The sequence below is a fragment of the Marinobacter bohaiensis genome (genome assembly GCF_003258515.1).
Lineage (GTDB): Bacteria > Pseudomonadota > Gammaproteobacteria > Pseudomonadales > Oleiphilaceae > Marinobacter_A > Marinobacter_A bohaiensis.
Window position 1 is genome coordinate 1,706,497 of record NZ_QGEH01000001.1, and the last position, 57,553, is coordinate 1,764,049.

Below are 57,553 nucleotides of genomic sequence, written 5' to 3' on the forward strand. Positions count from 1 at the left end.
GCTTATCGCCCGCGAGCTTGGCCCTGAGGGTAACGGCTACTATGCTATAGCTGTCTTGATTTCAACTATGCTGGCCAAATTTTTAAACTTTGGTGTAGGACCCGCCACTGTTTACTACGTTAGCCGCGGGGATTTCAGCATTGAGCAGGCTTGGAAGGGCAATTGCCGCCTCGCTATTGTTGTCGCTACAGGTGGTTTGGTTTTTATTTTCCCAGTGTTTTGGGTCTGGGGAAAAGGAATCTTTCCGGGCGTGCCTGCAAGCCTTGTTTATCTGGGACTGGCTAGCTTTCCTCTGACATTACTGCTCGCGTACTTAAGCACGATATTGCAGGGCCTTCAAGATTTCAAAGCCTTTAATCTGACGGTGCTCGTGCCCCCATATGTTAATTTGGCGGGTGTGGCTATCGCATTCTACTTTTTGGAGTGCGGTGTAATAGGAGCATTGGTCGCTTTTATTATCGGTCAAATAGTTGGACTGCTAATTGTATTAAGGTTATTAGCAAAAAGAAGGTCTTTTAAGACTACGGAAGAAGCGACAACGACTTCATTTTATGCGCGCCGGGTGCTTGGCTATGGCTGGAAAGCTCACTTGTCAAACATTCTTACATATGTCAATTACCGCGCTGATATGTTTCTTGTCAACTTTTTCCTCTCACCCGCCGCGACCGGCATATATGTAATTGCGGTGCAAATCGCTGAAAAGCTTTGGATGTTATCTCAAGCGGCTAGTACCGTTCTTTTGCCAAGGCTATCTGCTATGCATCAACAGCCGACCGCTAGACTAGCGCTTGCGCATAAAGGCTTCTGGGTGGTGACAGCTTTAACGGCAGGTGCGAGTGTTTTTGTCGCCGCTACGCTCTTGTGGCTTATTAAACCAGTGTTTGGGCAAGAATATATAGAGGCGTTGCCAGCATTTTTTTGGCTGCTGCCAGGTATAATTGCTGGGGCCGGTTCCCGAATTTACTCTAACTGCATTGCAGCGGCGGGAAGGCCGGAGTGGAATATGTATGCTTCTCTGAGTGTTATGGCAATTAATGTTATTGGGAATGTTGTCTTGATTCCAGATCACGGGCTTGTTGGAGCTGCATGGGCCACAAGTTTCGCGTACTGTTTGAATGCGTTGATAAGGGTTTTAATAGTCAAAAGAATCTAGGTGTTTAAGTATTATTATAAAATTGTAATGTACAAGGGGAATAGTCATAAGGTGAAAGTGAAGAAAACTAGTTTTAAACAATGCTTGGACGCCTTGGCTTTTCTGTCATTGGGTTGCTTTATGGTTTTTCAGATATTACCTGGACAAGCTAGTGCTGGTTTTTTTGCTGCATCTTTCGTTTTTTTTGCTGCATCGTCTATAGCTTTTCCTTCTAAGGTTTGTGCCTTCAAGTATGGGGTTCCAGAATTTACTTTAATTCTTTTTCTGATTTCTAACCTGTTTTCAATTTTTTTGAATTCTGAGCTGTTCGGAACCGGGTTTACTGCGCTTTTTTGGTGTTTCGCTGTTTTTATATCTTTTCTTTGGGGTAAAAGTATCAAGAATTGGTCGGTTTTTGTTGCGATTCCCGGATTTGTTTGCGGTACTTTGTTCTTTTTCTGGGCTTTGGTTTTTGGGTTTGATTTGAGTGGATTGTTTTCGGGGAAAATATATAGATCCTCATTTTTATTTGTAGTTAATCCAAATAGGTTTGCGATTATCTTGCTTGTTTCTTTGGCTTTTCTGACGATTTCGTTTCAGCACTTTGAGGTGCTAGGGGGCTTGAAGAGATATGTTGTGTTTGCGCTTTATGTTATGGTTCTCGTTGGCGTTATAGGTACCGGTAGCCGGACTGGCTTTGCGGTCGCCGGTTTTTTTGGGATCCTTGTTGTTGCTCGCTCGCGTTTTAAAGGTCGATTTTTCGGGCAAAGAGCTTGTAAATTTATAGCGAGAACGCTACTAGTAACTTCGATGTTTACAGTTATAGGTCTGATTTATCTTGTTCTGGTTGGTGCGTTATACGGCTCTGGCAGAGATGTTATTTGGAGGGTTGCTCTCGATGCATGGGCTGGCAGTCCTTTTTTCGGATTAGGATTTGGCCAGAGTGCGCGAGTGCTTGCTTCAGAAAATATAATGCTTAGCGCACATAATGCTTTTGTTGAGCTTTTAGTTGAAGGCGGGATTTCCGCTTTTATCTTGTTTTTTTTATTTTTAGGAACTGTCGCATTAAAGGGGTGTTTTCGCTCAGGTAGAGAGCCGGAGAGCGTTGTACTGCTGCTGATATTGTTCGCGTTTATTTTTCATCAAAGTTTTGAATCTCTGATATTTCATGTCTCTCCTTATTCCTTTATGTTCTTTGCTTTTTCAGGATGGGTTGTTGAAAGATGCGGAAGTTATGTGAATTTGCAGGCGCAAGATTTAAGACACACAAGCATTGCTCGCCCAAGATGAAGAAATAGCACCATTAAAGGTATGTAAAGAGTAATAAGGTAGGGTTCACAGCAATGAGGATTTCACACTTAACCTCAGTTCATAGTCGCACGGATACTAGAATATTCTTGAAAGAGTGCATGTCTCTCGCCAGTCTCGGCTGCACAGTTTCTTTAGTAGTCGCTGATGGGAAAGGTAATGAAGAATATGGCGGGGTTTCCATCCACGATGTTGGCGGTTCGAATGGGCGTCTGGACCGAATTCGCAATGCGCCCGGGCGAATATTATCTAAGGCACTGGCCCTTGACTCGGATGTCTACCATTTGCACGATCCGGAACTGTTGCCTATCGGCCTGAAGCTCAAGAAGCGGGATAAAATCGTCATTTTTGATGCTCACGAAGATGTGCCAAAACAGATTCTTGGTAAGCCCTATCTCAACAGACCCGCCCGATGGCTGTTGTCAAAAGCGTTTGCAATGTATGAGCGATACGCTTGCCGTAAACTGGATGCTGTCGTAGCTGCCACTCCCTATATTCGGGATAAGTTCTTAGCGGAGGGCGTTCATTCGGTGGATATTAACAATTACCCACTGCTTGGAGAGCTTTCGTCTGATGCCGTGGATTGGACACTTAAAAAGGACCAGGTGGCCTATGTTGGCGGTGTAGGTATTAATCGTGGTATTCGTGAAATGGTTCGGGCAATGGAGCTGGTGAAGTCCAGCGCAACGTTTGCGCTCGGTGGCAATTTCAACCCGGCGGGTTTTGAGGACGAAATCCGGTTGGAAGCTGGTTGGGAAAGAGTAGAGTATTCGGGCTGGCTGGATCGCCAAGGGGTTAAAAGGTTATTGAGTGAATCTGTTGCCGGTTTGGTGACATTGCATCCCATTGTCAATTATCTGGATGCCTTGCCGGTCAAAATGTTCGAATACATGGCTGCAGGCCTGCCTGTTATCGCGTCAAATTTTACGCTCTGGAAACAGATTGTAGAAGGCAATCAGTGTGGCCTTTGCGTTGACCCACTCGATCCCGAGGCCATCGCCAACGCGATTGACTACTTAGTCTGCCATCCCGAAGAAGCTGAACAGATGGGGCGTAATGGCCAGCAGGCGGTACAAGAGCAATACAATTGGGGCATTGAGGAATATAAGCTAATCGATTTATATAAATCGTTGACCGACTAACGCGGCAAATAAAAACTAAATATCATCAAATGGGCTGGGTCTCAAGCGGTTAAAGCGAGTAGTATATTTGGCGCTATTGCATAAAGCGAGTGCATTGAAGAGGCGTTGGTACAAGGCAGCTTGATTTAGAGAGCAATGTTTTGGCCTGCTTCTTCAATCGGGTAGGCATCTGCGGGCTAGATATTCAGTTGGATTCTCCTGGTGGCGGTTTTGGTTAGGTGACTGGATAGATGCTAACAGTAATTTAGCGGGGTCTGCTTGAAGAGGCGTTGGTCCGCGTTATCTTGGCGGCCTCTCTCTGCGTGGAAGACCGCGATGGCGCCGAACGCTTGGCTAGCTCCCTAAATATTCTGAACCAACCCCATCGGGTCAAGCTCTGGTGGGGGTGCCCCACAGAACAAGGGGCCGCCAGCCGATTGACTCCGTGAGTTGTTCTGAAACGGTTTGGTTGATCAATCACCGGCGGTGGGCGTTGGCCGGAAGAGGACAAGTTTAGACAGAGGCGTTTCATTTAGCGCATCCTGCCAGGACACAAAATTGCAAGCTAAATGGGGCGAGCTTGTTGAGGGCAGGGGCAGTCGTACTGAAGGGGCGAGGTAGTGGGCCATACAGAAAAGGTGTTGTTGAGGTTGAGAGCATGAGTAAGACCGTATGGATTATCAATCAGTATGCTTCTACTCCGGCCACGGCTCTGGGAGGCAGGCACTATTATATGGCCCGTGAGATGGCAAAAAACGGGCATAAAGTTTACGTTATAGGCTCTGCATCCCACCACCTGTTGCGAGAAAGCCCGGTTTTTGATGGCTATTTCAAGTTGCAAGAAGTTGAGGGCTTTACGTTCGTCTGGGTTAATCTGCCAGCATATAAACATGCGCACAGCAAAAAACGTGTGCTTAGCTGGCTGCTGTTTCCATGGCGATTACGAAAACTGCAGCGGGTAATCCCGGATGAGCCTGATACAATACTTTGTTCTTCTCCTTCTCCGATATCGTTTCTGGGCGCTCAATGGTTAGCCAAAAAATTTAACGCCCGATTGGTGTTTGAGGTGCGCGATATCTGGCCTCTGACTCTAACAGAGATCGGAGGGCATTCTCCCGAGAACCCATTAATTCGCCTGATGCAATGGGTGGAGGACCGTGCATATCGTGACTCTAGCGCCGTGGTTTCCAATTTGAAGAATTCGGTTGAGCATATGGTTAATCGCGGTATGGTGCCGGAAAAGTTCACCTGGATTCCCAACGGTTTTTCCATGGAAGAAGTTAATCGAGGGGTGCCGCTTAACGCCGAAGCAGAACGTCAGCTACCTGAAGGCAAGTTCGTGATTGGCTACACCGGCACGCTTGGTGTGGCAAATGCGTTAGACACCTTCATTGGTTCGGCGGAGCGATTAAAGGAGTACTCGGATATTGCCTTTGTTCTCGTAGGAGATGGGAAAGAAAAGTCGGTTTTGGCGAGGTTGGTCGAACAAAAAGAACTTACCAACGTATACTTCGTTGATCCAATTCCGAAAATTGAAATACAGGCGATGCTAGCGCGATTCGATGGATGTTACATCGGTTGGCTGAATGATCCTCTTTATCGTTTCGGCATTGGAGCGAACAAAATACCGGAGTATCTGTTGTCTGGTAAGCCGGTAATTCACTCATACTCAGGTGCCTGCGACCCTATTGAGGAAGCCAATGCCGGCCTTCGAATTCCCGCCGAAGATGTTCAGAAACTCACTGATTGCATCTTGACGCTCTATAACATGTCGCCGGAGGATAGAGAGGCCATGGGAGCAAATGGACGTAAAACTGCTCTGGAACAGTATGAATATGGGCAGTTGGCAGATAAATTGGCCGATGTACTCTTTGAATGATTTCTGGGCTGGTGACAACTTCCCGTAGGGCTTGGGCCGGATATGTGTAAAAGACTGTTTGATATTATCGTTTCGCTTTTCGGGCTTTTGTCATTAAGTCCGCTGATGGTCGTTGTAGCCCTGCGCATTCGCAAGCAACTCGGTGCTCCCATTTTTTTTCGTCAGACTCGCCCCGGTAAAAACGGCGAGCCATTCCAGATGATTAAATTTCGAACCATGCTGGATTCGACGGATGCCCAAGGCAATCTTTTACCGGATCATGAGCGCATGACGGCTTTTGGTCAGTTCCTTCGTTCGACCAGTTTTGATGAGTTGCCGGAACTCTGGAACGTGGTTAGAGGCGATATGAGCCTGGTAGGGCCAAGACCTCTGTTGATGGAGTATCTGCCTCTGTACTCGAAAGAGCAGTATCGTCGCCACGATGTTCGCCCTGGCGTAACTGGATGGGCTCAGGTAAACGGGCGCAACGCGGTTTCGTGGGAGGAGAAGTTCAAAATGGATGTTTGGTATGTAGACCATTGTTCGTTCTGGTTGGATTTGAAGATCTTGTGTCTCACGGTCAAGAAGGTGCTGGTTCGTGATGGGATTAGTGGTGGGGGCGAAGCCACCATGTCGAAATTTACCGGGAATAATGATTGATGCATCTAGCCATTCTTGGAGCCAGTGGCCATGGGAAGGTGATTGCCGACGCAGCGGAGCAGCTAGGCTGGCACAGCGTCACTTTTTTTGATGATGCTTGGCATCCGCCTGAAGTGAATGGCCCCTGGGAAGTGAGAGGCGATACCAAGGCATTGCTCGAGAAGCTATCCGCTTTTAATGGCGTAGTCGTCGGTATTGGCAGTAACCGAATTCGCGCAGAGAAACAGGCCGTGTTGGCGAAAGCCGGCGGGAATCTTGTTTCCATCGTTCACCCTTCGGCAGTTGTCAGTCCCTACGCCTCTATTGGTGCTGGTAGCGTAGTTTTTGCCAACGCAGTGGTTAACCCCTGTTCTATGATCGGTATCGGCGCGATTGTAAATACCGGCGCGGTGGTCGAACACGATTGTGTGATTGGCGACTTTGCCCATATAAGTCCGAATGCAGTTTTGGCCGGAGGCGCAGCTCTTGGGGACGAAGTCTGGATTGGTGCCTGTGCTTCAGTCAGACAGATGATTACGATAGGACGGGCGTCTATCGTAGGCATGGGTGCAGTGGTGACCAAAGATGTTGGATCCGATGTGACAGTGGTTGGAAGCCCGGCCCGAATTCGCTCTTCGTAAGCTATTAGAAATTTTGATTCAGGGTACTACTGAGTAACCTATGCTGAACGGACCTTTTTCTCCATGGCCGTCCTTCTCTAGGGAAGAGGCTAACGCCGTACGTGATGTTCTGCTCTCCAATCGAGTAAATTACTGGACTGGGCAGGAATGTCGTGAGTTTGAACATGAATTCGCTGCGTTTTCTGAAGCGGAATACGCCATTGCTGTTTCTAATGGTACGGTAGCGCTGGATCTTGCGCTCAAGGGGCTCAATATTGGCCCAGGTGACGAGGTCGTTGTTACCCCTCGGACTTTTTTGGCATCGGTCTCTAGCATTGTGTCGGTAGGAGCTGTTCCTGTTTTTGCAGACATTGGCAGAGATTCTCAAAATATCACACCAGAAACCGTGCAAGCGGTAATTACCCCGCGAACGAAAGCGATTGTGTGCGTCCATCTTTCAGGATGGCCTTGTGACATGGATAGCTTCATGGCACTGGCCGAGGCGCACAACTTGTATTTGATCGAAGATTGCGCCCAGGCGCATGGAGCCAGATACAAGGGACAGTCCGTCGGATCGATTGGCCACGTTGGGTGTTGGTCCTTTTGCCAGGACAAGATCATGACGACCGGCGGCGAAGGGGGAATGGTCACCACCAACGATCGGGAGCTGTGGTCAAAAATGTGGTCGTATAAGGATCACGGTAAGAGTTGGGAGGCTGTCTACGAGCGGGAGCATGCCCCCGGTTTTCGCTGGTTGCACGAAAGCTTCGGAACCAACTGGCGGATGACCGAGATGCAGGGGGTGATTGGTCGCATTCAACTGAATCGCATGGAGGAATGGCATTGTGCCCGGCTAGCCAATGCCCGTCGGATTTGGGGGGCGGCAAAAGAGCTGCCTGGACTCCGGGTCCCTGAGTCGCCCGCTGAAATCGAGCATGCTGCTTATAAGTGCTATGTTTTTGTGGAGCCTGAGCGTTTGGCTGAGGGGTGGACAAGAGATCGAATCCAAAATGCCATCGTCGACCGTGGCGTACCCTGTTTTTCAGGCTCTTGCTCGGAGGTTTATCTGGAAAAGGCCTTTGACGGAAAGGATTGGCGCCCAACTGAGCGGTTACCGGTTGCAAAGGAGTTGGGAGAAACCAGCCTCATGTTTCTGGTCCATCCGACCCTGTTGGATTCCGAAATTCAAAAGACCTGCGATGTTTTGAGGGAAGTCGTGTCCCAAGCCAGCCGTGCCTCGTAGTCAAGGATCCACGATGATCGAGACATTCTTAAACTTACCTCGGATGCACAAACGGCTGGTTTCCGTCGCATCCGATATGATCGTGTTGTTCTTCGCGATCTGGGCGGCTTATTCCCTTCGGCTTGAACAGGATATCTGGACACCGACTCGTGGCCACGTGATGGTCGCAGCCATCACTGTTGTGTTCACGATTGCCGTGTTCGTCCGCCTGGGCTTATATCGTGCTGTGATTCGCTTCCTTGGCGACAAGGCCTTCCTCACTATCGTTTACGGCGTATTTGCGTCGTCAGCTGCGCTGATCGTTTTCGGTTATCTGTTGCAGGTTTTCGTTCCCCGTTCTGTCCCCATTATCTATGGAGCACTGGCTTTCCTCTTTGTTAGCGGCTCACGCCTTGGCGTCCGCATGCTCCTGAACCGTCCCGGCCAGCGAAACAAAGAAGCGGTAGCCATCGTAGGTGCCGGCGAGACAGGTATGGCCCTGGCGTCGGCGCTGCGGCAAGGAACAGAATATAAGCCGGTCGTGTTCTTAACGCTTGACCACGGAGGGCATCGATCCACTATCGACGGCTTGCCGGTTATCAGCATTGATCGAGTGGCTCGCGGACTTTCCAAGTTTCATGTACGGCGAATTTTGCTAGCGTTGGACCCGAATTCGGAAGTGGACCGGAAAGCGCTGATATCCCAGCTCGAAGCTCTGGAAATTCCGGTGCAGACGGTTCCTTCTGTGTCGGAACTGGTGGCTGGTCAGGCGCGGATCAATGATATCCGGGATCTGGAAATCGAAGATTTGTTGGGGCGAGATCCGGTCCGGTGCGATGCCACGACGGTGTCCGAAAACCTGTCAGGCAAATCGGTCATGGTTACAGGGGCCGGCGGATCTATCGGCTCGGAACTGTGTCGTCAGATTCTCCGGCATCGGCCGAAAACTCTCGTTCTTTTTGAACAGAACGAATACTCGCTTTACCGGATTGAGCGGGAGCTCTGTGCTATCAACCTCGTGGATAATCTGGGCGTTGAGCTGCATTCACTGCTTGGTAGCGTCGTACACCGAAGACGCTGCGAAGCGGTGATGCGAGCCTTCGGCGTCCAGACGGTGTATCACGCCGCGGCTTATAAGCACGTTCCATTGGTTGAGCACAATGTTATTGAAGGCGTGCAGAACAATGTGTTTGGCACGTTGCACGTGGCTGAGGCGGCTGTTTCGGCGGGGGTGGAGCGTTTCGTCCTGATTTCTACAGACAAGGCGGTCCGGCCGACGAATGTCATGGGGGCCAGTAAACGTATGGCCGAGTTGGTGCTCCAGGGACTTGCCGAACGCGAACAGAAAACCGTTTTCTCCATGGTTCGTTTCGGGAACGTCCTCGGTTCTTCCGGCTCTGTCGTTCCGTTGTTTCGGGACCAGATTCGCGACGGCGGCCCGGTCACGGTGACCCACCCGGATATCATTCGCTATTTCATGACCATTCCGGAAGCCACCCAACTGGTTCTCCAGGCTGGCAGCATGGGCAGAAAGGGGGAGGTCTTCGTTCTGGATATGGGCGAACCGGTCAGAATCGTCGATCTGGCTCGCAAAATGATTCATTTGATGGGGCTCGTCGAGAAAACAGCGGATCATCCGGATGGTGATATTGAAATCGTTTTTAGTGGTCTCCGCCCGGGAGAAAAGCTGTTTGAGGAGCTCCTGATCGGCGATAATCCGCAAGGTACGGAACACCCCAGAATTATGATGGCAAGAGAAAGCCATCTTCCCTGGAGTGAAATGGAAGCGCTGCTGGCGTCATTGAGATCCGCCAGTGAACGGTTTGATTTGAAGGCTTTGACAGAATTGCTGAAGAATGCGCCGCTGGGTTATCAACCGAATGGCGATTTATCCGATCTGGTCTGGCAAAATCGCGCTCTTCCAGAGAGCGATCGTCTCCTGACGTCGCCCGAAGTGAGATTTTCCAAAGACCAGATTCACTGATCTCTTGGCGATTCATTGTACTCTTTGCCTGCGAGGATAGGGCGGTCATCTTCGTTATGCGGCATGACATGGAACGGGAGTGAGAGGGTCCGGTGACCGAAAATATTGTTTGGCATCATCATAAGGTCAGTCGCGCGGAACGGGCTCAGACAAAAAAACAGAGTCCTTGTTTGCTTTGGTTTACCGGGCTCAGCGGCTCCGGGAAATCGACTGTTGCGAATGCGCTTGATCGCAAGTTGCACGAGTTTGGTTATCATACGTTCCTGCTGGACGGGGACAACGTCCGGCATGGACTCAATAAAGACCTCGGGTTTTCGGAAACGGATCGTGTCGAAAACATTCGTCGCATCGGTGAAGTCAGTAAACTTTTCACTGACGCAGGGTTGATCGTCTTGAGCGCCTTTATATCGCCGTTCACCAGCGATCGCCGGATGGTTCGCAAGCTTTTCCCGGCCGGTGAGTTTATTGAAGTGTTTATGAATACGCCGCTGGAAACTTGCGAGGAGCGGGATCCCAAAGGGCTGTATAAGAAAGCACGCTCCGGGGAGATCCGCGACTTTACTGGCATCGACTCACCCTACGAAATTCCCCCTCATCCCGAAGTCACCCTCGACACGTCGGCGCAAAGCGTTGACCAGTGTGTAGAAGCGCTTGTCCAGTACTTGCAGGACCGACAGCTTATATACAGCCGGCCAGAGTAGGAGCGTTTCCATCCATGGATTGGGGTATGTTTTTGACCCTGGGAACGCTTGGTGTGGTGCTGGGTGGCTTGGTACTGACACGCGTATCCGCTGACCTGGTATTAATGTCAGCCCTTGCCTTTCTGGTGATTACCGGCGTGCTATCGCCCCAATCGGCGCTGGCCGGGTTTGCCAACCCCGGCGTTATTACCATTGCCACCCTCTATGTTGTCGCTGCCGGCTTGAAGGAAACCGGCGCGGTTCAATGGATCGCTCGTCGCCTTCTGGGCCACCCCAACACACTTCACCGGGCTCAGGCTCGCGTGCTGGCGCCAACCAGTGTGTTGAGCGCGTTCATGAATAACACGGCGGTCGTGGCGATGTTCATTCCGGCCGTCCAGGATTGGGCCCAAAGGCTGCAGATTCCCGCGTCGAAGCTACTGATTCCCCTGAGTTATGCGGCCATCCTGGGCGGGACCTGCACGCTGATTGGTACCAGCACCAACCTGGTCGTGGACGGTATGCTCCAGAGCTGGCTCGGCATCCACTTGGGGTTGTTCGAACTGGCCTGGGTTGGTATTCCGGTTCTTTGTATTGGCGGAATCTATCTTGTGCTGGCTTCTGGTCGATTGCTGCCTGATCGTGGGAGCCTCAACGAAGAGCTTGACCAGGTTCGGGAGTACGGTGTCGAAGTCGAAGTGGATCCTAGAGGGCCACTGATTGGCAAGACCGTCGCCGAAGCCGGTTTGCGGGCGTTGGCTTATGGGTACCTGACGGAAATCAACCGGAAAGGTCGACTGATTACGGCGGTTGAGCCGGATCGAACCCTTCAGGATGGGGACCGCTTGTACTTTGTTGGCGCGCCCGAATGTGCCAGCGAGCTGCGTCGTATCCATGGCCTGATACCGGCGACCGGCAATGTCGCGAAGCTGGAGATCGCCAACCACCAGCGATGTCTGGTTGAGGTCGTCCTGGGCCCGGAGTTTCCGGCATTGGATATGACCATTCGAGACTCCCGGTTCCGGACGCGCTTTAATGCGGCCATCCTGTCCGTCTCCCGCGAGGGCAAGCGCGTCGCCGGTAAGCTGGGTGATATTCGCCTGAAGATGGGCGATACGCTTCTGCTTGAGGCCAGTCACGAGTTCGCCGAGCAATACCGTTTTCGTCGTGATTTCCTGCTGGTCAGCGCCTTGAACGACTCGACGCCTCCCGATTTCCGGAAGGCACCGCTGGCATTGTCCATTCTGTTGATCATGGTGGCGCTGAGCGCTTCGGGGCTGCTCTCGATTATGGAATCGGCCTTCGTCGCGGCGGGGGGCATGATTTTGACGGGATGCATTACGGCAAGTCGAGCCCGTCGCAGTGTGGATTTGCCGGTGCTGGTCGTCATCGCGGCGTCTTTTGCCTTGGGCAACGCCATGTCGGAGACGGGGGCAGCAGAAATGATCGCCTCGGGCCTGCTGAGCTCGACATCTCTGACGCCATGGGTCGCGTTGTTGCTGGTCTATGTTGTTACCGTCGTTTTTACCGAGATCATAACCAACAATGCGGCAGCGATTCTGATGTTCCCGATCGCGTTGGCCGTTTCTGAGCAACTCAACGTCAATGTCGTTCCATTTGCGATTGCCGTGATGTTCGCCGCATCGGCCAGCTTCATGACGCCATTGGGGTACCAGACCAACCTGATGGTCTATGGCCCAGGTCGTTACCGTTTCACGGACTATCTACGTGTCGGCGCGCCGCTGTCCCTATTGGTTGGGCTGACTGCTGTCGTTCTTATCCCGTTTGTCTGGCCCTTCCATGTCTGACTGAACAGGGGCAACGGGATACCTGCTTGGTTTTCTCTCTTGTAAATCAAATGTTAATGAAACGGTAATTATAAGAAGCGCTTTGAGGGCTGCTAATCTGAATGGGCGTTCCAGCACGTCGCCTCATGCGACAGCCAGGCATCAATGGCGCGTCCATCGTGTTCACGGACATTGGTATTCTGCGGTCACTGCCATAAAAACACGGGAATCTGCGAGCTCTTCACGCCCTGCGCGAATCTGATTCTGGAACAGCGTCGTTCAGGAGGATCGAGTGACCTATTTCGATACGGACCGTTTGCTCCATCAACTGCTTTCGATGTCCCGGTTTAATAAGCGCCTTATCTCTGTATCCGCTGATTTCTGCTTTCTTACCATTTCCCTTTGGATGGCCTTCGCCCTCCGCCTCGAATCATTCACCTGGCTGCCCGATCGACATCAGGTCGTCGCAGGGGGATGTACCGTCCTGTTCACTATTTATGCGTTTGTCCGCCTGGGGCTTTATCGCGCGATTATCCGTTATATAACGGAACGCGCGCTCCTTGCCGTACTGTCAGGTGTGTTCATTTCAGCCGTAGCGCTGATTGTCACCGGGTATTTGCTACAGGCTTTCATACCGCGATCCGTTCCGGTCCTCTATGCCGGGTTGTCCTTTCTTATGGTGGCGGGTAGTCGCTTTCTTGTTCGCTCGCTTATCAGTAGGCCTGTGCACCGAAATAGGCAGGCGGTTGTCATATTGGGCGCCGGAACCAAGGGCGTTCAGCTTTTGGCGGCGCTGAGGCAGGGGAGCGACTTTTGTCCCGTCGCGTTTATCTCGACGAAGGCAGAAAACCATCGCTCGTTGATTGCCGGGCTGCCTGTCTATGGGCTTGGTCACGTTGAGAGTGCCATCCGTCAACACGGTGCGGGTCGTGTCCTGCTCGCCCTTGAGGATTCTGTCTCGATTGACCGAAATGCGTTGATCAGCAAGCTTGAGCCGTTGTCGGTGGCCGTGCAGACGGTGCCATCCATGTCTGAAGTGGTGTCCGGCAAAGCGCGAATCCAGGATCTTCGGGACTTAACCCTTGAGGATTTGCTGGGGCGTGACCCGGTTCGTCCGGATGATGCCATCGTGGCCGAAAGCCTGGAGCAGAAGGTGGTGATGGTAACCGGAGCAGGGGGATCTATTGGCTCCGAATTGTGCCGGCAGATTATCCGCTGCCGACCACGCGACCTGGTTATCTACGACAGTTCAGAATTCGCGCTTTATGCCATTGAACGTGAACTGCGTACGATCAACGACGTCGAGTCGTTGGCTGTCAACATCAACGCGTTGTTGGGCAGCGTAACCAATCGAAAGCGCTGCGCCTCCACGATTCGCGCGTTCGGTGTGCAGACGATATACCACGCCGCGGCCTACAAGCATGTGCCTGTCGTTGAGCAGAACGTGATCGAAGGCGTTCAGAATAACGTCTTCGGAACCTGGCATTGTGCGGAGGCCGCCATTGAGTGCGGGGTAGAGCGCTTTGTTCTGATTTCCACGGATAAGGCGGTGCGGCCCACCAATGTGATGGGGGCGAGCAAACGTCTGGCCGAACTGGTTTTGCAGGCGTTGGCGAGCCGCCAGAAGAAAACGATTTTCTCTATGGTTCGGTTCGGGAATGTCCTTGGCTCTTCCGGCTCAGTGGTCCCGTTGTTCCGGGAGCAGATTCGCAACGGCGGGCCGGTGACCGTGACGCACCCCGACATTTGCCGTTATTTCATGACGATTCCAGAAGCAAGCCAGTTGGTTCTTCAGGCTGGCGGGATGGGGGCGGGCGGCGAAGTCTTTGTCCTGGATATGGGAGACCCCGTCCAGATCGTCGATTTGGCTCGCAAGATGATCCATTTGATGGGACTCAGGGAGAAAACCGGGATAGGGCCCGGCGACGATATCGAAATTGTTTTTACCGGGCTCAGGCCGGGTGAAAAGCTTTATGAAGAGTTGCTTATCGGCGACGATCCCAAACCCACCCGGCATCCCAGAATCATGATGGCGCGGGAGTCGATGATGTCCTGGGAAAGCATCAAGGTGCTACTTGATAGGCTGGGGATTGCTATCCAGCAGTACGATTGCAGGCAGGTGCTTCGAATTCTCGTCGAAGACTCGATCACCGAATTCACACCGGTCAGCAACTTGTGTGATCTCGTTTGGTGTAACAGTCTGGATAGCTCTCAGCCGGCGGTTCCTGTGAACGACGAAGAACAAAAAATACGGCGACTGCCTCTCTGAATTCTAATTGCTTTCATATTTTTAGTGGCGGCGATTGGCGTTCTGTTGTCTTTTTTCAAGATTCATATTGGCAACGACCTTTATCCTTCTACAATGGGTTCACCAGTTCCGGTAGACGAAGGACGTCGCTTATGGAAAAGAAACTCGCGGTCATTGGTCTTGGGTATGTCGGTTTGCCATTGGCTGTGGCATTCGGGGAAAAGATGCGGGTCACGGGGTTTGATATCAATCCTCGCCGTATTCAGGCATTGCTCGATGGCTACGACCACACACGTGAAGTTTCTTCGGCGGAACTGGCTGCGGCATCCGGCCTGACCTTCACCAACACCCTAAACGGCATCGCCGACTGCCAGATCTACATCGTCACCGTCCCCACCCCCATCGACGAATTCAAAACCCCCGACCTGACCCCTTTGATCAAAGCCAGCGAAACCGTTGGCCAGGTTCTGAAAAAGGGCGATATCGTGATTTACGAGTCGACCGTTTATCCAGGGGCGACGGAAGAAGTCTGTGTGCCGGTGCTGGAACGGTTGTCCGGGCTGACGTTCAACCAGGATTTCTTTGCCGGATACAGTCCGGAGCGTATTAATCCGGGGGACAAGGAACACCGGGTGACCACCATCAAGAAAGTCACCTCGGGGTCTACTCCCGAGATTGCCGATGAAGTGGATGCGCTTTATGCGTCGGTGATTACCGCAGGCACCCATAAAACCAGTTCTATTCGTGTCGCCGAAGCGGCCAAGGTGATCGAGAACACGCAGCGGGACGTGAATATCGCCCTGATGAACGAACTGGCGATGATCTTTTCCCGACTCGGAATCGATACCCATGAAGTGCTCGCCGCATCCGGCACCAAATGGAATTTCCTGCCGTTTCGCCCGGGCCTGGTGGGCGGCCACTGTATCGGTGTGGATCCGTATTACCTGACCCATAAAGCCCAGGCCATCGGGCATCACCCGGAAATGATCCTGGCCGGGCGCCGCATCAACGATGCCATGGGTGCCTATGCGGCGTCGGAGCTGGTCAAGGCCATGATCCGCAAAGGCCATACCATCGCCGGCGCACGCATTCTGATGTTGGGTATGACGTTCAAGGAAAATTGTCCGGATTTGCGCAATACCAAAGTGATTGATGTTGTGCGGGAACTGCAGGACTTCGGTTGCCAGGTGGAAGTGTCGGATGCCTGGGCCAGCAGCGAAGAGTCGGAGCATGAGTACAACATTGCTTTATGCCAGTCTCCCCAGCCGTCGACATACGACGCGGTGATATTGACTGTGCCGCATCGTGAATATATCGAAATGGGCAGCGATGCTATTCGTGGGTATTTGCGGTCCGGCGGTATTTTCTACGACCTGAAAGGAATGTTTCCAAAAGCCGAGTCGGATTTGAGGCTTTAGTTCTTTTAGAGCCCTTAACATATGTTAAGGAAATCGGGGCGCTGAACATGAGAGGGCAGAAATAGTGGCCCTCTTTTTCGTTAAATGCTCACATTTGCTTACCTGTTTGAATTGCCTTGGTGCCAACACTACACTATTATTCGACCGTCAGATATTTGCTCGGCAAGAACGGTGAAAGCCGTCCATTGCTTTCCCTTTCGAATAATAGAAACTTCACAGTAACCGACGCTCCACGGCAAGACTCAAGTGGACGCCTTTGAAGTGAATCATTAAGGATATACCCATGGCCAAGATCAACGAGTACTACCAGAAAAAACAGCTTATGGATAAGCTCGCTGATGAACTGAGCAAGCTTGAGGAAGACAATGCGCTCAAGCGTGAACTCGAGTTCGAGAAAAAGATTCGCGGGTTGATGAAGGATTACAACAAGTCCGCCAAAGATGTATTGCAGGTTCTGGGTGCGATTGATCCGTCCGTTTCCGGCGCCAAAACCGACGCGGCCGCCAGCTCACGCCCCAAGCGTCCGCTGAAGACCTACAAAAACCCGCACACCGGTGAAGTGGTCAAGACGCGTGGTGGCAACCACAAGACACTGAATGAATGGCGCGACCAGTACGGTAAAGAAGCCGTTCAGGGTTGGCAGCAGGACTAAACTGCAAGCCAATAAAAAGACCCCGGCATTGCCGGGGTCTTTTTGTTTCTTCCGGTACGACTTTTCTTGAAGCACGTGTCAGTACGGCATAATCAATGGTCGACGCTGAATGTCAGACACTTCTTCTTGCTTGTGATTTCCGCTGCACAGGGTTCTGTGCTCAAATCTCCGCACACGATTACTTCCAGATTGTTTCGCGTTAGATTATTTCTCGTTAATACTGGCTGTTTCAGCGGCTAATAGGCGTGTCCTGTCGTCGGCATAGCCACGCAAATCCGTCTGAATTACGTTAGAATCCTCGCAAAGTTTCTGACAAGGAATCGCCATGCTTGCCGTTATTCTTTCAGGCGGATCGGGGACGCGTCTGTGGCCGTTGTCCCGTGAAGCCTATCCCAAACAATTCCTGCCGGTTGTGTCCGAAGAATCCCTGCTGGCGGAAACCATTGATCGCGGGTTGTCACTTGATCCGTCGACCCGGGTTATGGCGATTACCAACGAGGAGCATCGTTTCGTCGTGGCCGCGCACCTGCAACAGCAGGCCGCCGGACGAACCGACGGTATCGTGCTTGAGCCGGTCGGCCGCAACACGGCGCCGGCCATCGCGCTGGCGGCGCTGGCGGCTGCGGAGGGCAATCCCTCCGAGCTGCTGGTGGTGATGCCGTCGGATCACGTGCTGCGCAACCGCCAAGCTTTTGAGGCGGCGGTGGCCGTGGGTGCCAAAGCAGCCGAGGCCGGCAAGCTGGTGACTTTCGGTGTCGTACCCACGGCGCCTCACACCGGCTATGGCTACATCCGGGCGGGCGCCGATGAGGGCGGTTATTCGACGGTTGATGCTTTTGTCGAGAAGCCGGACGCCGACACGGCCCAGCGCTATCTCGATGAGGGCGGCTACTTCTGGAACAGCGGTATGTTCCTGTTCCGCGCCGATCGCTATCTGGAAGAGCTGGGCAAGCATCAGCCGGAGATGCTGGCGGCCTGCAAGGCAGCCTATGCGGGGCGTGAAAGTGACATGGACTTTGTCCGGGTGGGGCGCGAAGCGTTTGCGGCCTGTCCCGATGATTCCATCGACTACGCCGTGATGGAGAAGACCCAGGACGCCGTTGTGGTGCCGATGGACGCCGGTTGGAGCGACGTGGGCTCCTGGTCCGCGCTGTGGGAGATCCAGCCCCAGGATGAAGCGGGCAACGTGTTTCGAGGCGATGTCATCACCGAAGACGTCTCTGGCTCCTACATCCACTCTGAGGGGCGTCTGATCGCTGCCCTCGGCATCAGCGACCATGTCATTGTAGAAACCGACGATGTCGTTCTGGTAGCCGACCGCAACCGGGTCCAGGACGTGAAGAAACTGGTGGCGCAGGTAAAGGCGCAGGGCCGGGAAGAGCACCGCTTCCACAAGAAAGTGCACCGTCCCTGGGGCACCTATGAAGGTATCGCCATGGGCGAGCGGTTCCAGGTCAAGCGGATCACCGTCAAGCCGGGCGCCTCGCTGTCGCTGCAGAAGCACCACCACCGGGCCGAGCACTGGGTGGTGGTCAGCGGCACGGCCATGGTGGTCCGTGGCGATGAGGAGATCCTGCTGACCGAGGACCAGTCCACCTATATCCCGCTGGGCCAGCGCCACCGTTTGTCGAACCCGGGCGTGATCCCGCTGGAGTTGATCGAGGTCCAGACCGGGAGTTACCTCGGGGAAGACGATATCGTACGGTTCGAAGATACCTACAATCGCGTCTGAAGGGCGCGTCGGGCGGCGCAAGGATGTGCCGCCTTTTCGTCGGTCCGGGTTGAAACCTCTCAAGGCGGACCGTGTAGTCAGACAAGGAGCGTTGTATGTCTCGAAGCCGAGAGCCTCGATCCCATCCGTATCGAACCTGTTTCTCTCAAACCCTGGACAATGAGCCGGACGTTCAGCATGGCCTGCCCCTGCAACCCGACACCGAGCGGACCCTGACCATTGCCTCCGTGGCGCCGGACTGGATTGCCTTTGGCGATCACCTGGGGATTCGCCTGGCGCAATCCACCCGAGCCTTTATCTGGCTGCGCGGCGCCGAGGGATCGGGGAAGACCCGGTTCGTTCAGGAACAGGTGGCGCGTTGGCCGTTCCCATCGCTTTGGCTGGATTTGCGCCAGGAAGCCGAAATTATGGCGTCCGGGGTGCCGGCCCTGAAGCCTGACGGTCCGGCTCCGGCGCTCATCCTCGACGATATGTCGCCGGCCGATCTCGATCTCCTCATCGCCGACCCTGCTCACCCGGCCGGCCCCATTGTGCTGGGGCATCAGGGGCCGATCCTGATCGTCAGCCGCAACGCCGGTGAAGGCCTCGTGCCGTCGTTGAAGGCGCGAACGGGCCGCGAACTGGAAATTCATGCCATGCCGCCCAGTGATGTGGCCCAGCGGCTGAGCATTCTCCGGGCGCACCAGCCAGAGATTGAGCGCTACTGGCAAGTGGAGATCCAGCCCGACGCCATGCTCCGGGCGGCGCGGGGCGGTTTTCCCGATGTCCCCGAAACCCCTGGCCGAGCCCTGCGCTGGCTGCATGCGGCGGCGGCCAGGGCGGCGCTGGAGGCGCGCGAAGGCAGCCCGGAATGCCGCGCCACGTATGCCCGACTTGAGGATCTCAACCGGGCGCTGCTGGGCGCCCGGGGATCGGCCGATGTCTCTGACGCGGTGACGGAACAGATCCGTCAGGTGGAAATCGAGCAGGCGGCGTACGACGTCGACTGGCACGAACGTGGCCTGGATGGTCGGAGACAGCGAATCGAGGAGCGTCACGTCGCACGGGAGATCCATCTCGCCTCGACCGCCGGGGCAAAGATTGCCGAGTAGCGACGGCTTCGGCATCATGACGCTCTTGTTCGTACCGGGCGCGATGTTATCGGGCCCCTATTGTCCGCCTGTCGGTTAGGGAGTGTTGGGATGCAAGATCTGGAAATCTACGTTCGCGAGCTGGAACCCGGCCGCATCGGTGACTGGCTGGGACAGTCCCTTTCCGGACTCTCGCTGGCGCCTGTCGGGAATCGCGGTGTTCAGAAAGGCGCCGGGGAATACCTGGGCAGCCGGGTGAGGGTGACTTGCTACCCCGGAGCCTTCTCCAAGCATTTCACCAGCGTGGTGCTGGAAGGGGAGCAGCTTCCCTGGACGTCGGATCTGGAGTGCGCGCGGGACGCCTGGAACTGTCTGCAGCAGGAAGTGCGCTGCAGTCCGGGCGACTGGCAGGAAGGGGAGCCGGTGCAGGACGAAAAGTGGTGGCGTATCGACGAGCGCGGCGAGCAGAAGGTCGTCTGGAATTAGCGTTAAGGGAAACTGGTATTTCGTCTGGCCAGGTGGGAGCCGGCCGGGAAGGGAAGGAATCCCGGCAAGATACCGGGATTCCTCGGGCAATCAGTCTTCCAGGATGCTGACGTTATCCGCCTGCAGGCCCTTGTCGGCCTCGACGACGTCAAAACGCACCAGCTGGCCCTGACGCAGGACACGGCGACCGCGGCCGCGAATGGCACGAAAATGCACGAATACCTCGTCGCCGCTTTCGCGAATGATAAAGCCGAAGCCCTTCTTCACGTTGAACCACTTCACGGTGCCTTCTTCATCACCCTCGGGTCCGAATTCCTCTTCATAGCCGTCGCCGGCCGGACGTGAAGCCTTTGTGTTGCTGCCGCTGCCGCTGGACTGACGCTGCACCAGTGCCACGGTCAGGAAGCCGGCAATGCCAAAGAGCACCAGGGAAATCACGTAAGCGGCAATGCCCTGGGTGCTGCCCAGCACGAAGGTAGGCTCATTGGCCAGGTCGCTGGAGCCGGACTGGGACAGGATCTGGAAAAGTTCCGGCGTGAAGGTAACCAGGAAAAAGGCCAGGACAAACGGAGCGGGAATAGCGATCAACAGAGCAACAAGTATCGCTTTCTGTGGGTTACGCATTGGACGAACAAATCTCCATCAATAAATCAGTCAAATCGTAAGCGTCTGATCGGTACGCCATGGGGAACCAAAAGGCGCAGCCTTCGCGTAAAATAGGCGATCAGACAAAACCAGAGTCGCGGGGCCCGGCTTGATCATGGCGCCGGGGCATCCGCAAGCGCAGCATGATAACAGATCCCCTTGCAAACGACCCAGCCCGGGGCCCGAAGGAACAGGAGTACTTCACATGAATTGGGAACAGCTTGAGACGAGACTGATTGAACTGGAAACCCGCGTCGCTTTCCAGGATGACCTGATCGCCACGCTGAGCGACCAGATTTCGCGGCAGGAACTGGACATGCGCGAACTGTGGGAAGCCAAGCAACTGCTCAAGAAGCAGCTGGACGACGTCTCCCCCTCCAATATCCGTCGCGAAGAGGAGGAAGTGCCGCCGCCGCACTACTGAGGCAGGCCGTCGGCACCGTCCGGAATCCTTGCTGCGCACGATCGCGCTATACCGGCAGCGGTCGGAGTCGGTGCCTATTCCGTTTCCCGGAGCCAGCGCCGCGCATCCTCGATCTGGTCGATCCCGAACACGCGCAGCTCCATGTTGAGAAACGGAGCGATCATCCGGGCGAAGGGGCCGATCCAGCCTGAATCGGAGACGACCGCGCAGTGACTGAAGTCCTTCAGGTGCTCCCGGTCGAAGCGGATCGCATCCTTGAGGATCGACAGGTCGAACCCGTCGAAATCCCGCACCACTTCCATCAGCCGAACGCGTCCATGGTGGAGGATAAACGCTTCGAGGCGGCCGGCGATGTCCTCGAAATCCTCCATCGATACGCGTCCTTCCACGTGGATCTCCGCCAGGCGGTATTCCGGATATTCCTTGTAAGCGGTTGCCATGGCATGGTCCTCCCGATCATTTGGGCCGGTGGCTGCCAGAGAAAACGTTACGAAGAACAGCTGATCTCCAGGTGCTTGCCCCAATCCGGCGGCAGGGCGGCGTAGGCCTCGTTTTCCGGCTGTTCGTCGAAGGGGCGCTTGAGCACTTCCAGCAGCCGGTGGGCGGTTTCGTAATGGCCGGTCTGGGCATCCTGGATGGCCTCCTGGGCCAGGTAATTGCGCAGGATGTATTTGGGGTTCACTGCGCACATAGCTTTCTCGCGCTGCGATCCCGCGGCGGTTTCCTGCTGCAGTCGCGCTTCATACCGCGCCAGCCAGTCATCGGCCAGGCTGCGGTCCACGAACAGGTCCCGCACCGGGGCATCGCCGCGGCTGTGTCGGGTGGACAAGCCGCGGAAGAAGCGGGTGTAGTCGACCCGCTGTTCGTGCATCAGGCTGAACAGGTCCATGATCAGGCTCATGTCGCCCTCGTCCTCGGTTTCCAGCCCCAGTTTGCCCTTCATCAGCGATTCAAAGGTGCTGTTGTAAGTGGTCTCGTAGCAGCGCAGGGCTTTGCGCAATTCGTCCGCCTCCATGACATGCACCAGCGATTGGGCCAGGTATTGGCAATTGATGAAGCCGATCTGCGGCTGACGGTTGTAGGCGTAGCGCCCGCCCTGGTCGGTATGGTTGCAGATGAAGCCGGCGTCGAAGTCGTCGAGGAAGGCGTAGGGGCCGTAATCGAAGGTGTCGCCGATGATCGACATGTTGTCGGAGTTCATGACCCCGTGACAGAAGCCCACCGCCTGCCACTGGGCCACCAGGCGGGCCGTGCGCGTGACGACTTCCTCCAGCCAGCGCCGATAGCGTTCCGGCTCGGGCAGCGCTTCCAGCTCCGGGAAGTGCAGGCGGATGGTGTGGTCCAGCAGCACGCGTGTGTCTTCCGGGCCCTGGTGGTAAGCGGTGTACTCGAAATGCCCGAAGCGGATGTGGGACTGCGCCACCCGCATCAGCGTGGCGGCGGTCTCGATGGACTCGCGCATGACCGGATCCTTGGCGCTGACCATGAACAGGGCGCGGGTGGTGGGAATGCCCAGGTGATGCATGGCCTCGCTGCACAGGTACTCGCGCAGGGTCGAGCGCAATACCGCCCGGCCGTCACCGAAACGGGAGTAGGGCGTGGTGCCGGCGCCCTTCAGGTGCCAGTCCCAGCGGCGGCCATCCGGACCCGTGGTTTCCCACATCAGCAGGCCGCGACCGTCGCCCAGATCCGGGTTGTAGACCCCGAACTGGTGACCGGTGTACTTCATGGCCAGCGGGTCCATGCCTTCGAACAGCTGCTGACCGGCGCCCACGGCGACCCAGTCCTGCTTTTGCGCCGGATCCAGGCCCATGGATGCCGCCAGCTCGTCGTTGAAACAGACCAGTTTCGGTTCTTGCAGCGGTGTGGGTTGCAGGTGCGTATAGAAATGCTCTGGCAACTGGTTATAGCGATTGTCGATCTTGAACCCGTTCAGGATAGTCGCTCCGAATTGGCTGGGGCGGGCAGAAGCAAGCCGCCCGGGGAATGGTCTTTACCCAGTTTGCAACGTTCCGGAAAGTCGTGACAAGGGATAACCCGAGCCCGGGCTGTCGTACCGCGAGTCCGGTCACGCCCACACAACTGTCGCCAAACTGTCACACCAGTGTCGTTTAATGATGTTTTGGACGAAAGGCCCCTCATTTGAACGCACGCTCCATGACGCATCGATCCCCGGTCGCAGGTGTCTGCCTGCTTTGCATTTGCCTGTTCTCCATTTATCGGATCTTCATGGCCTGCTTTTCCTGCCGCGGGCCACATAGCCTGCGCTCGGCCGCTGCGCCTGATCGATGACCTTGCGCCAACTGAATCTCGTCCGGGCGGTCATGAGCCGCCATCGCCGCCGACCGGCTCGTGGGCCTACGTTGGGAGACGCGTCGCAACCGGGCGTTGCCCCTGCCGCCTCAAAACCGCCGATGCATTCCCGCTGATCGTCGGGTTTGTTGTTAAGCGCGGGGGCATGCGTACGGGCCCGTGTCCGGTAGAATGCGCCCATGACTCCGACAACCCCTTCATCGTCACGTCCGCGCCTCCTGCTCCTGTCCGGCTACGACGCCGGCAGTCACCAAAGCTGGCGCGAGCAGTTGGTGGCGAGCCAGCCCGATTTTGACTGGCAGAGCCTGATCCTGCCGCCCCGGTATTTCCGCTGGCGCATTCGCGGCAACGCCTTGAGCTGGCTGGACGAGCCGGCCCTGTCGGAATCCTGGGATGCCATTGTCGCCACCTCAATGGTGGATCTGGCTGGCCTGCGGGCGTTCCATCCTCACCTGGCGCGGACGCCCGTCCTGCTGTACATGCATGAGAATCAGTTCGCCTATCCCGATTCCGGCGACCAGCACGCCAGTGTGGATCACCAGATGGTGACCCTCTACAGCGCCCTGGCGGCGGATCGCATCGCGTTCAACAGTGAGTGGAACCGCACCAGTTTTCTGGACGGTGTGGCGGCGCTGCTGAAGCGTTTACCGGACCGTGTGCCTGGCGGCGTTGTTGAGCGCATTCGGGTGAAATCGACGGTTTTGCCGGTGCCGGTGCCGGATCGACTGTTCGTCGAACGCAAGACCGACATGAACCGGACTCAGCCGCATCTGCTCTGGAATCATCGCTGGGAATACGACAAGGGGCCGGATCGCCTGCTCGCACTGCTGGCGGAGCTGGATCGCCGGCAACTGGATTTCCGGATCAGTGTGGTGGGGGAGCAGTTCCGCCGCCGGCCGGAAGCCTTCGAGGCCATTCGCCAGCGGTTTCCGGATCGCATCCGCGCCTGGGGTTTCCTGCCGGATCGTGCTGCGTACGATGCGCTGCTGCGCGAGGCGGATGTGGTGATCTCGACGGCGCTCCACGATTTCCAGGGGCTGGCGATGCTGGAAGCCATGGCCGCCGGCTGCCTGCCGCTGGCGCCGGACCGTCTCGCTTACCCCGAATACGTGCCCGCCGCCTGCCTGTATACCGGGGATCGGGTCTCGATTGAAGGCGAAGCCAGTGCGGCGGCCGATACGCTCGCAAGCCTGCTGGCGGCTCCGGTATCCAGCCCGGTCGGTGTCGTTGCGGACTGGCGCCTGTCCCGTCTCCAACACCGCTACCGCGAGGAGCTGGGTGCGCTGATTGACGGCGAGGCTGGCAGGGCCTGACGCACCCGCTCGGCCACCTCGGGCTTTAATCGGTCCTGTTCCAGTAGCCAGGCGATGGCGTCGCGCAGGGTGTCCCGCGAGGGTCTTGGCGCCAGGCCCAAAGTCTGGTTGGTTTCCCGGGTATCGATGTAGGCGTAGCGCTCCGCCACCTCGTACACCAGGTCGTAGGTGAACGGCGGGGCGAGCTTGAGCAGCCGGCAGGCACGCTCGGTCCATTTCGCGCTCCACAGCAGGAGCCCACGTCCGATCGGCAAGTGAATCGGCTTGATGCCGGTCATTTGCTTGAGCAGGGCGGCGATGGCTTTCACCTCGATGTTTTCTCCGCCCACCACGTAACGACGCCGGTTTTCGCCCCGGGTGAGGGCGGCCACGTGCGCCGCCGCTACATCGCGCACGTCCACCAGGTTAAGTCCGCCGGGATAGGTCTGGCCCTTGCCGTTAAGCCAGTCCATGACCAACTGGGTGGACGGCGTGATGCGGTAATCGCCGGGGCCCAGCACGATGGCGGGGCAGATCACCACCAGATGGATGCCGGTTTCCTCCGCCAGCTTCTGGGCGGCCTGTTCGCTGCGCGTCTTGGCGATGTAGTAGGGATTGTTGGGATCATGGTTCCAGTCGTCGCCGGTGCGCAGCTCCGACGGATCGTAGGAAAAGCCGACCGACGCCACAGAGCTGGTGTAGACGATGCGTTCGATACCATGGGCCTGTGCCGCGTCAAACACATGGCGTGCGCCGTCGATCGCCGGTTTTACAATCTCGTCCGGCGACTCGGCGATGGTCTTGTAGACCGCCGCCATGTGGATGATGGCGTCCATGCCCTCGGCCGCCTGCTGGACCGAGTCGGCGTCCATAATGTCACCGGGAAACCGGTCGACATCCAGACCTTCCAGCCCCCGCAGGTCGGCGCTGGGGCGAACGAAGGCCCGCACCGTATGTTCCTGTTCCAGCAGTTGCTTCACCACATGGCTGCCGATGTGGCCGTTGGCGCCGGTTACCAGTACGCGCATTGTCTGTTCCCCGTGTGGAAATGGATGGCCTGAAAACCTACCGGATTAGGACGGCCCGTGGAAACCGGGGCTGCGTCCTGTGTCCCGAAACGCCATCCCGTGCTCCGGATCATTGCCTGTAACGGATTGTAAAAACAGGCTAATTGTAAAATGACGTGAAACGGTTCACTATATCGTCCCCGTTCCGGCGCGATAATGGAATCCGGTTTTGAATCAGATTTCGTCCGCGTCGCCTGAATGGCCGGGTGACGGCGCAATCACGGAAGGTTGCCGCCGGTTTGCCAGATCGGTCTCGGGTCTCTTGGGAGCGGCCATTGGCGTCGTGTGACAGACAGAGGTATGCACCATGCGAAAGAAGATGCAGCAGATGTTCGATCGCTTGAAGAACAGCAGGGACGATAAACAGAACGCCGCAGTGTCCTCGGATACTCCTCACCACAACACCTCCAACGAGGTCCGCCAGGAAGACTGGGACATGTCTCCCCAGGATGCCCTGAGAGTCGGCATCGTTGGCCGCCGCAAGTAGGTCGGCGCCGTCAGTTCAGTGACCGCCTCGCCACGTCGTGGCGCGCCATCGCAGGATGGTTCGACATTCCCCTGTGGCTGTGGAAAGATGATCCCATTGGTTATTTTTCCCGGCCCAGGTCACGATGACGGCAGCCGACGCGTCTCCCCCGAACCCTGATAACGCCCGCCTTTACCGGCGCCGCTTCCTGTGGCTGCTGGGGTTAAGCATTGTCTGCCACCTGCTGTTGCTGGTGCCCTGGCCGGGCCTGGATTGGCCAGGTTCCGACGCGCCTGCGCCCACGTCATCCCTGACCGTGACCATGGTCGAGCCTGCACCCCCGGAACCTGAGACGGTGCCACAACAGCCGCCGACACCCGAGCCTGAGCAGCGTCAGCATCTGCCACGCCATAATGCCGAGGAAACCGACCTTCGGGGCACGGATTTCGAGTCGCCGGTGGAAGAGCAGCCTGTCCAGGGGGAGGAGCCAGCGGCCCAACCCAAGGTGGAAGCCGCGGAGTCCTCCAAACCTCAATTGTCTCGAGGACAACCGGATAAACCCGCCGCTGAAGCCGCGCAACCGCCGGTCACCACCGCGCGCAGCAACGAATCGGCCCCCAGACGCGAGCCGAATGCGGCCAAGGCGACCAGCGGCATGGACACCCTGTCGGACCGGGAACTGTCCGGCGTTGATGCCGGCAATCCGACCAGCGAACTGGAGAAGCGCCGGATACAGATGGTGAACCGGTACCTCCAGCGTATGCAGGCGCAGGTGGACGCGCGTTTTCGCCGGCCGCTGGGCGCGCGTCCCTATGAGAGTGGCGTCATCGCCTTTGAGCTGGACGCGTCGGGATACCTGCTGTCGGCGCGGCTGGCAGAATCGTCCGGCAACTCGGAACTGGATGCCAGTGCCCTGCAGGCCATTCGCGCGGTACCGCGCTTTGATGTGCCGGACTCGCCGATGGTGGCGGCGCGCTACTATCGGCAGCTGACATTCCGTTACAGTGGCGAGTAGGTGACGTTTGGGAGGCGAGGCCTGGCGCGGGCCTCTGCCTGGATGGGGCCTCGAAAAGTCGGGCGCGACCCGGCGCAGGTGATCCGGTAAAGTAGCGCTCCTGGTAACTGGTTGACGGGAAACACATGATCAATACCCACGATGTCCTGCTAAGAAACCGAGAGTCCCTGAGCGGAAGGGTGGCGCTGATTGGCCTGGACGATGCGGCGATCCTCGCCGATCTGCCCGTCGAACCCGGGCCGGTGATCACCGAGCATTTCGGTACTTTCCAGCGTTGGCAGGGCCAGCAGGGGTGGACGCCACTGTTCGGCTACGACGACGATGCACTGGCGGGCGACAGCGTGGACTCGGCGGTGATCTTCATGCCCAAGTCGCGTCCGGAACTGGAGCTGCGCCTGGCGCTGGCGGGGCATCTGGCAAAAGCCGGAGGCCGGGTGTTTTTGATCGGCGAGAAGAAAGAGGGCATTGCCGGCGGCGCCCGGGTCATGCAGTTTACTTTTCCCGACGCCACCAAAATTGACAGTGCGCGCCATTGCCAGGTCTGGGAAGCGCCGGTGCCGGCCGGGCTGTCCGGGTTCGACATCGATGCCTGGCGCAGCTGGCACAAAGTGCGTGTCGGTGGTCTGGAACTGAGTGTGGCGGGACTTCCCGGCATCTTCAGCGATGGCCGGCTGGACGAAGGGACCGCATTGCTGCTGGGCTCTTTCAATGGCCAGGCGGTGCGTGGGCCGGTTCTGGATTTCGCCTGTGGTGCGGGCGTTATCGGTGCCTGGCTGGCCAAGCGTCAGGACGGGCTCAACCCGGATGCCGTGGACGTGCAGTACCAGGCCGTGGATTGTGCCCGGGCCACCTACGCCCGAGCCGGGGTTGGTGGCCGGGTCTGGGCGTCGGACGGGCTCGCGGCGGTCGAGGATAGCTACCGCCTGCTGGTCAGCAACCCGCCGTTCCATAGCGGTGTGCGCACCGATACGTCGATGACCGAAGCCTTCCTGCGGGACGCGGCACGCCATTTGTTGCCCGGGGGCGAATTACGTATCGTGGCCAACAGCTTCCTGCCGTACCCGGAACTGATCGAGCGCCACGTCGGTCCCTGTGAAACCCTGGGCGAGGACAAACGCTTCACCGTCTACCGGGCCTTTCGCCGCTGATCCGCGGCGTGCCCCGGGCGCGTTCCCGTCGCGATGCATTTTCCTCGTGAGGCCATGTTTCTTTCACGACAGGTTCCTTCCAGAGCATGACATGTTCCCTTCATAGATAGGAGTTCCTACCCATGATTATCGATTTCACGGAGATGCCCAGCGACCGGGTCTACCATTGCATGACTCAGTCCCTGATTCCGCGGCCCGTGGCCTGGGTGCTGTCGGAGAACCCGGAGGGAGACTACAACCTCGCGCCCTTTTCGTTCTTCACGGCAGTGACCTCCAATCCGCCGCTGATCATGCTTTCGGTGGGGCGCAAGCCGGACGGCGACTTCAAAGACACCCGGGTCAACATCGAGGAGCGCAAGAAGTTCGTGATCCATATCGCGCACGATGAACTGGCCCGCACCATGACCGAAACGGCGCGGAGTCTCCCCCATGGCGTGTCCGAAGTGGCCCAGAACGACCTGAAAACCGTGCCGTTCGACGGTTTCGATCTACCGCGCCTGGCGGACTGCAAGATCGCACTGGCGTGCGAGCTTTACCAGCTGCAGGAGCTGGGGCCCAATCGTCAGTCCGTGATCTTCGGCCAGGTCAGCCAGCTGTATGTGGACGATGCCGCCGCGACACGCGACGAGAAGGACCGCTTCAGGATCGACGCCGAAGCGATTCAGCCGATCGGCCGTCTGGGCGGCAGTGAATACATGACCTTTGGTGAGATCCTCAGCATTCCACGTCCGTCCTGAAGCGCCTCGTCAGGCGCCGTAATAACCCGGTGTTCGCTCCGCCGCCGTCGCGCGGTGGGGCACCAGGCTTTCCTCCTGGTAGTGGATGTCCCACCAGCAGTGGGGCAGTTGCTCGCCGGAGGGAAACACCAGGGCCTGTTTGCTGAACGCTTCCGGATCCTGGGTTTCCTCGCCCCACAGGAAGCGGGCCTCCACGGTGTCCTTGCAGGGATTGGTCAGCGTGGTCAGATCGCTGGTTTCGACCAGATGCCCGGTGGGCAGGTGCTTGAGCAACATCGATGCGACCTCCTCTGGACGGGCGCCGCCGGCGAAGGGGCGGGCTCCCGTTGCCAAGATGTGTCCTCCAGCATAGTCCCATTAGCGGGCGGACAAAAGCGCCTTCCCCGGCCGTTTCATGCAACTGTCCCCGAATCGTCACGGCGCTGTCACGCCATGGCGGGACGCTGGCGGTGTCAGACCAATGCGCCACAGCGAGGGGGAGGCGGATGCATCAATACCGGAGCGTGTTTATCTCGGACGTTCACCTGGGGTCGGCCGATTGTCAGGCCGAATACCTGCTCGACTTTCTCGACAACGTACGATGTGAAACGCTTTACCTGGTGGGCGATATCATCGACCTGATCGCCATGCAGCGCCGGGTTCATTTTCCCAAGTCCCATCAGGAAGTGGTTCAGCGGCTGGTCCGGATCGCCGCCGACGGGACCCGCGTGATCTACGTGCCCGGCAATCACGACGAATTCCTGCGCAACTTCTGCGGCCAGACCCTGGCCGGTATCCAGCTTTTGCACAAAGCCGTGCACACCACCGCCGACGGCCGCCGTTTCGTGGTCTGCCACGGCGACCAGTTCGATCAGGTGGTGCGTTGCAGTCCGCTGCTGCTGTTGGTGGGGGACCGGGCTCACGGCCTGCTGTTGCGCCTGAACCGCTGGTTTAATCTCTGGCGCAAACTGCGCAAGAAACCCTACTGGTCGCTGGCGGCCTGGGTGAAAACGCGCATCGGTCAGGCCAAGGCGTTTATCCAGCGTTTCGAGATGGCGGCCCTGACCGCCGCGGAACGTGGCCAGTACGACGGTTACATCTGCGGCCATATCCACTCGGCCGGCTTTCGCCAGGGCACGGGCGGTCTCTACTGCAACGACGGCGACTGGGTGGAGCACTGCACGGCGCTGGTGGAAGGATTCGACGGTTCGCTGGATATCCTGCACTGGTCCGAGCGCCCGCATATCGTCGAAAGCGAGCCGCAGCGGCGCCGGACGCCGGTGCCCGAATGGCAGCCGCTGCCGGGCCAGGTGGCGGCCCGGGCCAGCCGCCACTGAATCCCGCCTGTGAGAGGCTGTTCGGTCAGGGCGCGCTGGGGTCGTTGGCTCGGGCGCGCTTGATGTCGGCCCGCATTTTCAGGCGTGCTTCCCGCCGCAAATCCGCTTCGCGATAGCGGCGTTCCTGCCTGTCTGTCTGCGTCAGTACTTCCGGCACATCGACCGGCTCACCGGCGTCGTCCAGGGCGACGAAGGTGAAGTAGGCCGACACGATGTGCCGTTCCTCGCCGGTGTAGCTGTTCTCCGCCACCACCCGTACGCCGATTTCCATCGACGAATGCCAGCTGCGATTGATCGAGGCGCGGAAGATCAGCGTGTCGTTGCCCTTGGCCGGTGCGCGGAAAGCGAAGGAATCCACCGCCGCGGTTACGCAGACCCGCCCGGAATGCCGCTCCGCCACCACCAGCGCCAGCCGGTCGCACTTGGCCATGATCATGCCGCCGAATGCGGTCTGGTGGGCGTTGAGATCGTTGGGGAAGACCTTGTAGACGTGGTCCTCGATGGCGGAGTCGGCAACCGGTCGGTGCGCGTTGCTGTCGGTCATGGCGGATCCTTTCGGGAAAATGGGTATATGAAGAACTAAACTATGGGTGCTGCTTCCGGCAGCCGCATGGAGTCGCGTTCGAAACGGGCCCGGATAGCCTTCACCAATGGTGCCCGGACGTCAAGGACGCCCCGCCGGGCAAATCGAGTGAGGTCATCAGGATGATCAGGCCTTCACCCCCTGCGCCGGGTTTGTGCCATCAACAACAATCTCAAGACGCGGCTGACGCTGCTGTTTGGTCTGCTGACCGTGACATTGACGCTGATCATCGTGGCGTTCGCGCAGGACATTGCCGTGCGCGAGCTGCGCGATCGCGTCGGGTCCAACCTCCAGGAAGTCTCCCTGCAGATGCGCGACAAGATCGAGATGGTGCTGGAAGAGCGCTATCGCGATCTGCTGGGGCTTTCCGGAGTACTGGCGCTGGACGCGGGGAAGGGCGAGTACGCTCACGTGCGGTCCATGCTGGACTCGCTCCAGGCCACCTACGACAAGTTCGCCTGGCTGGGGCTGGCCGGTGTGGACGGCCGCGTGCTGGTCAGCTCCGGCGGTGTGCTGGCCGGGGCCAGCGTGGCGGACCGCCCCTGGTTCCGGGCCGGGCTGGAAGGTCCCTACCTGGGCGACGTGCACGACGCGCAAATGCTGGCCGAGATCCTGGCGTCGGCCGGGGCTGCGCCGCTACGGCTGATCGATGTGGCGGTTCCGGTGTACTCGTCGGTCTCCGGGGAGCAGATTGGCGTGCTGGGCGCGCACCTGTACTGGTCCTGGATCCAGGAAATTGAGCGCGGCATCATCGTGCCACTGGAAAGTCGCCTGGGCGCCGAGCTGCTGGTGGTCTCCATCGACCGCCAGGTCCTGCTGGGTCCGCCCGGTACGGTGGGCACCACCCTCGATACCAACGCCGCCCGCGCTGCCCTGAGTGGCGAGACCGGCCACATGGTCGAGACCTGGCCCGACGGCGAACGCTACCTAGTGGGGTACAGCCAGACCCGGGATCACGCCCAGTATGAGGGGCTGAAATGGGCCGTGCTGCTGCGCAAGCCGGCGCGCAGTGCCTTCGAACCCGCTAACCACATCCGCAACGGCATCATCGTCGCCGGCCTGCTGTCGGCCCTGGTGTTCTGCATGCTGGCCTGGCTGGCGGCGCAGCGGGTGTCCCGCCCGCTGCTGGACATGACCCACGAGGCCGAAGCGATCAACGAAGGCCGGCGCGATGCGCGAATCTCGCCGCGGGACGATTTCGACGAGGTGAACGTGCTGTCCCGGGCCATGAACCGGCTGATTCAGGGCCTCAAGGGCCAGGAGCAGGAGTTGCGGCTGCTCAACACCACGCTGGAAGACCGGGTGGCAGCGCGCACCGAGGATCTGGAGCTGGCCAACAAGAGTCTGCGCGACGAGATCGCCATGCGCGAGCGCCTGCGCGCCGAGCGTGAGCGGATGATCCGCCAGCTCCAGGAACTGGCCAACACCGACGCGCTGACCGGCATCAGCAATCGCCGGCATTTCTTCGACGAGGGTGAGAGGCTGCTCAAGCGGGTGACCCGCCGCGACACCGGCGCGGCGCTGATCCTGTTCGATGTGGATCATTTCAAGCGCATCAACGACGCTCACGGTCACGGCGTTGGCGACGAGGCGCTCAGGCACATTGTCGCCCGGGCGCAGGACACCATCCGCGAAGTGGACCTGATCGCGCGTGTGGGCGGTGAGGAGTTCGCCATCCTGCTGGAGGACGAGGAGGGCGGCAACGTGCGGGACATCGCCGAGCGCCTGCGAGCGCTGGTGGCGACCAGTCCGCTGGTCCTTCCCGGACAGGTGGACGGGGTCTCAGGTCAGGCGAAAACGATTTCCATGACCGTCAGTCTGGGCGTCGCGCGCCTGCGGGACTGCCCCGGGCCCGATCTGGACATCCTGCTGGCCTGCGCCGACCGGGCACTCTACGAAGCCAAGGCGTCCGGCCGCAACCGCGTCTGCAGCTATCACCCGGAGCCGGCCTGAGGCGGTATGCCCAAAAGGTCCGGCGGAAACAAAAAAAGCCCCTGGGGTAAGGGGCACAGGGACATGGCGTCCCTCATCAACCTGAATCGAAAGGGCCCGCCTTCCAATCGGGCCGATGATCCCGAACTGCCCTGGGCCGGGCCCTTTGGCCGGGAATACGTTAGCATGCGCAGTCCCGGAGTGGCTCCCGATGGCCAATGTGGCACGGGGAGCCCACTGCCTCCCTACCGTACCGGCAAGGATTAGAGTATTCAGCCTAGCCGGCAAGGGGCGCGCTTCGGGGAGAATGAATGCTGAACTGGATTGAGGTTGAATGGTGTCATCGGAAACGCGGTTGAAACTGGCTGATCGAGAGCTGTCGCTCACGCGCCCCGGCAAGGGCCACAAGGACCTGCGCGCCTGGGACGCGGCCGATGAATTGCTGCTGGAAGCCTATGCCGACCACCGTGGCGACGGGCCAGCGCCACGGGTAGCCATCGTCGATGACGCCTTTGGCGCGCTGACCCTGGGGCTGGCCGACTGTCAGCCGGTGAGCCTGGCCGACAGCGCCCTGAGCCGGGAAGCCATTGCCCACAACGCTCACGCCAATGGCCTGGACGTGTCGCGGGTAGACGACTGGCGGGCGCCGCCCCAGGGACCGTTCGACCGGATTCTGGTCAAGCTGCCGCGCCAGGTGGACTACCTGGAATACATCCTGCGCTGGGCCAACGAGGTGCTCGCGCCGGATGGGCTCGTGCTCGGTGCTGCGATGATCAAGCACATGCCCGCTGGCTGCGCCGATCGGTTCACCCGGTTGATGGGCTCCAACGAGCCGCAGCCGGCCCGGCGCAAGGCGCGGGTGGTGCTGGCCCGCCCGGGTGAGCCTCGGCTGGATGGCTGGGCAGGGCTGTGGCGAGGCTATCGCACGGCGGACGGCTGGGGCGCGGAGGGCCTGCCGGCGGTGTTTGCCCGCGAGCGACTGGATATCGGCACCCAGATGTTCCTGCCCGTTGTCCGGGAACAGGTCCAGGCTCTGCCGACCGGCGCCCGGGTGCTGGACCTGGGGTGCGGTAACGGCGTCCTTGGGTTGAGCGCCCTGAACCTGCGGCCGGATCTGGCGGTGACTTTCTGTGATGTGTCGAGCCAGGCGATTGCCAGCGCCCGCCATAACCACGACCGGGCGCTGCCGGGGACGACGGCCCGGTTCCACCACGTCGACGGTGTGCCCCAAGGGGAGAGGTTCGATCTGATCCTGTGCAATCCGCCGTTCCATGAGGGTGGGACGGTGGGCGATCACATTGCCCTGCGCCTGTTCCGGCAGTCCGCGCGCGCCCTGACCGGCAAGGGGCGTCTGCTGGTGGTGGGGAACCGGCACCTGGGCTATCACGTCAAGCTCAAGCGTCAGTTCCGGCAGGTTCGCCAGCGGGCGGCGGATCCAAAATTCGTGGTTTTCGAGTGCGCGCCGCGTCAGACCGAGGGCGGGCGGTCGTAACCCAGTCGTGCCAGGGTGTCGACGATGGTCTGGGTCTGGCTGTCGATCTCGATATTGACGTTGTCGCCGACCGTCAGGTCGCCGAATGTGGTGACCCGCAGGGTTTCCGGGATCAGGTGGACGTTGAAGGTGTCGCCCTCCACCTCGCCGATGGTGAGGCTGGCGCCGTTGATCGCGATGTAGCCCTTGGCGAAGATGTACTTCATCCATTGGGGTGGCACGCGGAAATACAGGGTGCGGTTGTTTTCCGGCGCCTCGATCCGGGAGACCTCTGCCACCGTGTGGACGTGGCCGGACAGCAGGTGGCCGCCGATCTCGTCGCCGATCCGTGCGGCGCGCTCGAAATTGATCCGGTCGCCTGCCTTCAGGCTGTCGAGTGTGGTGAGGGTCAGGGTTTCCTGCATGGCGTCGAACCAGAGGCGGTTGCCGGCCTGTCGCGTCACCGTCAGGCAGGTGCCGTTGATGGAGACGGACGCGCCGATAGCCACCGCTTCGACCTGGTCAGCGGGGAATTCGAGGACGTAGGTGGCCAGCCCCGGCTTCTGATCGACGGAAACGACGTGGGCCTGGCCCTGGACAATACCGGTAAACATGGTAACTCCCGCTGTATGGATTCGGAGCCGTAGGATAGCGGGGCTGCCGGAAGCTGCCAAGCGCGAAGCATGCCGTTGGGTTTGTCCTCAAGGTTGCGGGCAGCCGGCCGATAACAGAATGAACAGGTATGGATCGGATTCGGGGTGGAGGAGCACGGGCATGGCAGTAAGCAACGCAAAAGAGCGGCCAACGCCTGTGCTGCAGCCCGGGCGTCCGGCGGACCCGGTCCCGCCGGAGGCGACGCCTGCCCCCGATAAGCAACTGATGCCGGAACAGGCCCCTCAATCCCGGGGGAGGACGGAGCCAGAGGCTGAATCCCAGACCGAATCGCCGCATTCCACGGATGAAGCGATCGATGACCGGGATGAGGGCGCCGATGAATCCGGGCCGGGCGAATCGCGGGAGCAGGTCATGGTGCGTCGGGGCAACCGGCGCCGTCTGCTCCGGCAGTGTGAGCGGGTCCTGTTGCTGGATTTCGCGACCCTGTCCATGCCCGACTGGCCGGACAATTTCTCCATGGCCGCCGCCCGTCGGCGTCGCGATCTGTGGTTGTTCTCCGCAACGCTCGCTGGCGCGGTGTTCCTGTGCGGTATTCCCGGCATCGTGCCGGCCTGGGTGGCGGGCACCGGTTTTGGCGCTTTCGTGCTGATCGCCCTGGCCGGAGTGCCGTTCATCCGGCGCATCTTCTCCAGCAAACCCAGTTATATGGAACTGTTGCTGCGACGCCAGCACCGGCTGCGGGAAGCGCGCAGCCACATCAACCATCTGGAGGGCGAGGAGGGACTGGCCTGGCAGTGCGCCATGATGGCCGATTTCAACCCCGCCCTGCGCTCGACCCGATTCAGCGGGCTGGTCAATCTCTCCGAAAAACGCATCCTGGCGAAGAGCCTGCGCCGGCGCGAGCACTTTCGTCTCTACCTGATCTACATGCTGGAAGCCGAGAAAGCCTACGATCGCCTGCAGGCCGGTTACTTCGAGGATCATCAGCACGCCATCGACCAGGGATGGCTCGACGGCGGGCCGGCGGAGGACGCCTCGACTCAGGCTACGGAGGGCGAAGAGCCCGAAGATGCCGAGGACGCGGAGCGTCCCGAAACCTGATACCGACTTCGAATGAGCCGTTTTAGGGCGGATCACGGTAATCGGTTTGCTGCCTTCCGGTGCGTTATCGCGTCATATCCGTGCATAAAGCACTGAAACGGTGCGTTTTATTCGATCCATATTGCTGCTAACGCTAATCCCGCCTTCGTTTATTCCGCATAACTCGCTGTTCTGACTCGTTGTGACTCATTTTGGAACACATCTTGTATCCCTGCGCTCCCCAATGATGCGTGGAGGCCTGCCTCCGGATCTAAACACCATCCATCGAATTTGGGAGTAAGTTATCGTGGAAGTCACGAGTGCCGTCGAGACGCTGCTGCAGAGCGCCAACACCTTCTTCCTGTTGCTGGGGGCGATCATGGTGCTGGCCATGCACGCCGGCTTCGCGTTCCTGGAAGTGGGGACCGTCCGCCACAAGAACCAGGTCAATGCCCTGGTGAAGATCATGACGGACTTCGGGGTCTCGACGCTGGCCTATTTCTTCGTCGGCTACACGGTGGCCTATCAGACGGACTTTTTCGCCAATGCGACGGAGCTGACCCAGGCCAACGGCTACGATCTGGTCAAGTTCTTCTTCCTGCTGACGTTTGCCGCGGCGATTCCCGCCATTGTGTCTGGCGGCATTGCCGAGCGGGCGCGTTTCTACCCGATGCTCATTGCCTCAGCGCTGATCGTGGCGTTGGTTTATCCCTTCTTCGAGGGCATCGTCTGGAACGGCAACTACGGTTTCCAGGCGTGGCTTGAGGCTCAGTTCGGCGCCGGCTTCCATGACTTCGCCGGCTCCGTGGTGGTGCATGGTGTGGGCGGCTGGATCGCGCTGGCCGCGGTCCTGGTTCTTGGCGCGCGGACCGGGCGCTATCGCAACGGTCGTGTGGTGGCCTTCGCGCCGTCCAACATTCCGTTCCTGGCGCTGGGCGCCTGGATTCTCACGGTTGGCTGGTTTGGCTTCAACGTGATGTCCGCGCAAACCCTGGACGGCATCAGTGGTCTGGTGGCGGTCAACAGTCTGATGGCTATGGTCGGTGGCATCGTGGTTTCCATGCTGGTGGGGCGCAAGGACCCGGGCTTTATCCATAATGGGCCGCTGGCCGGCCTGGTGGCGGTGTGCGCCGGGTCCGACCTGATGCATCCGATTGGCGCCCTGGTCACCGGCGGTGTGGCCGGCGCGCTCTTTGTGTTCCTGTTCGAGTGGGCGCAGAACCGCATCACCCGCCTGGACGACGTTCTGGGTGTCTGGCCGCTGCACGGTGTGTGTGGTGTCTGGGGCGGTATCGCTGCCGGTATCTTCGGCCAGGCCGGTCTGGGTGGTCTGGGCGGTGTCAGCCTGATGGCGCAGATCGTCGGTTCGCTGGCGGGCGTGATCGTGGCGCTGGTCGGTGGCTTCATCGTCTACGGTATCGTGAATGCGGTGAGCCGCGTGCGCCTGTCCCAGGAAGAGGAGTACGAGGGCGCCGACCTCGCCATTCATCGCATTGCGGCGACGTCCATGGACAAGTAAGCTCGGGCTCACGCAACGCGTGTTCGCCAGGGATGAAATCGAAGCGCAGGTGTCATTGACCCTGCGCTTTGTTGTTTGTGTAAGGCGGCTGCTTGTAGAACGAGGGCCGCTTATAGAAGGGAGCGGTAGGTGTCCGTTCGATCGAGCCAGGTCAGGGCGCCTGGCAATAGATTCGGCACGGCTTGACAACATCAGGTGTCAAACGTATGTTTTAAACATTCGTTTGTCTATTTTATACCCTGGCAGAATATTATGGCGCAGTCCGATACCGTCGATCGCATCCTGGATGCCGCAGAAGAACTGTTTGCAGAGCGCGGGTTTTCCGAAACCTCGCTGCGGATGATCACCAGTAAGGCTAGCGTCAACCTGGCCGCCGTCAACTACCATTTCGGGTCCAAGAACGCGCTGATCCAGGCCGTTTTCGCCCGCTTCCTGACGCCATTCTCGGAAACCCTGGAAAACGCCTTCGATGATCTGGAGCGCCGCTGCGCCGGCCAGCCGGCGTCGCTGGAGCAGATTCTCTGGGTGCTGACCGAAAGCGCGGTGCGGATGCCGCATCGCAACGAGAAGGGCATCTCCATCTTCATGCGCCTGCTGGGTCTGGCCTACACCCAGTCCCAGGGACACCTGCGCAAGTTTCTGGAAGCGGAATACAGCGAGCCCTTCGGTCGCCTGATGTCGTTGCTCAAGGCCGGTACGCCGCAACTGTCGGCGGTGGACCGCTACTGGCGCATCCAGTTCATGCTGGGCGCGACCGCCTTCACCATGTCCAGCAGTGACGCCCTGCGGGAAATCCTCGAGAACAAGCTGGGCGTGGACACCACGGTCCAGGAAATCGCCGCCCGCCTGGTGCCCTTCCTCGCCGCGGGGCTGAAAGCCGACGATCCGGTGTCGGTCTCCCGCACGGCCTGACCCGATCACGGCCCGCCGTTGGCGGGTCTGTCTCACCCTTCGACAATTGCCTCCCCGAAGCGGCCTGGTGTACTGTCCGCGCCTGTGACGTATCATTGACGCGACTGGACACCAGCCGGAGACTTCATGGCGTTAGCCCACCACCTCTACATCCGCATTCCCGAACAGACCCTGGTTGCCGAGATGGCGGACGGTTCGACGCGTACCTACGCGGTGTCCACGGCCGCCAATGGTCCCGGCGAAGCCGACGGTTCCGGCTGCACGCCGCGCGGCGACCATTACGTGCGCGCCTGTATCGGCGCTGAGCAGCCGCTGGGAGCGGTTTTCCGGGGGCGCCGGGCCACAGGGGAGGTGTATTCCAGCGAGCTCGCGACAGCGCATCCCGAGCGCGACTGGATCCTCACCCGCATCCTCTGGCTTTGTGGTCGCGAAACCGGCCGCAACCGCGGTGGCCAGGTCGACTCCATGCGCCGCTATATCTATATTCACGGCACTCCGGACTCGGAACCGATGGGCGAACCCCGCTCTCACGGTTGCGTGCGCATGCGCAACGCCGATGTGCTGGAGTTGTTTGATTGTGTTCGCCCCGGCACGCCTGTGCTGATTGAGGGTTGATGTCGGCCCCGCCCGGGGCGCTGTATTCAGGGAGACAGGATTTGGAAGACGCACCGCAAGGTCTGGAGCGCTGGATCGAGAATTACACGCTGCTGTCGCTTGAGTGGCGAGTGGCCATTGCCGTTTTCGCGTTGGTGTTTGCCACCGCGGTGGTGGCGTTCATTGTCAGCCGGGTGATCCTGCGGCTGGAGAGCAAGTTCGGCAAGACCCGGAATCTCTGGGACGACGCTTTCCTGCACGCCCTGCGCAAACCCGCCGTCGGTTTCGTCTGGCTGCAGGGGGTCTACTGGGCCGCGACGTTGGCCCACCGCTATTCGGACGCGGAAATCTTCAAGGCCAACGCCACGATTCTCAAGGTTGGCTTGATCTGGCTTTTTGTCTGGACGCTGTGGGGGTTTGTCAAGCAGGCGGAAACCATCCTGGCGTCGCCGTCGAAAATGCGCCGTCCGATGGACTACACCACGGTGATGGCGGTGAGCAAGCTGGCCCGGGCCGTAGTGGTGGTCACTGCCGTACTGATCGTCATGGAATCCCTGGGCTATAGCATTTCCGGGGTGCTGGCGTTCGGCGGTATCGGCGGTATCGCCATCGGTTTTGCGGCGAAGGACCTGCTGGCCAACCTGTTCGGCGGTCTGGTGGTTCACATGGACCGGCCGTTCAAAGTGGGGGACTGGATCCGTTCGCCGGACCAGGAAATCGAGGGCACGGTCGAACACATCGGCTGGCGTATGACCACCATCCGCACGTTCGACAAACGCCCGCTCTACGTGCCCAACGCGGTGTTCACCACCATCTCCGTGGAAAACCCGTCGCGCATGACCAACCGACGCATCAACGAAACCATCGGCATCCGCTATCTGGACGTCAGCGAAATGGGGGCGATTGTCCACGATATCCGGGACATGCTGAAAGAGCACGACGAAATCGATACCGATCAAACGTTAATCGTGAACTTCCTGCGCTTCAATAACTCCTCTCTCGATATCATGGTGTACACCTTCACCAAGACCGTCGAGTGGGTGAAGTTCCACGCGATCAAGCAGGATGTGCTGCTGCGCATCAGCGAGATCATCGCCGGTTACGGTGCCGAGGTGGCTTTCCCGACGCGCACGTTGCACGTGGCGGACACGCTGCGTCTGGCCCAGGATAAAACCGGTGACCAGGAAGGCGCCGGCGACGAGAGGGAGGATTCGGCGCAGAATCGGCCGTCTTACCGCGAGGCGGATGATCTGGAACACTTTGAGGCGGACACCCAGGCCAATCGCACCACATACGGAGACGCAGACTGATGAGCGCCAACGAAAACCGGGACAAAGCCGTGATCGGCATTATTGGCGGCACCGGACTGACCGAGCTGGACGGCCTGGAGATCACGGGTCAGCAGGAGATGGAAACGCCTTGGGGCAAACCGTCAGCGCCGCTGGTGCACGGCCGACTCAACGACGTTCCGGTTATTTTCCTGGCGCGCCACGGCAATCCGCACCGCATCCCGCCCCACCAAGTGAACTATCGGGCCAACCTCTGGGCGCTGCGTGAAGCCGGTGTGCGCACCGTTATCGGTGTGAACGCGGTGGGTGGTATTCACACGGCGATGGGGCCGGCGCAGATTGTCATTCCGGACCAACTGATCGACTACACCTGGGGGCGCCCCAGTACCTTCTTCGAGGGCGATCTGGAGCAAGTCACGCACATCGATTTCACCTTCCCGTACACCGAAGCCCTGCGCGCGGCGCTGAAGTCCGCGGCCCTGGATCGTGGTGTTCACTGCCTGGATTTCGGTGTCTACGCCGCGACCCAGGGGCCACGTCTGGAAACGGCGGCGGAAGTGCGTCGGCTGGAGCGGGACGGCTGCGACCTGATCGGCATGACCGGCATGCCGGAAGCGGCGTTGGCCGCGGAACTGGAGCTGGAATACGGCTGTCTGGCGCTGGTGGTGAACTGGGCGGCCGGCAAGTCCGACCACATCATCACCATGGATGAGATCCAGGCTGCCATCGATGAGGGGATGTCAGGCGTCAGGGAGATCCTGACGCAGCTGATCGGGAGCGGTTACTCGCCGGGGGCTTGATGCCCCTTATTGAGCGTCCAGCGGCTGGAAGTAAATCAGCAGGCCGAGGGTGGGGGAGTCCAGGTAGTGGATTTCCTTGCTGCGCATACGGCGGGTCTGGTGCAGCCAGGTGAGCAACTCGCGCTGGGGTTGGGCCTGGCCCGGCTGGCCATTGCCTTCAGTCGCGGCATCCTGGTTGCCATCGACCAGATACGGGTTGTCGGACAGGTCCTGCCCTTGACCATCGGCCGTGGCGTCGTTCTGTCCTGACCGGTCTGTCGAGGCGGCCTGCCACTGATTCAGGTGCGCGGTGACGTGCAGGTACCGAACCCGGTCGATATCGATGTAGCCTTCCACCGCACGGTCACCGGCCGAATCGATCACATCACCCAGCTCGATGCGCATGGGTTCGCCCTTGTAGTCCGGCGGGAACGATTGCGTCCAGCCGGTGGCCATCAGGATCCGGTAGCCGCCGCTGTTCTCCAGGCGGCTGGCGGCACTGCTCAGGTATAGCTGGTTGCGTGGCACCAGCGACAGGTCGGAAACGACCTGGCCGTTGGTGTTGGTGACCCAGAGGTTGCGCGTCACGTCGGGGGTTTCCTGGGGCTGGCGGGTCTGCATCTGCTCGGCCAGGTCATCGCTGGCGCCAATGCGTTCGAACAGCACCAGCTCGGCGCGATAGAGGTTGTCATCGGCGGCGGCCTTGCCGGCCAGCGCAAACAGGGTCATGGCGAGCGCCAGGGGCGCCAGCCAGCGTGTCTGGAAATCCTGCAAAACTCCGTACTCCGTTTCTGGGCCAGCACATCTGGCCGCGTGTGCGGTGGCCGGTCAGGCGGGCGCTTTTTCCAGTTCGCCCAGCATGTCCGAGACGCCGGCCAGTTTACCATCGGTTGTGGTGTCCTTCAGCCGGAAGCGGAAGGTGTTGGCGCCCTCGAGTTTATAGGAATGCGGCGCGCTCTGAACTTTCTGGACAAGAATTAACGGATCCACCGGCGTGTTGTTGCCGAATTCCAGGCGCCCCCATTCGCTGCCGGCGTCGATCTTGGCGATGCCCAGACACTCGGCGCGGATGCGCAGCTGGGACTGGCGCATCAGGTTCTTGGCCGGGTCGGGGAGCAGCCCGAAGCGGTCGATCATCTCCACCTGCAGCTCTTTCAGCTCGTCCTGTGTCCTGGTGCTGGCGATACGCTTGTAGAGCATCAGCCGGTTGTGGACGTCGGGCAGGTAATCGTCTGGGATCAGGGCGGGAATGCGCAGGTTGATCTCGGTGCCGTGACTCAAGGGTAATTCGGCGTTCGGGGTGCGCCCCTCGCGGATAGCTTTCACCGCTTCGTCGAGCAGCTCCATGTACAGTGTGAAGCCGATGCTCTCGATCTGGCCGCTCTGTTCCTCGCCGAGCAGTTCGCCGGCGCCGCGGATTTCCAGATCCTGGGTGGCCAGCATGAAGCCCGCGCCCAGGTCCTGGGCCATGGAAATGGCCTCCAGGCGTTTTTCCGCGTCGGACGACAGGCTCTTGGGCGGCGGCGTCAGCAGATAGGCGTAGGCCTGGTGGTGGGACCGCCCGACTCGCCCACGCAACTGGTGCAACTGGGCGAGGCCGAACTTGTCGGCCCGTTCGATGATGATGGTGTTGGCGCTGGGAATGTCGATCCCGGTTTCGATGATGGTGGTGCACACCAGCACGTTGAAGCGCTTGTGGTAGAAGTCGGACATGATCTGTTCCAGCTCCCGCTCACGCATCTGGCCGTGGGCCACGCCGACCCGGGCTTCCGGGATGAGGTCGCGCAGCTCTTCCGCTGTTTTCTCGATGGTGCTGACTTCGTTGTGCAGGAAGTAGACCTGACCGCCCCGCAGGATTTCCCGCAGGATCGCTTCTTTCACCAGGGCGTCTTCACGCTGGCGTACGAACGTTTTCACCGACAGGCGACGTGCCGGCGGCGTGGCGATGATCGACAGGTCCCGCAGATGGCCCATGGCCATGTTGAGCGTGCGGGGAATCGGTGTGGCGGTCAGGGTCAGCAGGTCCACTTCCGCGCGCAGGGCTTTGAGCCGCTCTTTCTGCTGCACACCGAAGCGGTGTTCCTCGTCGATGATCACCAGTCCCAGGTTCTTGAACCTGACGTCCCCCTGGATCAGCTTGTGGGTGCCAATCACGATGTCGGCCTTGCCGGATTCGGCGTGCTCCAGCGTCTGGCTGGCCTGCTTGCCGGTGCGGAAGCGGCTCAGCAGTTCCACGTTAACCGGTGTGTCGGCGAAACGGTCGCGGAACGACTCATAGTGCTGCTGGGCCAACAGGGTGGTGGGGACGAGCACCGCCACCTGCTTGCCGGAATAGGAAGCGATGAAGGCCGCGCGCATCGCGACCTCGGTCTTGCCGAAGCCCACGTCACCGCAGACCAGTCGGTCCATCGGGCGTTCGCTGACCATGTCCGCCATGACCGCGTCGATGGCGGCCTGCTGGTCGGGGGTTTCCTCGAACGGGAAGCCTGCGGCGAAGGCGCGGTAGTTCTCCGCCGGGTCGTCGAACACGAAGCCCTTGCGGGCCTCCCGGCGAGCGTAGACGTCGAGCAGTTCGGCGGCGGTGTCGCGGATCTTCTCCAGCGCTTTCTGCTTGGCCTGGTTCCAGCGATCGGTGCCCAGCTTGTGCAGCGGCGCCAGCTCGGTTTCAGCGCCGGCGTAGCGGGAAATCAGGTGCAGGCTGGATACCGGCACGTAGAGTTTGGCGTTGTTGGCGTATTCCAGGGTCAGGAATTCTTCGGCGTTGTCCTTGTCCACGGCGATGGTCTGCAGCCCCTGGTAGCGGCCGACGCCGTGATCGATGTGCACCACGGGCGAGCCGATGCGCAGTTCGGAGAGGTCGCGGTAGCCGGCGTCGTTCAGCTCGGTCGGCTTTTCCCGGCGTCGTTGCTGCAGCACCCGTTCGCCGAACAGCTCGGTTTCGGTAATCAGAGCGGTGTGCTGATCGGGCAGGGCAAAGCCCGCGTCGAGGGCGGCAATGGTGACGCCCAGCGCCGGTGACTGCTCACAGAAGGCCTGCCAGTCCGCGAGAGCGTCCGGGCGCAGGTCGTAGTCGGCCAGGTTATCGATCAGCGACTCGCGCCGGCCGGCGGATTCCACGCACAGCAGCACGCTTCCCTCGAAATCCGCCAGGTAGGCCTTGAGCCGGTGCGCGGGATCCTTGGCGCGACCGTCCATGGCGACGTAGGGCAGCGCGGCACTGTGGCAGGTACGCTCGCGGGCCCCGGCGTCGGCCGGGTCGGTCTGCACCGAGACGCGCGGGAAACGCTTGATCCAGCCGTAGCATTCGTCCTTCGCCATGAACAGTTGGCGCGGCTCTAGGATCGGGCGCATGCGATCGTAGCGGCGGTCTTCGTAGCGCTGCTCTACTTCGTCGCGGGCGTGGTTGAGAGCGTCTTCCAGGCCGGCCAGGGTGACCACGCGGGTGCTGCCTGGCAGGTAGTCGAACAGGGTGGCGGTGGCGTCGAAGAACAGCGGCAGATAGTACTCAATGCCCGGCGGTGTGATGCCCTGGCTGACGTCCTTGTAGATCGGGGCGTCCTTGTCGGCGTGGGGAAAGTGCTCGAACCACTGGTTGCGGAACGTGGAACGGGCTTCCTTGTGCCAGGGAAATTCGTTGGCCGGCAGCAGTTCGATGCGCTCGATACGGTCTACCGAGCGCTGAGTTTCCGGATCGAAGGTGCGAAGTGTTTCGATTTCGTCATCAAACAGGTCGATCCGGTAGGGCTGGGTGGCGCCCATCGGGAAGATGTCGAGAATGGCGCCGCGTACCGCGTACTCGCCGTGTTCGTAGACGTTCTCCGTGTGTCGGTAGCCGGCCGCCTCCAACTGGTTGCGCCAGGCATCGATGTCCAGCGACTGGCCGATCTCCAGCAACAGCGTGTTGCCCTGCAGGTACGACGGCGGAGCCAGGCGATGGAGCAGGGTACGTGCCGGCACCACGAGCAGCCCCCGCTGGGCCTGGGGAAGGCGGTGTAGCGTGCGGATGCGCCGCGAGATGATGTCCTGGTGCGGCGAGAACATGTCGTAGGGCAGCGTTTCCCAGTCCGGCAGCGAGAGTAGCTCCAGGCCATCCGCCGTGGTGGTCGTCTGGTCATCGTCCGCCGGCAGCCCCAGAAAAAAGCGCAGGGCCTGTTCCAGGCGAATGGCTTCGTCGGTGCTGGCCGTAATCACCAGGGTCAGCCCATCGTGCTGCCGGGCGCCCTCGCAGATCGCCAGGGCCTGGCTGGCGCCGTGCAGGCCGCTCCAGATCTCGTGGCTGGCCGGCTGGGTGGGCATCTCGGGAGCGATAAGGCTGGGCTGTGTCATGGATCGTGTGGTTCCTGGCTGAATCAAGGTTGTCGATGACAGGCAGATCGGAGTCGCCCTGAACGAAGGAAGCGACATTCTAGCCGTCGGTTAAGGGACTGTCATGGTGATGCGGCCTGGCGCGGGGAATGCGGGCTTGTTCGGGAACTCCTTACATTGGATAATATGCGCCCAATTCACGGGAGGCGGCCGCCCCGGTCGTCCCATTCAAGCGCCAAACAGTAGAGGTTTACGCGTGAGTCACGAGCAGATGAATGAGCACCTGTCCGCCTGGACCGAAAGAGAATCCATGGCGGAGGCGATGATTCCCCTGATCGGCCGCCTGTACCGCAAGAACAACGTCGTTACGTCCATTTACGGCCGAGCGATCATCAATCAATCTGTCATCGGGATCCTCAAGGCGCATCGCTTTGTGCGTCAGGTCGAGGACAGCGAGCTGTCCGTCCAGGACACGCTGCCGATTCTGGAGACGCTGGACCAGCTTGAACTGGGGCGGGCCCACATCGATATCGGTAAGCTGGCGGTGCGATTCAAGGAGCAGGCCGAAGGCCGTTCCCTGGAGCAGTTCCTGCGTGACGAAGTCGGAGAAGTCGTCGGCAAGTACGCGGAACAGTGCGATGAGGAATCCTGCAAGGACACCAAGGATGTGGTCCTCTACGGTTTTGGCCGGATCGGTCGCCTGCTGGCGCGGATCCTGGTCGAGAAGGCCGGCGGCGGCAACAACCTGCGCCTGCGTGCCATTGTGGTTCGCCAGGGCGGCGCCGAGAACGATCTGGAAAAGCGGGCCAGCCTGTTGCGTCGTGACTCCGTGCACGGCCCGTTCAACGGCACCATCACCGTGGACGAGGAAAATTGCGCGCTGATCGCCAACGGCAATTTCATCAAGGTGATCTACTCCGACGGTCCCGACAAGGTGGATTACACCGAGTACGGCATCAACAACGCGATCATCGTCGACAACACGGGTAAGTGGCGCGACGAGGAAGGTCTGGGCCTGCACCTTAAGTCGAAGGGCGCCAGCCGCGTTATCCTGACCGCGCCGGGCAAGGGCGACATCAAGAACATCGTCTACGGCATCAATAACGGTGATATCACCGAGGACGACCGCATCCTGTCCGCAGCCTCCTGTACCACCAATGCGATCACGCCGGTGCTGAAGGCGATCCACGATGAGTACGGTATCGTTGACGGGCACGTGGAAACCGTCCACTCCTACACCAACGACCAGAACCTGATCGATAACTACCACAAGGGTTCACGCCGCGGCCGCAGCGCGCCCCTGAACATGGTGATCACGGAAACCGGCGCCGCCAAGGCCGTGGCCAAGGCTCTGCCCGAGCTGAAGGGCAAGCTGTCCGGCAACGCCATCCGGGTGCCGACGCCGAACGTTTCCATGGCGATCCTGAACCTGAACCTCGACAAAGAGGTGACGGTGGATTCGGCCAACGAATACCTGCGGGAAATGGCTCTGCACTCCGAGCTGCAGAAGCAGATCGACTTCGTCAACTCACCGGAAGTGGTCTCCACCGACTTCGTGGGCTCCCGTCACGCGGGTGTCGTGGATGCACAGGCGACCATCGCCAACGGCAACCGCCTGATCCTTTACGTGTGGTACGACAACGAGTTCGGCTACAGCGCCCAGGTGGTTCGCTGCGTGAACCAGATGGCCGGCGTGACCTACCCGATTTTCCCGTCGCGGGTTCGGTAAACCGCAAAGCGACACCGGAATACAGTTGATCGACACGAAGCCCCGCCGGATCCCGGCGGGGCTTTTTTGTGTCTGTTGTTTGAGGTGTCAAACAGGCTGACGCTTTCGGCTGGGGCTCTCGGCCAAGCAAAGAGGCAGGCCGTTGGGCCTGCCTCGCATGGTTTTACGTGCGTTTGGGTCAGTGGGCGATCTTTCGTGCCGGTTGTCTGCGGCGCAGTGCGGCGAACCCAACCAGGCCGATGCCAAGGAGGGCGAGGGTCGCTGGTTCCGGAACGCTTTCCATCGGCGTGTCGCCACCCCAGATGGACGCGTGCGAGATAGCGCCGCCGTTTGGCCAGAACCCGGAAAGGTAAAGGGTGTCGGTACCGTTCCAGCCCAGAGCAAACAGGTTGAAGAAATACTGGGCGGGCTCATGTTTGCCATCCTTGACGACGAGATAGCACTCGCCACACATGATGCTTGCTCCGCCGACGTACTCGATCATGCCGTCGCTTGGATCGCTGCCGTCCCAGGTTGTTTCATAAGAACTCGCGAATGTTCCCTCTTCGCCACCGTCGTCCACTTCCGATTTGTAGAGTAAAGTCAGGTCACTGGTACCGAAAACGTCTTCGACACAGTCCGGTTCGCAATTGCTGTTAACGTTCGTTGTACCCGCTGCATCCCCCGGACCGATGTTCAGGGCTGCGGCCGGCAACGACACAAAAAGCAGAGCAGAAGCAACTGCCGCGAAGATTGTTGGTAGGTATTTTCTCATTCCTCAACTCCTGTGAGAAAAGGTCGCGTACGTGGTCTGAAGGGAACCGGTTCAGACCCTCAATGCACTCCTAGCGCGAGGCGTGCCAACTTTATAACCTACTGATAAAGCGCTGAATCAAGCATTCGTTTGGCGGGGGTGGTGTAAAGTAAATCGACGGTTTTCCATCCCTGAGGACTGGTGCACCCAGCTTTCGGGGATGGCTGTTTAGTTGACCGAGATCGCGAAATGGGCGTGGATAGCAATGCGCTCTCAGGTAGAAATGAATTCTTTGAATCTCTATAATTGGCGCGATTTTGGGTACGTCTGGTTAACAGAATTTCACTCTCCTCAACGAGCGCCGGTTCGCCCGGTGTCTGCTGTCACTGTTACGGCGCCGAAGCCGTCGTTCCTGGTGATTCCGGAGTTTTAGCCAGGCGTGGCGAATCCACTTTATCTAGTTTCTGATGATTGGACGGGGCTAAATGATTAAGATCAAAAAAGGCCTGGATCTTCCCATCAGCGGCGCTCCTGAACAGAAAATTACCGACGGCAAGCCTGTGCGCCACGCGGCGCTGATTGGTTTTGACTACAACGGTATGAAGCCGACCATGGCGGTTCAGGAGGGTGATCGCGTCAAACGCGGTTCGCTGCTGTTTACGGACAAGAAGACCGAGGGCGTTCGTTACACCGCGCCGGCAGCTGGTGTGGTCAAGGAAATTAATCGGGGTGAGCGTCGCGTTTTCCAGTCGGTCGTTATCGAGATCGATGGAGACGAGTCGGAAAGTTTTGCCCGTTACGAAGCCAGCCAATTGGGCTCGCTCGAACGTCAGCAGGTCGTCGACAACCTGGTGGAGTCTGGCTTGTGGACTCTGTTCCGCACCCGTCCCTACAGCAAGGTGCCGGCCATCGACACGGCGCCGCATTCCATCTTTGTGTCGGTGATGGACACCAACCCGCTGGCCGCCGACCCCACCGTGATCATCAACGACGATCCGGATGCGTTCGAGAACGGCCTGCGCATTATCAGCAGACTGACCAACGGCAAAGTGTTTGTCTGTGGCAAGCCGGGGTCCAACGTGCCGGTGCCCAAGGACGACGTTTTCCAGGTCGAACAGTTCGACGGGGTGCATCCGGCGGGTAACGTCGGCACGCACATCCATCACCTGGATCCGGTAGTCGGCGATAAGGTGGTCTGGTCCATCGGCTATCAGGACGTCATGGCCATTGCCCGCCTGTTCCAGACCGGCGAGCTGCCCACCGAACGTGTTGTTGCCCTGGGTGGCCCCAAGGCCAAACAGCCGCGACTGGTGCGTACCCGCATTGGAGCGAACCTCGACGAGCTGCTTGAGGGCGAATGCGAAACGGCGAATTCCGACGTACGCAAGGTCTCCGGTTCGGTCTTCGGCGGCCGCAGCGGCCGAGGCCCCTGTGCGTACCTGGGGCGCTATGCCAACCAGGTCACGTTGCTGGAAGAGGGCGACGAGCGCCAGTTCATGGGTTGGTTGTCACCCGGTACCCGCAAGTTCTCGGTTCTGAACATCTACCTCTCCAAGCTGGCCAAAGGCCGTCTGTTCGATTTCACAACGACAACGAACGGCAGCGAGCGGGCCATGGTCCCGGTGGGATCCTATGAAGAGGTCATGCCGCTGGACATCCTGCCGACGCAACTGCTGCGCTCATTGATCGTGGGCGATACCGAGATGGCCCAGAAGCTGGGCTGTCTCGAGCTGGACGAAGAAGACCTGGCCCTGTGCACCTTCGTTTGTCCCGGCAAGTACGAGTACGGCCCCATCCTGCGTCATAACCTGACCCGCATCGAGATCGAGGGCTAACACCATGGCATTGAAAGAATTTCTCCACGGTATCGAGCACCACTTCGAGAAAGGTGGTAAGTACGAGCGCTGGTACGCGCTTTACGAAGCGGTCGACACGATCTTCTATACGCCGCCGTCGGTGACGTCCACGACGTCCCACGTGCGTGACGGTATCGACCTGAAACGCATCATGATCACCGTCTGGTTCTGCGTCTGGCCGGCCATGTTCTTCGGTATGTGGAACATCGGTTACCAGGCCAATACCGTTCTCGCTGCCAACCCGGATGCCCTGATGGGCGACGGTGGCCTGCGCACGGCGTTCATTTCGGCGCTGGCCGGCAACGATCCGGGCTCGATCTGGGACAACCTGGTCTACGGTGCGGCTTATTTCATCCCGGTTTACGCCGTTACTTTCGTGGTCGGTGGTTTCTGGGAAGTGCTGTTCGCAACGGTGCGTCGCCATGAAGTCAACGAAGGTTTCTTCGTGACTTCGATCCTGTTCGCGCTGATCTGCCCGCCCACCATCCCGCTGTGGCAGGTGGCGCTGGGCATCACCTTCGGTGTGGTGATCGGTAAGGAAGTGTTTGGCGGTACCGGCAAGAACTTCCTGAACCCGGCCCTGACCGGTCGTGCTTTCCTGTACTTCGCCTACCCGGCGCAGATCTCCGGTGACACGGTGTGGACCGCGGTCGACGGGTTCAGCGGTGCCACGGCCCTGAGTGTGGCTGCCAACGGTGGTATGGAAGCGCTGCAGCAGTCCATGACCTGGATGCAGGCGTTCCTGGGTACGATCCAGGGGTCCATGGGTGAAACCTCGACGCTGGCCATCCTGATTGGCGGTGCGGTCCTGCTGGTGATGAAAATTGCCTCCTACCGGATCGTGGGCGGTGTCCTGATCGGCATGATCGGTACCACGTTGCTGCTCAATGCGGTGGGATCGGACACCAATCCGATGTTCGAGGTGCCGCCCCAATGGCATCTGGTGATCGGTGGCTTTGCCTTTGGCATGATGTTCATGGCGACGGACCCGGTATCCGCAGCGATGACCAACACGGGTAAATGGTCGTTCGGCATTCTGGTCGGCCTGATGACCGTGCTCATTCGCGTGGTCAACCCGGCCTTCCCGGAAGGCATCATGCTCGCCATCCTGTTCGCTAACCTGTTTGCCCCGCTGATGGATCATTTCGTCGTGCAGGCCAACATCAAACGGAGGCTCGCCCGTGGCTAAGAAAAAGGAAACCGTATCCCGCACGGTTATCGTAGCCCTGGCGCTGTGCATCGTCTGTTCCGTCGTGGTGTCTTCCGCGGCGGTCATACTCAAGCCGGCCCAGGTGACCAACCGTAACCTCGATATGAAAACCAACATCCTGGCCGCGGCCGGGATGCTCGAGCCGGGCGCGACTCCGGACCAGATTGAGGAACAGTTCCAGCGATTTGACGTCAGGCTCGTGGATCTGGAATCTGGTGACTACGTTGACGCCGATTCCATCGGCCTGAACGACGCGATGAAGTACGACCAGTACAAGGCGGCTTCCGATCCGTCCATGTCCGAGAACATCCCCGCGTCGGAGGATGTGGCCGGCATCAAGCGTCAGGCGGACATTGCGAAGGTCTTCGTGCTGGAAGAAGACGGCAATCTCAAGCGAGTGGTGCTGCCGATCCACGGCTACGGCCTGTGGTCCACCCTCTACGGTTTCGTATCGCTGGAAGGGGATGCCAACACCATCGAGGGCCTGGGGTTCTATGCGCACGCCGAGACCCCGGGTCTGGGTGGCGAAGTGGACAATCCCAAGTGGAAATCGCAGTGGGTTGGCAAGAAGGTCTACGGCGACAATCTCGAGACGCCAGAGATCCAGCTGGTCAAGGGCGGTGTCGACGCCAACGCGGCGGACAAGGAGCACAAGGTCGATGCCCTGTCCGGTGCAACGCTGACCAGCCGCGGTGTACAGCATCTGGTCAACTTCTGGATGAGCGAGCGTGGTTTCGCGCCCTACCTGAACAAGCTTCGTAAAGGGGAGGTCTGACGGTGGCGGACGTTTCAGCTAAGCAGGTTCTGTTTGAACCGATCTTCAATAACAACCCCATCGCTCTGCAGATCCTGGGGATCTGCTCGGCGCTGGCGGTCACCAGCAGCCTGAGTGTCACCATGGTTATGTGTGCCTCGGTGATTGCGGTTACCGCGTTTTCCAACCTCTTTGTTTCTGTGGTGCGTTCTCAGATCCCGAACAGCATCCGGATCATTGTGCAGATGACCATCATTGCCTCGCTGGTTATCGTCGTGGACCAGATACTCAAGGCCTACGCCTATGAGATCAGCAAGCAGCTGTCGGTCTTCGTTGGCCTGATCATCACCAACTGTATCGTCATGGGCCGCGCAGAGGGCTTTGCGATGCAGAACGGGCCGCTGCTCAGCTTCCTCGATGGCATCGGTAACGGCCTGGGCTACTCGGTCATGCTGATCGTGATTGCCTTCTTCCGTGAACTGCTGGGCTCCGGCTCGCTGTTCGGTGTGGCCCTGATGCCGGTGGTCAATGATGGTGGCTGGTATGTGCCCAACGGCCTGATGCTGCTGCCGCCGAGCGCGTTCTTCATCATCGGCCTGGCGATCTGGGGGCTGCGCGCCTGGAAACCGGATCAGGTTGAGGCGCCGGACTACCGGATGTCCCGTCAAAGCACCAAGGAGGCCTTCTGATGGAACACTATATCAGTCTGATCCTGAAGGCCGTCTTTGTTGAGAACATGGCGCTGGCCTTCTTCCTGGGGATGTGTACGTTCCTGGCGATCTCCAAGAAGGTCGAGGCGGCTCTGGGGCTGGGCATTGCGGTCATCGTGGTGCTGACCCTGACGGTTCCGGTCAACAACCTGATCTACAACAATGTTCTGCGTGAAGGCGCGCTGGCCTGGGCCGGCCTGCCGGAAGTGGATCTGAGCTTCCTGGGACTGTTGACCTATATCGGCGTGATTGCGGCGATGGTCCAGATCATGGAAATGATCCTCGACAAGTACATTCCGGCGCTCTATGCCGCGCTGGGTGTGTTCCTGCCGCTGATTACCGTCAACTGCGCCATCATGGGGGCGTCCCTGTTCATGGTGGAGCGGGACTACACCTTTGGTGAGAGTCTGGTTTACGGTTTCGGCGCCGGTCTGGGTTGGGCCCTGGCCATCGTGGCGCTGGCGGGGATCCGTGAAAAGCTGAAGTACAGCGATGTGCCTGAAGGCCTGCGTGGCCTGGGCATCACCTTCATCACCGTTGGGCTGATGTCGCTGGGCTTCATGTCGTTTTCCGGTATTTCCCTGTAATCACCCGGTAACGGATAACAAGATTGAGGCGAGACCATGAATACTGAAATCATTCTCGGCGTGGTCATGTTTACCGTCATCGTGCTCGCACTGGTGGCGGTGATCCTGGCAGCGCGGTCCAGGCTGGTGAGCACCGGCGACGTGACCATCGAGATCAACGATGATCCCGAGCATACCCTGAAGACCGAAGCCGGCGGCAAGCTGCTCGGCACCCTGGCCGGTAACGGCATCTTCCTGTCCTCCGCCTGTGGCGGCGGCGGTACCTGCGCCCAGTGCAAGTGCAAGGTGTTTGACGGTGGTGGCTCCATGCTGCCTACCGAGAAGACGCACTTCACCAACCGCGAAGAGCGGGAGGGCTGGCGCCTGTCCTGCCAGGTTCCGGTCAAGCAGGATATGAAAATCGAGGTGCCGGAAGAGTTCTTCGGCGTGAAGAAGTGGGAGTGCGAGGTGGTGTCGAACCACAACGTCGCCACCTTCATCAAGGAACTGGTGCTGAAGCTTCCGGAAGGCGAGGAAGTGGACTTCCGTGCCGGCGGCTATGTGCAGCTTGAGTGTCCTCCGTATGAAATCAACTTCAAGGATTTCAACATCGAGGAAGAGTTCCACGAGGATTGGGACAAGCACGACATCTGGCGCTACAAGGCCGTGAACAAGGAAGACGTGGTGCGGGCCTATTCCATGGCCAACTACCCGGAAGAGAAGGGTGTTCTGAAGTTCAACATCCGGATTGCGACGCCGCCGCCGGGTTCTGATCACCCGCCGGGCCTGATGTCGAGCTATGTGTTCGACCTCAAGCCGGGTGACAAGGTCACTGTGTTCGGTCCGTTCGGTGAGTTCTTCGCCAAGAAAACCGACGCGGAAATGGTCTTTATTGGTGGTGGTGCCGGCATGGCGCCGATGCGCTCCCACATCTTCGACCAGCTCAAGCGCCTGAACTCAGACCGGAAGATCAGCTTCTGGTACGGCGCCCGAAGCGTGCGCGAAATGTTCTACGTCGAGGACTTCGACCAACTGGCCGAGGAGAACGACAATTTCGAGTGGCACGTCGCGCTGTCCGATGCGTTGCCGGAGGACAACTGGGAAGGCCCGATCGGGTTCATCCACAACGTACTCTATGACCAGTACCTCAAGGACCATCCGGCTCCCGAGGACTGCGAGTACTACATGTGTGGACCGCCCATCATGAACGCCTCGGTCATCAAGATGCTGAAGGACCTGGGTGTGGAAGACGAGAACATCATGCTGGATGACTTCGGGGGCTGACGCGACTGCATGAAATCCCGCATGATTGGGCCCGCCTTGGTGGCGCTGCTGTGCAGCGTCGCCCTGGCGGGCTGTTCGTTTGAGTCGGACCCGGAAATCTGGGAACTCAATGGGCCGGTATTCGGCACGCAGTATCATATCAAGGTGGTGATGCCCGGGGACGAGGACCGCCTGGAGGACCTGGAAAGCGGCATCGAACAGGCGCTCGACAGCGTCGATGCGTCCATGTCCACCTGGCGTGACGATTCCGAGCTGTCCCGTTTCAACCGGAGCCAGAACAAAAGCCAGTGGTTTGAGGTATCCGGCCCGTTGTTCGAAGTGCTCAACGAAGCGCATCGGGTCAGCGACCTGAGCGGCGGCGCGTTTGATGTCACGATCGGCCCGGTGGTCAATCTCTGGGGTTTCGGTCCGGAGGCGCGTCCTGAAACCGTGCCGGAGCCGGAAGTCCTGGCCCAACGCCTGTCCGAGGTGGGTTACGATAAGCTGCAGCTTCGTTCGGCGCCACCGGCGATCCGGTCGGATTATCCGCTCTACCTGGACCTGTCGGCCATTGCCAAGGGTTACGGTGTGGATGCCGTGGCACGCTTCCTCGACAGTCAGGAAGTGAAGGCTTACCTGGTGGAAATTGGCGGCGAAGTGAACACCAAAGGGCGCAAGCCCGATGGTGACGCCTGGCGCCTGGCCATTGAGAAACCGACGTCCGGCGAGCGCAGTATCCAGCGCATCGTGGCTCTGGACAATCGCGCGATGGCGACATCCGGCGATTACCGGAACTATTACGAAGTCGATGGTCACCGATACTCCCACACCATCAATCCCAACACCGGCAAGCCCATCAGCCACAAGCTGGCCTCGGTATCGGTGATCACGGAACAATGCATGAGCGCGGATGCCATGGCGACGGCGCTTAATGTGATGGGGGAGGACAAGGGCTATGCATTTGCAGTGAAGCACGACATCGCCGCATACTTTATCTATCGAGGGGAAGACGGGTTTGAAACGAAGTACACCCCGGCTTTCTCATCGTACCTGATCGATTAACGGAGGTTAGGTCATGGGTACTTTTTTATTGGTCCTGGCTATTTTTGCCATTCTCCTGGCCGGGATGTCGATCGGTGTGATCATGGGTCGCAAGCCGATCAGCGGCACCTGCGGCGGACTGGGGGCCATGGGTATTGATGGCGCCTGCGAAATTTGTGGCGGTGACCGCAACAAGTGCGAAGAAGAAAACGACCGCACTGCAGCGGCCTCGGGCCAAACTCTGGCCTATGACGCTACCCAGGGGAAAGAGGCGCGCTGAGCGCGCTGCCCCTGATCCGATAGCTGGCCGTCAGGGGCCGGCTTGCTGCCACCCGGCAGGTTGAGATGGGTCATCCCAATGGCCGTTTGTCCGTATTTTCCTGCGGGCCTGCTACCCTGACAATCAGATAATCAACAGCGTTCCCCCGTGTGTAGCCGTGCCAGGGCCCGACTTCTGGATAGCGTCGAGCCCTGCGTCACCCTTCTTACGTCCGGGGAACCGAGAAGTCACGATGGAGTAAGAGGAGTCACTGCGGGTATGGCAGAACATCATTATGACGTCGTTGTGATCGGCGCCGGTCCCTCCGGCGAAGGCGCGGCGATGAATGCTGCAAAGCACGGCAAGCGAGTCGCAATCGTTGAAGACAAGCCCACCGTCGGCGGCAACTGCACCCACTGGGGCACCATTCCCTCCAAGGCTCTTCGACACTCCGTCAAACAGATCATCACCTTCAACACCAACGTCATGTTCCGGGATATCGGCGAACCGCGCTGGTTCTCGTTTCCGCGCGTTTTGCAGAATGCCGAGAAGGTGATGGGCAAGCAGGTCAAGCTGCGCACCGAATTTTACGCCCGTAACCGGGTGGATCTGTTCAACGGCCGGGCTTCATTCCTGGATGAGCATCGCCTGGAGGTGCGTGGCGGCAAGAGCGAAGAAATCCTTAACGCCAAGACGATTGTGATCGCCACCGGGTCACGCCCGTACCTTCCGCCCGATGTGAATTTCCGTCACCACCGGATCTATAACAGCGATTCGATCCTGAAGCTTTCCCACACACCGCGCACGCTGATTATCTACGGCGCCGGTGTGATTGGCAGTGAGTACGCTTCGATCTTTGCCGGTCTGGGCGTCAAGGTAGACCTGATCAACCCGGGCAGCCGCCTGCTGTCGTTCCTGGACGATGAAATTTCCGACGCGCTGAGCTATCACCTGCGCAACAGCGGCGTGTTGGTGCGTCACAACGAGCAGTACGAATCGGTGGAAGGGGACGACCACGGTGTGGTGCTGACCCTGCAATCCGGCAAGAAAATCCGGGCCGACGCCTTCCTCTGGTGCAATGGCCGTGCCGGCAATACGGACAAGCTGGCGCTCGACAACATTGGCCTGGAGCCCAACGGCCGCGGCCAGCTCTCCGTGGACAAGCATTACCGCACGGCGATTCCCCATATCTACGCGGCCGGGGACGTGATCGGCTGGCCCAGTCTGGCCAGTGCCGCCTACGACCAGGGGCGGTCCGCGTCTTCCGATGTCATTGGCGACGAGTACTTCCGTTTCGTGACCGACGTGCCGACCGGTATCTACACGATTCCCGAGATCAGTTCGGTGGGCAAGACCGAGCGGGAGCTGACCGAAGCCAAGGTGCCCTACGAGGTGGGTCAGGCGTTCTTCAAGGACCTGGCGCGCGCCCAGATTACCGGCGAGGCGGTGGGGATGCTCAAGATCCTGTTCCACCGCGAGACCCGTCAGATCCTGGGTATTCACTGCTTTGGGGATCAGGCCGCCGAGATCGTGCACATCGGCCAGGCCATCATGAACCAGGAAGGTGAAGCGAACTCGCTCAATTACTTCATCAACACCACGTTCAACTACCCCACCATGGCGGAAGCCTACCGGGTGGCGGCCCTGAACGGCCTGAACCGGATCTTCTGATCATTGTCGCCGGGGCGGCTTCCCGCTCCGGCAACGTTTCCTTTCCCGTACGCCTGTCTTGACGTGATGTCCCGCCACGCCTGATGCAAGCAAACCGCTCAAGTGGTGCCGGCAACGGTTTCCGGATCGCTGGCAAGCCGCTCGGGCAGTCTGGATGTGGCGATGCCCGGACGGTTCTCGAAGTACATCAGGCTGCTGGTCGGGTAGTCGGTGATGATGCTGTCGACGCCCATTTTCTCCAGTTCCAGCATGTCGTGGATGCGATTGACGGTCCACACGGAGACCTTCAGTCCGGCCTTGTG

52 protein-coding genes (2 of these 52 running past the window's edge) are annotated in these 57,553 nt (G+C 59.3%); 41 read left to right on the forward strand and 11 right to left on the reverse strand.

The genetic code is table 11. The features are described 5' to 3' along the window. From DKK67_RS07630 to DKK67_RS07705, 16 genes are all read left to right on the forward strand, one after another. On the forward strand, window positions 1-1,153 hold the 3' portion of the coding sequence (locus DKK67_RS07630) for a flippase (protein ID WP_162628779.1). Its footprint begins 110 nt before the window's first position; 1,153 of the gene's 1,263 nt are visible here — the last part of the coding sequence; its start codon lies beyond the left edge, outside the window; it ends in the stop codon at window positions 1,151-1,153. A 51-nt stretch (window positions 1,154-1,204) separates the two neighbouring features. Further along, window positions 1,205-2,422: an O-antigen ligase family protein gene (locus DKK67_RS07635; RefSeq protein WP_162628780.1), complete on the forward strand. Its 1,218-nt coding sequence runs from the start codon at window positions 1,205-1,207 to the stop codon at window positions 2,420-2,422. Window positions 2,423-2,541: 119 nt separating this feature from the next. Further along, a complete protein-coding gene (locus DKK67_RS07640) occupies window positions 2,542-3,582 on the forward strand; it encodes a glycosyltransferase family 4 protein (RefSeq protein WP_204355747.1) in 1,041 nt (346 codons plus the stop codon). Between the two features lie 637 nt (window positions 3,583-4,219). Beyond that, a complete protein-coding gene (locus DKK67_RS07645; RefSeq protein WP_111495789.1) occupies window positions 4,220-5,440 on the forward strand; it encodes a glycosyltransferase family 4 protein in 1,221 nt (406 codons plus the stop codon). A gap of 42 nt (window positions 5,441-5,482) precedes the next feature. Then, complete coding sequence (locus tag DKK67_RS07650; protein ID WP_111495790.1) at window positions 5,483-6,079, forward strand: sugar transferase; 597 nt, start codon at window positions 5,483-5,485, stop codon at window positions 6,077-6,079. After that, the gene (locus DKK67_RS07655) at window positions 6,079-6,699 is read left to right on the forward strand and encodes an acetyltransferase (RefSeq protein WP_204355748.1); all 621 of its coding nucleotides are present in this window, start codon (window positions 6,079-6,081) and stop codon (window positions 6,697-6,699) included. The genes DKK67_RS07650 and DKK67_RS07655 overlap by 1 nt, the downstream gene beginning before the upstream one ends. A gap of 40 nt (window positions 6,700-6,739) precedes the next feature. Continuing rightward, window positions 6,740-7,921, forward strand: a complete 1,182-nt coding sequence (locus DKK67_RS07660; protein WP_111495792.1) for a DegT/DnrJ/EryC1/StrS family aminotransferase — start codon at window positions 6,740-6,742, stop codon at window positions 7,919-7,921. 13 nt (window positions 7,922-7,934) lie between these two features. After that, complete coding sequence (locus DKK67_RS07665; protein WP_111495793.1) at window positions 7,935-9,884, forward strand: polysaccharide biosynthesis protein; 1,950 nt, start codon at window positions 7,935-7,937, stop codon at window positions 9,882-9,884. Between the two features lie 92 nt (window positions 9,885-9,976). Beyond that, complete coding sequence (cysC, locus tag DKK67_RS07670) at window positions 9,977-10,585, forward strand: adenylyl-sulfate kinase (protein WP_111495794.1); 609 nt, start codon at window positions 9,977-9,979, stop codon at window positions 10,583-10,585. A gap of 14 nt (window positions 10,586-10,599) precedes the next feature. Beyond that, complete coding sequence (locus DKK67_RS07675) at window positions 10,600-12,372, forward strand: SLC13 family permease (protein ID WP_111495795.1); 1,773 nt, start codon at window positions 10,600-10,602, stop codon at window positions 12,370-12,372. Window positions 12,373-12,688: 316 nt separating this feature from the next. After that, window positions 12,689-14,620, forward strand: a complete 1,932-nt coding sequence (locus tag DKK67_RS07680; RefSeq protein WP_111496810.1) for a polysaccharide biosynthesis protein — start codon at window positions 12,689-12,691, stop codon at window positions 14,618-14,620. A 131-nt stretch (window positions 14,621-14,751) separates the two neighbouring features. Further along, window positions 14,752-16,017, forward strand: coding sequence for a Vi polysaccharide biosynthesis UDP-N-acetylglucosamine C-6 dehydrogenase TviB (gene tviB, locus DKK67_RS07685; RefSeq protein WP_111495796.1), 1,266 nt, complete (start codon window positions 14,752-14,754; stop codon window positions 16,015-16,017). A 283-nt stretch (window positions 16,018-16,300) separates the two neighbouring features. After that, window positions 16,301-16,669 (forward strand): histone-like nucleoid-structuring protein, MvaT/MvaU family, encoded by a 369-nt coding sequence (locus tag DKK67_RS07690; protein WP_111495797.1) that lies wholly within the window; start codon window positions 16,301-16,303, stop codon window positions 16,667-16,669. A 325-nt stretch (window positions 16,670-16,994) separates the two neighbouring features. Next, on the forward strand, window positions 16,995-18,401 hold the full coding sequence (locus DKK67_RS07695; RefSeq protein ID WP_111495798.1) for a mannose-1-phosphate guanylyltransferase/mannose-6-phosphate isomerase: 1,407 nt from the start codon (window positions 16,995-16,997) through the stop codon (window positions 18,399-18,401). Between the two features lie 95 nt (window positions 18,402-18,496). Further along, window positions 18,497-19,492, forward strand: coding sequence for a hypothetical protein (locus DKK67_RS07700; protein WP_111495799.1), 996 nt, complete (start codon window positions 18,497-18,499; stop codon window positions 19,490-19,492). 90 nt (window positions 19,493-19,582) lie between these two features. Continuing rightward, entirely contained in the window at window positions 19,583-19,957 is a 375-nt protein-coding gene (locus DKK67_RS07705) for a hypothetical protein (RefSeq protein ID WP_111495800.1), read from the forward strand. 90 nt (window positions 19,958-20,047) lie between these two features. Here the strand turns inward: DKK67_RS07705 and DKK67_RS21945 are convergent, their stop codons facing one another. Further along, window positions 20,048-20,581 carry a cold-shock protein gene (locus DKK67_RS21945; RefSeq protein ID WP_111495801.1) on the reverse strand — a complete coding sequence of 178 codons (534 nt, stop codon included), beginning with the start codon at window positions 20,579-20,581 and terminating at the stop codon, window positions 20,048-20,050. Window positions 20,582-20,807: 226 nt separating this feature from the next. Between DKK67_RS21945 and DKK67_RS07715 the strand changes: the two genes are divergently transcribed. Then, the gene (locus tag DKK67_RS07715) at window positions 20,808-21,026 is read left to right on the forward strand and encodes a SlyX family protein (RefSeq protein WP_111495802.1); all 219 of its coding nucleotides are present in this window, start codon (window positions 20,808-20,810) and stop codon (window positions 21,024-21,026) included. Window positions 21,027-21,100: 74 nt separating this feature from the next. Here DKK67_RS07715 and DKK67_RS07720 read toward each other — a convergent pair whose 3' ends face one another. Both DKK67_RS07720 and DKK67_RS07725 read right to left on the reverse strand, forming a co-directional pair. Next, entirely contained in the window at window positions 21,101-21,466 is a 366-nt protein-coding gene (locus DKK67_RS07720) for a SpoIIAA family protein (protein WP_111495803.1), read from the reverse strand. A 47-nt stretch (window positions 21,467-21,513) separates the two neighbouring features. Then, the gene (locus DKK67_RS07725; protein WP_407657833.1) at window positions 21,514-22,965 is read right to left on the reverse strand and encodes a protein adenylyltransferase SelO; all 1,452 of its coding nucleotides are present in this window, start codon (window positions 22,963-22,965) and stop codon (window positions 21,514-21,516) included. A gap of 553 nt (window positions 22,966-23,518) precedes the next feature. On the opposite strand from DKK67_RS07725, the gene DKK67_RS07730 reads away from it, so the two are divergent. After that, window positions 23,519-24,652, forward strand: a complete 1,134-nt coding sequence (locus DKK67_RS07730; RefSeq protein ID WP_111495805.1) for a tRNA-queuosine alpha-mannosyltransferase domain-containing protein — start codon at window positions 23,519-23,521, stop codon at window positions 24,650-24,652. Here the strand turns inward: DKK67_RS07730 and DKK67_RS07735 are convergent. Next, on the reverse strand, window positions 24,601-25,659 hold the full coding sequence (locus DKK67_RS07735; RefSeq protein ID WP_111495806.1) for an NAD-dependent epimerase/dehydratase family protein: 1,059 nt from the start codon (window positions 25,657-25,659) through the stop codon (window positions 24,601-24,603). The two genes, DKK67_RS07730 and DKK67_RS07735, sit on opposite strands and share 52 nt — an antisense overlap. Before the next feature lie 346 nt (window positions 25,660-26,005). Here DKK67_RS07735 and DKK67_RS07740 point away from each other — a divergent pair, with 346 nt between their 5' ends. The 4 genes from DKK67_RS07740 (at window position 26,006) to DKK67_RS07755 (ending at window position 29,064) form a co-directional block, all read left to right on the forward strand. Beyond that, window positions 26,006-26,185 carry a hypothetical protein gene (locus tag DKK67_RS07740; protein WP_111495807.1) on the forward strand — a complete coding sequence of 60 codons (180 nt, stop codon included), beginning with the start codon at window positions 26,006-26,008 and terminating at the stop codon, window positions 26,183-26,185. A 124-nt stretch (window positions 26,186-26,309) separates the two neighbouring features. Continuing rightward, window positions 26,310-27,179 (forward strand): cell envelope integrity protein TolA, encoded by an 870-nt coding sequence (locus tag DKK67_RS07745; RefSeq protein WP_111495808.1) that lies wholly within the window; start codon window positions 26,310-26,312, stop codon window positions 27,177-27,179. Between the two features lie 125 nt (window positions 27,180-27,304). After that, the gene (locus DKK67_RS07750) at window positions 27,305-28,327 is read left to right on the forward strand and encodes a class I SAM-dependent methyltransferase (protein ID WP_111495809.1); all 1,023 of its coding nucleotides are present in this window, start codon (window positions 27,305-27,307) and stop codon (window positions 28,325-28,327) included. A gap of 122 nt (window positions 28,328-28,449) precedes the next feature. Further along, window positions 28,450-29,064, forward strand: a complete 615-nt coding sequence (locus DKK67_RS07755; protein ID WP_111495810.1) for a flavin reductase family protein — start codon at window positions 28,450-28,452, stop codon at window positions 29,062-29,064. A gap of 9 nt (window positions 29,065-29,073) precedes the next feature. Here DKK67_RS07755 and DKK67_RS07760 read toward each other — a convergent pair whose 3' ends face one another. Beyond that, complete coding sequence (locus DKK67_RS07760; RefSeq protein WP_111495811.1) at window positions 29,074-29,340, reverse strand: acetyltransferase; 267 nt, start codon at window positions 29,338-29,340, stop codon at window positions 29,074-29,076. A gap of 209 nt (window positions 29,341-29,549) precedes the next feature. Here DKK67_RS07760 and DKK67_RS07765 point away from each other — a divergent pair, with 209 nt between their 5' ends. Further along, window positions 29,550-30,380 carry a UDP-2,3-diacylglucosamine diphosphatase gene (locus tag DKK67_RS07765; RefSeq protein ID WP_111495812.1) on the forward strand — a complete coding sequence of 277 codons (831 nt, stop codon included), beginning with the start codon at window positions 29,550-29,552 and terminating at the stop codon, window positions 30,378-30,380. Window positions 30,381-30,405: 25 nt separating this feature from the next. On the opposite strand, the gene DKK67_RS07770 is transcribed toward DKK67_RS07765, so the two are convergent. After that, a complete protein-coding gene (locus DKK67_RS07770) occupies window positions 30,406-30,924 on the reverse strand; it encodes an acyl-CoA thioesterase (protein ID WP_111495813.1) in 519 nt (172 codons plus the stop codon). Between the two features lie 249 nt (window positions 30,925-31,173). Between DKK67_RS07770 and DKK67_RS07775 the strand changes: the two genes are divergently transcribed. Then, a complete protein-coding gene (locus DKK67_RS07775; protein ID WP_162628781.1) occupies window positions 31,174-32,916 on the forward strand; it encodes a sensor domain-containing diguanylate cyclase in 1,743 nt (580 codons plus the stop codon). 334 nt (window positions 32,917-33,250) lie between these two features. Then, window positions 33,251-34,387 (forward strand): methyltransferase, encoded by a 1,137-nt coding sequence (locus tag DKK67_RS07780; protein WP_228160536.1) that lies wholly within the window; start codon window positions 33,251-33,253, stop codon window positions 34,385-34,387. Here the strand turns inward: DKK67_RS07780 and DKK67_RS07785 are convergent. Further along, a complete protein-coding gene (locus DKK67_RS07785; RefSeq protein WP_111495816.1) occupies window positions 34,363-34,980 on the reverse strand; it encodes a riboflavin synthase subunit alpha in 618 nt (205 codons plus the stop codon). The two genes, DKK67_RS07780 and DKK67_RS07785, sit on opposite strands and share 25 nt — an antisense overlap. Before the next feature lie 160 nt (window positions 34,981-35,140). Between DKK67_RS07785 and DKK67_RS07790 the strand changes: the two genes are divergently transcribed. The 6 genes from DKK67_RS07790 (at window position 35,141) to DKK67_RS07815 (ending at window position 41,175) form a co-directional block, all read left to right on the forward strand. Then, entirely contained in the window at window positions 35,141-36,082 is a 942-nt protein-coding gene (locus tag DKK67_RS07790) for a hypothetical protein (RefSeq protein ID WP_204355749.1), read from the forward strand. A gap of 286 nt (window positions 36,083-36,368) precedes the next feature. Continuing rightward, a complete protein-coding gene (locus DKK67_RS07795) occupies window positions 36,369-37,580 on the forward strand; it encodes an ammonium transporter (protein ID WP_111495817.1) in 1,212 nt (403 codons plus the stop codon). Window positions 37,581-37,832: 252 nt separating this feature from the next. After that, a complete protein-coding gene (locus tag DKK67_RS07800) occupies window positions 37,833-38,492 on the forward strand; it encodes a TetR/AcrR family transcriptional regulator (RefSeq protein WP_111495818.1) in 660 nt (219 codons plus the stop codon). Between the two features lie 126 nt (window positions 38,493-38,618). Continuing rightward, a complete protein-coding gene (locus DKK67_RS07805) occupies window positions 38,619-39,107 on the forward strand; it encodes a L,D-transpeptidase (protein WP_111495819.1) in 489 nt (162 codons plus the stop codon). 41 nt (window positions 39,108-39,148) lie between these two features. After that, window positions 39,149-40,396 carry a mechanosensitive ion channel family protein gene (locus DKK67_RS07810; RefSeq protein ID WP_228160537.1) on the forward strand — a complete coding sequence of 416 codons (1,248 nt, stop codon included), beginning with the start codon at window positions 39,149-39,151 and terminating at the stop codon, window positions 40,394-40,396. Then, window positions 40,396-41,175, forward strand: coding sequence for an S-methyl-5'-thioinosine phosphorylase (locus DKK67_RS07815; protein ID WP_111495821.1), 780 nt, complete (start codon window positions 40,396-40,398; stop codon window positions 41,173-41,175). The genes DKK67_RS07810 and DKK67_RS07815 overlap by 1 nt, the downstream gene beginning before the upstream one ends. 6 nt (window positions 41,176-41,181) lie before the next feature. Here DKK67_RS07815 and DKK67_RS07820 read toward each other — a convergent pair whose 3' ends face one another. Both DKK67_RS07820 and mfd read right to left on the reverse strand, forming a co-directional pair. Further along, window positions 41,182-41,928 carry a CsiV family protein gene (locus DKK67_RS07820; RefSeq protein WP_111495822.1) on the reverse strand — a complete coding sequence of 249 codons (747 nt, stop codon included), beginning with the start codon at window positions 41,926-41,928 and terminating at the stop codon, window positions 41,182-41,184. Between the two features lie 54 nt (window positions 41,929-41,982). After that, the gene (mfd, locus tag DKK67_RS07825; protein ID WP_111495823.1) at window positions 41,983-45,480 is read right to left on the reverse strand and encodes a transcription-repair coupling factor; all 3,498 of its coding nucleotides are present in this window, start codon (window positions 45,478-45,480) and stop codon (window positions 41,983-41,985) included. Between the two features lie 250 nt (window positions 45,481-45,730). On the opposite strand from mfd, the gene DKK67_RS07830 reads away from it, so the two are divergent. After that, complete coding sequence (locus DKK67_RS07830) at window positions 45,731-47,188, forward strand: glyceraldehyde-3-phosphate dehydrogenase (RefSeq protein ID WP_204355806.1); 1,458 nt, start codon at window positions 45,731-45,733, stop codon at window positions 47,186-47,188. Between the two features lie 178 nt (window positions 47,189-47,366). Here the strand turns inward: DKK67_RS07830 and DKK67_RS07835 are convergent, their stop codons facing one another. After that, the gene (locus DKK67_RS07835) at window positions 47,367-47,942 is read right to left on the reverse strand and encodes a PEP-CTERM sorting domain-containing protein (protein WP_111495825.1); all 576 of its coding nucleotides are present in this window, start codon (window positions 47,940-47,942) and stop codon (window positions 47,367-47,369) included. 464 nt (window positions 47,943-48,406) lie between these two features. Here DKK67_RS07835 and DKK67_RS07840 point away from each other — a divergent pair, with 464 nt between their 5' ends. The 9 genes from DKK67_RS07840 to sthA all read left to right on the forward strand — a co-directional run bounded on the left by DKK67_RS07840 (window position 48,407) and on the right by sthA (window position 57,251). Next, the gene (locus DKK67_RS07840) at window positions 48,407-49,756 is read left to right on the forward strand and encodes a Na(+)-translocating NADH-quinone reductase subunit A (protein WP_111495826.1); all 1,350 of its coding nucleotides are present in this window, start codon (window positions 48,407-48,409) and stop codon (window positions 49,754-49,756) included. Window positions 49,757-49,760: 4 nt separating this feature from the next. Further along, entirely contained in the window at window positions 49,761-50,966 is a 1,206-nt protein-coding gene (locus DKK67_RS07845) for an NADH:ubiquinone reductase (Na(+)-transporting) subunit B (RefSeq protein ID WP_111495827.1), read from the forward strand. Further along, window positions 50,959-51,762, forward strand: coding sequence for a Na(+)-translocating NADH-quinone reductase subunit C (locus DKK67_RS07850; RefSeq protein ID WP_111495828.1), 804 nt, complete (start codon window positions 50,959-50,961; stop codon window positions 51,760-51,762). Before DKK67_RS07845 ends, DKK67_RS07850 begins: the two co-directional genes overlap by 8 nt. Window positions 51,763-51,764: 2 nt before the next feature. After that, window positions 51,765-52,430, forward strand: a complete 666-nt coding sequence (locus DKK67_RS07855; RefSeq protein ID WP_111495829.1) for an NADH:ubiquinone reductase (Na(+)-transporting) subunit D — start codon at window positions 51,765-51,767, stop codon at window positions 52,428-52,430. Continuing rightward, entirely contained in the window at window positions 52,430-53,038 is a 609-nt protein-coding gene (gene nqrE, locus DKK67_RS07860) for an NADH:ubiquinone reductase (Na(+)-transporting) subunit E (protein ID WP_111495830.1), read from the forward strand. The genes DKK67_RS07855 and nqrE overlap by 1 nt, the downstream gene beginning before the upstream one ends. A 36-nt stretch (window positions 53,039-53,074) precedes the next feature. Further along, window positions 53,075-54,301 (forward strand): NADH:ubiquinone reductase (Na(+)-transporting) subunit F, encoded by a 1,227-nt coding sequence (gene nqrF / locus DKK67_RS07865; RefSeq protein WP_111495831.1) that lies wholly within the window; start codon window positions 53,075-53,077, stop codon window positions 54,299-54,301. Window positions 54,302-54,322: 21 nt separating this feature from the next. Next, complete coding sequence (locus tag DKK67_RS07870; RefSeq protein ID WP_228160538.1) at window positions 54,323-55,342, forward strand: FAD:protein FMN transferase; 1,020 nt, start codon at window positions 54,323-54,325, stop codon at window positions 55,340-55,342. A 13-nt stretch (window positions 55,343-55,355) separates the two neighbouring features. Further along, entirely contained in the window at window positions 55,356-55,601 is a 246-nt protein-coding gene (nqrM, locus tag DKK67_RS07875) for a (Na+)-NQR maturation NqrM (protein WP_111495833.1), read from the forward strand. A gap of 258 nt (window positions 55,602-55,859) precedes the next feature. Continuing rightward, entirely contained in the window at window positions 55,860-57,251 is a 1,392-nt protein-coding gene (gene sthA / locus DKK67_RS07880; RefSeq protein ID WP_111495834.1) for a Si-specific NAD(P)(+) transhydrogenase, read from the forward strand. Between the two features lie 98 nt (window positions 57,252-57,349). Here sthA and DKK67_RS07885 read toward each other — a convergent pair whose 3' ends face one another. Beyond that, window positions 57,350-57,553, reverse strand: the end of a protein-coding gene (locus DKK67_RS07885) for a glycerophosphodiester phosphodiesterase (protein ID WP_111495835.1). 588 nt of this gene lie beyond the right edge of the window; only the last 204 of its 792 coding nucleotides appear in the window; the start codon falls outside the window, past its right edge; the stop codon is at window positions 57,350-57,352.

What these genes read in the sequence shown, in the direction of transcription:
- DKK67_RS07750 (WP_111495809.1), top strand. Translation starts at nt 27,305, where the DNA reads ATGATCAATACCCACGATGTCCTGCTAAGAAACCGAGAGTCCCTGAGC.
- DKK67_RS07755 (WP_111495810.1), top strand. Translation starts at nt 28,450, where the DNA reads ATGATTATCGATTTCACGGAGATGCCCAGCGACCGGGTCTACCATTGC.
- DKK67_RS07835 (WP_111495825.1), bottom strand. Translation starts at nt 47,942, where the DNA reads ATGAGAAAATACCTACCAACAATCTTCGCGGCAGTTGCTTCTGCTCTG.
- DKK67_RS07760 (WP_111495811.1), bottom strand. Translation starts at nt 29,340, where the DNA reads ATGTTGCTCAAGCACCTGCCCACCGGGCATCTGGTCGAAACCAGCGAT.
- DKK67_RS07730 (WP_111495805.1), top strand. Translation starts at nt 23,519, where the DNA reads ATGACTCCGACAACCCCTTCATCGTCACGTCCGCGCCTCCTGCTCCTG.
- DKK67_RS07715 (WP_111495802.1), top strand. Translation starts at nt 20,808, where the DNA reads ATGAATTGGGAACAGCTTGAGACGAGACTGATTGAACTGGAAACCCGC.
- DKK67_RS07645 (WP_111495789.1), top strand. Translation starts at nt 4,220, where the DNA reads ATGAGTAAGACCGTATGGATTATCAATCAGTATGCTTCTACTCCGGCC.
- DKK67_RS07815 (WP_111495821.1), top strand. Translation starts at nt 40,396, where the DNA reads ATGAGCGCCAACGAAAACCGGGACAAAGCCGTGATCGGCATTATTGGC.
- DKK67_RS07720 (WP_111495803.1), bottom strand. Translation starts at nt 21,466, where the DNA reads ATGGCAACCGCTTACAAGGAATATCCGGAATACCGCCTGGCGGAGATC.
- DKK67_RS07735 (WP_111495806.1), bottom strand. Translation starts at nt 25,659, where the DNA reads ATGCGCGTACTGGTAACCGGCGCCAACGGCCACATCGGCAGCCATGTG.
- DKK67_RS07785 (WP_111495816.1), bottom strand. Translation starts at nt 34,980, where the DNA reads ATGTTTACCGGTATTGTCCAGGGCCAGGCCCACGTCGTTTCCGTCGAT.
- sthA (WP_111495834.1), top strand. Translation starts at nt 55,860, where the DNA reads ATGGCAGAACATCATTATGACGTCGTTGTGATCGGCGCCGGTCCCTCC.
- DKK67_RS07790 (WP_204355749.1), top strand. Translation starts at nt 35,141, where the DNA reads ATGGCAGTAAGCAACGCAAAAGAGCGGCCAACGCCTGTGCTGCAGCCC.
- DKK67_RS07660 (WP_111495792.1), top strand. Translation starts at nt 6,740, where the DNA reads ATGCTGAACGGACCTTTTTCTCCATGGCCGTCCTTCTCTAGGGAAGAG.
- nqrE (WP_111495830.1), top strand. Translation starts at nt 52,430, where the DNA reads ATGGAACACTATATCAGTCTGATCCTGAAGGCCGTCTTTGTTGAGAAC.
- DKK67_RS07805 (WP_111495819.1), top strand. Translation starts at nt 38,619, where the DNA reads ATGGCGTTAGCCCACCACCTCTACATCCGCATTCCCGAACAGACCCTG.
- DKK67_RS07640 (WP_204355747.1), top strand. Translation starts at nt 2,542, where the DNA reads ATGTCTCTCGCCAGTCTCGGCTGCACAGTTTCTTTAGTAGTCGCTGAT.
- DKK67_RS07695 (WP_111495798.1), top strand. Translation starts at nt 16,995, where the DNA reads ATGCTTGCCGTTATTCTTTCAGGCGGATCGGGGACGCGTCTGTGGCCG.
- nqrM (WP_111495833.1), top strand. Translation starts at nt 55,356, where the DNA reads ATGGGTACTTTTTTATTGGTCCTGGCTATTTTTGCCATTCTCCTGGCC.
- DKK67_RS07700 (WP_111495799.1), top strand. Translation starts at nt 18,497, where the DNA reads ATGTCTCGAAGCCGAGAGCCTCGATCCCATCCGTATCGAACCTGTTTC.
- DKK67_RS07830 (WP_204355806.1), top strand. Translation starts at nt 45,731, where the DNA reads ATGAATGAGCACCTGTCCGCCTGGACCGAAAGAGAATCCATGGCGGAG.
- DKK67_RS07705 (WP_111495800.1), top strand. Translation starts at nt 19,583, where the DNA reads ATGCAAGATCTGGAAATCTACGTTCGCGAGCTGGAACCCGGCCGCATC.
- nqrF (WP_111495831.1), top strand. Translation starts at nt 53,075, where the DNA reads ATGAATACTGAAATCATTCTCGGCGTGGTCATGTTTACCGTCATCGTG.
- DKK67_RS07745 (WP_111495808.1), top strand. Translation starts at nt 26,310, where the DNA reads ATGACGGCAGCCGACGCGTCTCCCCCGAACCCTGATAACGCCCGCCTT.
- DKK67_RS07840 (WP_111495826.1), top strand. Translation starts at nt 48,407, where the DNA reads ATGATTAAGATCAAAAAAGGCCTGGATCTTCCCATCAGCGGCGCTCCT.
- DKK67_RS07675 (WP_111495795.1), top strand. Translation starts at nt 10,600, where the DNA reads ATGGATTGGGGTATGTTTTTGACCCTGGGAACGCTTGGTGTGGTGCTG.
- DKK67_RS07655 (WP_204355748.1), top strand. Translation starts at nt 6,079, where the DNA reads ATGCATCTAGCCATTCTTGGAGCCAGTGGCCATGGGAAGGTGATTGCC.
- DKK67_RS07765 (WP_111495812.1), top strand. Translation starts at nt 29,550, where the DNA reads ATGCATCAATACCGGAGCGTGTTTATCTCGGACGTTCACCTGGGGTCG.
- tviB (WP_111495796.1), top strand. Translation starts at nt 14,752, where the DNA reads ATGGAAAAGAAACTCGCGGTCATTGGTCTTGGGTATGTCGGTTTGCCA.
- DKK67_RS07680 (WP_111496810.1), top strand. Translation starts at nt 12,689, where the DNA reads ATGTCCCGGTTTAATAAGCGCCTTATCTCTGTATCCGCTGATTTCTGC.
- DKK67_RS21945 (WP_111495801.1), bottom strand. Translation starts at nt 20,581, where the DNA reads ATGCGTAACCCACAGAAAGCGATACTTGTTGCTCTGTTGATCGCTATT.
- DKK67_RS07740 (WP_111495807.1), top strand. Translation starts at nt 26,006, where the DNA reads ATGCGAAAGAAGATGCAGCAGATGTTCGATCGCTTGAAGAACAGCAGG.
- DKK67_RS07800 (WP_111495818.1), top strand. Translation starts at nt 37,833, where the DNA reads ATGGCGCAGTCCGATACCGTCGATCGCATCCTGGATGCCGCAGAAGAA.
- DKK67_RS07690 (WP_111495797.1), top strand. Translation starts at nt 16,301, where the DNA reads ATGGCCAAGATCAACGAGTACTACCAGAAAAAACAGCTTATGGATAAG.
- DKK67_RS07650 (WP_111495790.1), top strand. Translation starts at nt 5,483, where the DNA reads ATGTGTAAAAGACTGTTTGATATTATCGTTTCGCTTTTCGGGCTTTTG.
- mfd (WP_111495823.1), bottom strand. Translation starts at nt 45,480, where the DNA reads ATGACACAGCCCAGCCTTATCGCTCCCGAGATGCCCACCCAGCCGGCC.
- DKK67_RS07845 (WP_111495827.1), top strand. Translation starts at nt 49,761, where the DNA reads ATGGCATTGAAAGAATTTCTCCACGGTATCGAGCACCACTTCGAGAAA.
- DKK67_RS07770 (WP_111495813.1), bottom strand. Translation starts at nt 30,924, where the DNA reads ATGACCGACAGCAACGCGCACCGACCGGTTGCCGACTCCGCCATCGAG.
- DKK67_RS07665 (WP_111495793.1), top strand. Translation starts at nt 7,935, where the DNA reads ATGATCGAGACATTCTTAAACTTACCTCGGATGCACAAACGGCTGGTT.
- DKK67_RS07870 (WP_228160538.1), top strand. Translation starts at nt 54,323, where the DNA reads ATGATTGGGCCCGCCTTGGTGGCGCTGCTGTGCAGCGTCGCCCTGGCG.